Genomic DNA, 54,786 nt, shown 5'->3' with positions numbered 1-54,786 from the left:
GGACTGGCCGAGCGGATCCGCGCGGTGGACGGCGTGTTCCTGGTGGAGAGCCCGGACGGCGGACCGACCACGGTGACCGTCGAGCTTCCCTGGCGGACCCGCACCGTCCGCCGCTGACCGGAGCGGTCACCCTCGGCCCGGACGGCGGACGGCCGCGCGGAACCCTTGCGCGGTCGTGCGGGCCGCCGCCGTCCGGGGGCTGTGGGGAACCCCTGCCACCCGCCCTACGGCGTCGGCAGGGTGCCGAGGGTGACCTCGGCGGTCTTGCTCTGGCCGTCCCGGGTGAAGGTGACGGTCACCTTGGTGTCCGGCGCCAGCGAGGCCAGTGCGGTGGTGAGCGAGTTGAGCGAGTCCACCGCGGTGTCGCCGATCCTGGTGATCACGTCGCCGACCTGGAGGCCCGCCGAGTCGGCCGGACCGTTCGGCGCGACGGCGACCACCACGGCGCCGGCCGGGCGGAAGTTCTGGTCGAAGAAGGTCCGCGCGGTGATGCCGAGGGCGGCCCGCCCGGAGTTGGTGACCTTGCCCTCCTTGATCAGCTGGTCGGCGATGCTGGTCACGGTGGACGCCGGGATGGCGAAGCCGATGCCCGGGGCGGCGGCCCCGTTGGACTCCGGCTCGGTGGCGGCGAGCGTGTTGATGCCGATCACCTGGCTGTCCAGGTTGACCAGCGCGCCGCCGCTGTTGCCGGGGTTGATCGCGGCCGAGGTCTGCACCATGTTGCCGATGACGGCGCCCGGCGAGCCCGCGCCGGACGGTTCGGAGACGGTCCGGCCGGTGGCCGAGACGATGCCCTGGGTGACGCTGCTGGAGAGTCCGAGCGGGCTGCCCATGGCGAGGGTGATCTGGCCCAGCTCGACCTTGGTGGAGTCCCCGAAGGAAGCCGGCTTGAGGCCGCCCGGCGGGCTGCTCAGCTTGATCACCGCGAGGTCGGAGTCCGGGTAGCTGGCGACCAGGGTGGCGTCCAGCGGCTTGGTGCTGCCGGCCAGGGTGACGGCGAAGGTGGTGGCGGTGCCGACCACGTGGGCGTTGGTGACGATGTCGCCCTTGTCGTCGTAGACGATCCCGGAGCCGAGGCCGCTTCCGGTGGTGATCTGCACCACCGAGGGCAGGACGTCCTTGATCACCCGCTGGTAGTCGGACTGGAGCTGGTTGGCGCCGCCCGGCTGGGCGCTGCCGGTGGCCCCGGCGGTGACGCTCGGGGAGCCGCTCTCCGGCGGGGAGGACGCGTCCGAGGACGTACCGCTGCTGCACCCCGCCAGCGCGAGCGCGGTCAGCGCCGCGACGGCTCCCGGCCCGAGCAGCCGTCCGGCGAGGGCCCCGGGCCCGGTCGGGCGGGGTCCGGCCGGAATCGGACGGGTGGGCTCCTTCTTGCGGTTCACCGTGACGGCCTCCGGATTCCTCGGCGCGGCCACGACGGGCCGCTCGGACGCAACGCAGAGATCTTTGTCAGCATTTCAGCGAAATGTCCGAATCCTCGGCTCCGACGCGCCCACAGCACCGTCGCGAAATCCTCACGCCCTAGGATTCGGCCATGACTTGGTTGATCACCGGCGGCGCCGGATACATCGGCGGGCACGTCGTGCAGCAGCTCCTGGACGCGGGCGAGCGCGTGGCCGTCCTGGACGACCTCAGCACCGGCGACCGGACCCGGCTGCCCGAGGGGGTCGCCCTGGTCGAGGGGTCGACCCTGGACCGGAGCGCCCTGGACGCGGCCATCCGCGAGCACCAGGTGGAGGGCGTACTCCACTTCGCCGCCAAGAAGCAGGTCGGCGAGTCGGTCGAGCAGCCCTTCCTGTACTACCGCGAGAACATGATCGGCCTGCAGACCGTCCTGGAGGCCGCGGCCGAGGGCGGCGTCAAGCGCTTCCTGTTCTCCTCCTCCGCCGCCGTCTACGGCATGCCGGACGTCGACCTGGTGACCGAGTCGACCCCGTGCGCGCCGATGAGCCCGTACGGCGAGACCAAGCTGGCCGGCGAGTGGCTGGTGGCCGCGGCCGGCAAGGCGTACGGGATGTCCACCGTCGCGCTGCGCTACTTCAACGTGGCCGGCGCCGCCTCGCCGGAGCTCTCCGACGCCGGTGTGTTCAACCTGATCCCGATGGTCTTCGAGCGCCTCACCGCCGGTCAGGCCCCCCGGGTCTTCGGCGCCGACTACCCCACCCCGGACGGCACCTGCGTCCGTGACTTCATCCACGTCTCCGACATCGCCTCGGCCCACGTGGCGGCGGCGAAGCGGCTGGCGGCCGACCCGGCCGGGGAGACCGCGCTGGTCCTCAACATCGGACGCGGCGAGGGCGTCAGCGTCCGCGAGATGCTGGACGTGATCGGCAAGGTCACCGGGTACGACACCACCCCCGAGATCACCCCGCGCCGCGCCGGCGACCCGGCCCGGGTGGTCGCCTCGGCCGAGCTGATCCGGCGCGAGCTGGGCTGGACCGCCGAGCACGGGGTCGAGTCCATGGTCGCCTCGGCCTGGGAAGGCTGGTGCGGCCGCCACCCGGAGGCCCGGAAGTAGCGCGCCCACGGCGGGGGCCCCGAGGGCTCCCGCCGTCCCGCGCCCGGGGACCGGGCGCCCCCGGTCAGTGCGAGGGCACCGCCGTGCCGTAGAAGGCGTCCAGCGCGTAGACGCAGCGGTCCTTGCTGCCGACGAAGACCCTGCCCCCGATCGCCACCGGCGAGCCGGTCAGCTCCCCCTTGGTGCCCAGCTCCCAGCGCAGCTGGCCGCTGGCCAGGTCCACGGTGTGCAGCGAGTGGTCCCGGCTGCCGAGGTGGACCAGCCCGTCCGCGACCGCCGGCGAGCCGACGATCTCGCCGCGCGCGGTGTACCGCCAGCGCTCCCGGCCGCTGCCCGCCTCGAAGGCGTAGAGCACCTCGCCGCTGCCGACCAGCACCATGCCCTCCCCGACCACCACCGGCTCGGCGCCCTGCCGGGTGCCGGTGACCGCGCGCCAGCGGTCCCGGCCGGTGGCCGCGTCCAGCGCGTACACGGTGCCCAGGTAGTCGGCGACGTAGACCGCGTCGGCATCCAGCGCCGGCGGGGTGAACAGCACCACCGGGGCCTCGAACCGCCAGCGCTCGGCGCCGCTCGCCGCGTCCAGCGCGTACACCCGGGTGCCGGCCGTCACGTACAGCACGCCGGAGCGCTCGACCGGGCGGGAGGGCACGTCCTCGCCGACCGGGACCGACCAGCGCAGGCCCGAACCGCGCGGATCCACGCAGCGCAGCCGTCCGCCCCCGTAGTAGTACGCCGAGCCGCCCACCAGGGCCGGGCCGGACTGCGGGTTCTCGAAGTCCTGCTGGGCGTCGTCGGCGCGCCACAGCTCGGCGCCGGTGGCCGCCGAGCGCAGCTGGACGCCGCCGCCCCGTACGCCGCAGCAGAGCACGCCCTCGGCCGCGTCCAGCGAGTACACCCAGCCGTCCAGCGAGTGCCGCCAGCGCTCGGTGCCGTCCGCGACGTCGACCGTGTACAGGTGCGGGCCGTCGGCCGCGTGCACCCGCCCGGCGTCCACGGCGAGCGCCCAGGCGACGTCCCGGGTCTTGTAGCGGCGCTGGCCCGACGCGATGTCCAGGGCGTGCACCTCGAAGCTGGAGACGAACAGGGTGCCGTCGGCGACCACGGGGGTGCCCCAGACCTCGTTGGACATCCGGAACCGCCAGGGGCGCCAGCGGGCGGCGCGGGCCGGGGGCGGGGTGATCCGGCGGACCCAGTCGGTCTCGGCGGGCGGCGCGCCGGGGCCGGCCTGCTCGGCGCGCGGCCCCGGCCCTATCCGGACCGAGGCGCCGGGCAGCCGCACCTCGTCGCCCGGTGCGGCGGCCGGCCGGCGGTGCCGGCTGGGGGCGGCCAGCTTCTCGGTGGCGGCCTCGGTGTCCGGCCCGGGCGGCCCCGCGTGCGGCCCGGCGTGCGGCCCGGCGTGCCCGGCGACCGCCCGGGTGCGGGGGTCCTCCTGGCCTGGGTGCGACGCCGGGGGCTGCGCCGGCAGCGACGGCGGGGCGGCCGGGTGCGGCGGGTGGTGCGGGGCCGGCTGCGGCGGGACGGCCGGCGGCGGCGTGCGGCGGCCCCGCTTGTTCTCGATCAGGGCGAGCGCGTCGGGCGGCAGCCAGTCCCCGGCCTCGCCGGAGGCGTCGTCCCGGGAGAACAGGTGCGGGGCCAGCTCGGCCTGGATCTGCTCCGGGGTCGGCCGGTGCTCGGGGGCCGGGCGCATGCAGGCGCGCACCAGGTCCACCAGCTCCACCGGCAGACCGGAGAGGTCGGGCTGGTCGCGCAGCAGCTGGAAGACCGTCTCCACCGGGTTGGCGCCCCGGTACGGCGGGTGGCCGGTGGCACAGAAGACCAGCAGCGAGCCGAGCGAGAAGACATCGCTGGCGCCGGTGACGCCCCGGCTGTCCCGGGCCTGCTCCGGCGACATGTACGCCGGCGTGCCGACCGCGACGTTGGTCATGGTGAGCCGGGTGCTGGAGACCCCGGCGGCGATGCCGAAGTCGATCACCCGGGGACCGTCCTCGACGACCAGCACGTTGGACGGCTTGAGGTCGCGGTGGACCAGCCCGGCGGCGTGGATGGACTGCAGGGCCTCGGCGATGCCGGCCACCAGCCAGCGCACCGCCCCGACCGGCAGCGGCCCGCAGTCGGTGACCAGGTCCTCCAGGGACGGCGCCGGGACGTACGCGGTGGCCAGCCAGGGCACCCGGGCGTCCGCGTCGGCGTCGACCACGGCCGCCGTGTAGAAGCCGCCGACCGTCTTGGCGGCCGCGATCTCCCGGGCGAAGCGGACCCGGAACAGCTCGTCCTCGGCCAGCTCCCCCCGGACGGTCTTGATCGCCACCCGCCGGCCGGACGCGGACCGCGCCAGGTAGACCAGGCCCATGCCGCCCGCCCCGAGCCGCCCCAGCACCTCGAAGGGCCCGATCCGCCTCGGATCGTGCGCCGTCAGCTGGTCCACCCGCTGCCACCTCCCCGTGTTGTAGCACCGCCCGCGTGGTGCCGAGCACCCGCCGCGTGGTGCCGGACCCGATTCTCCAATGCCGCCCGGCCCATCTCCAACCTCCCCCGCCCAGATCGCTGTCCGGCCACCGGGAGGCCCCACTGCCCGGTCAGCGGCTTCGGAACGGCCGGATTCTGACGTCCGCTCCGGCATCGGCTTGCACCCGACACGCCCGGGAGTGTCGCGAGGGGCAGGTCACATCGCCGATTCGATCGTCACGCTGCGTTACTCGATAACCCCTCAGCGAAGGGTTCGTCACCCTGTGGCGTCGCCGGTGCACGGGGGGGCGTCAAGGAGGGCCACGGAGGGCGATGAATATCCGTCCGAAGGGCTCCGAGCGGCTATACCAACCCCCGTGCGGAGTAATTGTCACATCACCGAATCGCGCCAAGATCGGGCCACGGTAAGCTGACGGCATGACAGGACAAGTTCGCACCGTCGACGGTCGCGTCGCCGGGCGACGCGGACAGGAGACGCGGCAGAAGCTGCTCGACTGCCTCCGCGAGATGCTCAGCACGTCGCCCTATCGGGACGTCAAGGTCATCGACGTCGCCCGTATGGCGGGTACCTCCCCCGCGACCTTCTACCAGTACTTCCCGGATGTCGAGGGCGCCGTCCTCGAAATCGCCGAGGAAATGGCCAAGGACGCCGACACGCTCAAAGAGCTGGTGGCCGGAAAGTCCTGGGCAGGGAAGTCCGGCACGGCCACTTCGGAAGAACTGGTCGACGGATTCCTCGCCTTCTGGCGCAAGAACGACGCCATTCTCCGAGTGGTCACGCTCGGTGCCGCCGAAGGGGACAAGCGGTTCTTCAAGATCCGCATGACCGTCCTCAACGCGGTCGCCAAGCCGCTCACGGAGGCCGTCAAGGAACTCCAGGCGAAGGGGCAGTCCGACAAGTCGTTGGACCCGGCCGCCGTCGCCGGATCGCTGGTCTCGCTGCTCGCCTCGGCGGCCGAGCACCAGAAGGCCTTCACCTCGTGGGGCGTCAAGGTCAAGGACCTCAAGCCCAACCTCGCTCCCCTGGTGTACCTGGGCGTCACCGGCAAGAAGGCGCCCAAGTAGACCGATCCGTCTCGACCCCACCTTCCGCTTCGCGCGCGCCCCGGCCTCCTGTCCGGGGTACGACGGACGGCGGCCGTGTCCTCGGGGGAGGTCCGCCGGCGGTCCGCAGCGCGCCACGACACGCCTGTGGGCGGTCACCCTCGACGGGTGACCGCCCACAGGCGTGTCAGCGGCTGCCGGAGCGGCCTCAGGGGCAGCGGACGACCTGTCCCGCGTAGGCGAGGCCGCCGCCGAAGCCGAACAGCAGCACCGGGTCGCCGGGCGACAGCTCGCCGCGCTCGACCAGCTTGGAGAAGGCCAGCGGGACGGAGGCCGCCGAGGTGTTGCCGGATTCCACCACGTCCCGGGCCACCACGGCGTCGGTGACCCCGAGCCGGTTGGCGATGGCGTCGATGATCCGCAGGTTGGCCTGGTGCGGTACGAAGCCCTTCAGCTCGGACGGGTCGATCCCGGCCCGCTCGCAGGCCTGCCGGGCCAGCGGGGCGATCTGGGTGGTCGCCCAGCGGAACACCGACTGGCCCTGCTGGCTGATCACCGGGTCCCAGCCGGTGATCACCACGGCGTCGCCCCTCTCCGGCTCCGAGCCCCAGACCACCGGGCCGATCCCCGGCTCGGCTCCCTCCTCCTGGGCCTCGACCAGCGCCGCGCCGGCGCCGTCGCCGAAGATCACGCAGGTGGAGCGGTCGGTCCAGTCGAGGGTGTCCGACATCCGCTCCGCGCCGATCACCAGGGCCGTCCGGGCCGCACCGGCGCGGATCGCGTGGTCGGCGGTGGCCAGCGCGTAGGAGAAGCCCGAGCAGACGGTGTTGATGTCGTAGGCGGCCGGCGCGCGCACCCCCAGCCGGGCGGCGACGGCGGCGGCCGTGTTGGGGCTGCGCTCCACCGCGGTGCAGGTGGCGACCACGACCAGGTCGACCTCGGACGCCGACCGGCCGCTGTTGGCCAGCGCCTTCTGCGCCGCCTCGGTGGCGAGGTCGACGACGGTCTCGCCCTCCGCGATGTGCCGCGTCCGGATGCCCACCCGGCTGCGGATCCACTCGTCGTCGGTGTCGACCAGCTTCGCCAGGTCGTCGTTGGTGAGGACCTTCGGGGGCTGGTAGTGGCCGAGTGCCACGATGCGCGAACCGCTCATACTGCCCACTCAACCCGGTTACCCACTGGTCAGCGGGGCGCGACCGGCTACAGGATCCGCGCCGGGAAAGTGTAGGAGGCCGACAAGGACCGTTGCGGCAGACGGGCGGCGGGGCCCTGCGCACGCGCGGCGAAGGGTGGCGGATTCGGCCGGGAACCGCCGGGAACGGCCGGAAACCGCCGCTCAGACCGCCAGCGAGGCGGCGTCGCCCATCACGATCACCGGCCGGGCGGCCGGGTCGAGGGTGCGGATCAGCTGCGTCATCTTCTCCTCCGGTATGGAGACGCAGCCGTGCGTCGGACCGCCGTGGTCGACGTGGATCCAGATCCCGCCGCCCTTGGTCGAGCCGCTCGGGCGGCGCGGGTCGAGCGGGGAGTTGCCGGGCACCCGGTTGTAGTCGATCGCGACGACGTAGTCGAAGGAGCCGGCCAGCTGCTCGCCGGCGAAGCCCGTGCCGGAGACCACGAAGTTCGGGTCCTTGTCGTAGGGCAGCCTGCTGCCCGGGTCCGCCTTGCGGCCGCCGGCATCGGTGAGCGAGAAGACGCCGATCGGGCTGCGCAGGTCGCCCTCGTTGTGGTCGGTGGTCCAGCCCTTGAAGGCGTTGTGGCCCTGCCAGTTCTCGCCGCCCGTCCAGCGGCCCTCGGCGGTGCGGCTCCACAGCGTCACGGAGGTCCGGTTGGTGTCCACGCCCTCGCCGGTGGCCACCACCACCTGGTTGGTCTCGGCGGGTATCCGGGCGACGAAGGAGGCGCCGAGGCCGGGGATCACCGCGACCGAGCCGTCGCTGCGGGCCTCGCTGCGGCCCGCGGCGGGCGCCTCGGCCTGCCGGGCGTCGGCGGCCGCGGCGGCCGGGGCGGCCGGCGAGGCCTGGTCGGCGGCCGGCTGTCCGGCGGCGGGGCGGTCCGGGGTGCCGACGCCCTCGGGGCCGGAGCCGTCGGCGGCGGCGACACCGGGCCGGTCGGTGTCCTGGCCGACGGTGTACCAGCCGGCGGCGGCCGCCAGCAGCAGGGCGGTGCCGGCGACGGCGGCACGGCCGGTGCGCTTCTTCCTGGCCTTGCGCCGGTGGTTGCGGGCGGCCGCGCGGCCACCGGCCGGAGCGGCGGCGGCCCGCTGCCGCGGCGGGGCCGGCGGCGCCGGTGGCGGCTCGGCGGGCTGGGCCTGGAACGGCCGGTCGTACACGTCGTGCTCGGCCAGGCTCCGGTAGCCGTCCCCGGCCTCCGCGTCCTCGTACAGCGGGCCGTCGTACTCCTGCGGGCCGCCGTACGGCTGCTGCGGGGCCCCGTAGGACTGCGGCGGTACCCCGTACGGCTGCTGCGGCGCCTCGTACACCGGCTCGTACGACGGGTACGGAGAGGCGCGATGGGAACCGGACATGTGGCCGATCCTGCCAAACGGAGGCCGGGTTGCGAAAGCCGGGGGCCCGTGCGGGCCGCGTGAAGAAGCCGCCGCCCGGGCTGCGGGGGCCCGGGCGACGGCCCGTCATCGGCGGCCGCGCGTCGGCCGCCGCAGGTCAGAGGCGCATCGCCTGCGGGGTCTCGCGGCGCGTCAGGTCGGGGCCGTCGTACTCGCGGATGATCTCGTAGCGGGTGTTGCGCTCCACCGGGCGGAAGCCGGCGTCCCGGATCAGACCGAGCAGGTCCTCGCGGTTCAGCTTGTTCGGGGTGCCGAAGTTGTCCGCGTCATGGGTGATCTTGTACTCGACCACCGAGCCGTCCATGTCGTCCGCGCCGTGGCTGAGCGCCAGCTGGGCGGTGGTGACGCCGTGCATCACCCAGAAGACCTTGACGTGCGGCACGTTGTCGAACAGCAGCCGGGAGACCGCGAAGGTCTTCAGCGCCTCGGCGCCGGTGGCCATCTCGGTGCGCGCCATCAGCTTGTTGCGCACCACGCCGTCCTTGGAGTCGTGGAAGTCGTGCTGGTAGCGCAGCGGGATGAAGACCTGGAAGCCGCCGGTCTCGTCCTGCAGCTCACGCAACCGCAGCACGTGGTCCACCCGGTGGCGGGGCTCCTCGATGTGGCCGTACAGCATGGTGGCCGGCGTCTTGAGGCCCTTGCTGTGGGCGAGCCGGTGGATCCGCGACCAGTCCTCCCAGTGGGTGTCGTGGTCGACGATGTGCTGGCGGACCTCCCAGTCGAAGATCTCCGCGCCGCCGCCGGTCAGCGACTCCAGGCCGGCGTCGATCAGCTCGTCGAGGATCTCGTCGGCGGGCAGGCCGCTGATCCGCTCGAACCAGTGGATCTCGGTGGCGGTGAAGGCCTTGAGCGAGACGGTCGGCAGCGCGGCCTTCAGCTCCCGCAGCGAGCGCGGGTAGTAGCGCCACGGCAGGGTGGGGTGCAGACCGTTGACGATGTGCAGCTCGGTGAGGGAGTCGACCTCCATCGCCTTGGCGAGGCGCACGGCCTCCTCGATGCGCATCGTGTAGGCGTCCTTCTCGCCCGGCTTGCGCTGGAACGAGCAGTACGCGCAGGACGCGTTGCACACGTTGGTCATGTTGAGGTGGCGGTTGACGTTGAAGTGGACGACGTCGCCGTTCTTCCGCGTCCGCACGTGGTGGGCGAGACCACCCAGCCAGGCCAGGTCGTCGCTCTCGTAGAGCGCGATCCCGTCCTCCCGGGTCAGCCGCTCACCCGCGTAGACCTTCGCCTCCAGCTCGCGCTTGAGCCCTGCGTCCATGCGGTGCCCCGCCTCCTCCGACTTCGAATCGTTGCCGGAACGAGCGTACGCCCCCACTCGGTGCGGTTCGAGGGCAGCCGCCCCGCACGGGTCAGCCGGCCAGCAGCTCCGCCAGCAGCGACGGCTCGATGTTGCCCCCGCTCACCACCGCCGCCACCGCCCGCCCGCCGAGCTCGGCGGCCCGGTGGAAGTAGGCCGCCGGGGCCACCGCGCCGGACGGCTCGGCGACGATCCGCCCGCGCCGGGCCAGCAGGGCCACCGTGGCGCGGATCTCGTCCTCGGTGACGGTGACGACGTCGTCCACGTAGGCGGTGAGGTGCTCGAACGGCAGCACGCCCACCGAGGGGGTGCGCAGACCGTCGGCGATCGTCCGGTAGGTGTCGGCGACCGGCCAGGTGATCCGCTCGCCCGCCCGCAGGCTCGCCTGCGCGTCGGCGGCCAGCTCGGGCTCGACGCCGACCACCCGGACGTCCGGACGGGTCAGCTTGAGCGCGGCCGCCGTACCGCCGATCAGCCCGCCGCCGCTGACCGGGACGAGCACGGTGTCCAGCTCCGCCGGGGCGTCCTCGGAGATCTCCAGGCCCACCGTGCCCTGACCCGCGATGATGAACGGGTCGTCGTACGGCGGCACCCAGACGTAGCCGTGCCGCTCGGCCAGCTCGCCGGGCACGGTGTCCCGCTCCTGCGGCGGGACCAGCAGCACCTCGGCGCCGAACGACCGGGTGGCCTCGACCTTGACCGCCGGTGAGGTGTCCGGCATCACGATCACGGCCTTGATGCCGAGCAGCGACGCGGCGTACGCCACCGCCTGCGCGTGGTTGCCGCTGGACTGGGCGACCACGCCGCGGGCGCGCTCCTCGCCGCTCAGCGCGGCGAGCCGGTTGTACGCCCCGCGGGTCTTGAAGGCGCCGGTCGGCTGGAGGTTCTCCGGCTTGAGCCAGAGCCGGCGCCCGCCGTCCGCCGCCCAGGGGGCGGGGACCAGCGGGGTGCGCACCGCGACGCCCGCGATCCGTTCCCGGGCCGCGCGCAGTTCCTCCAGACCGACCAGTGCCATGACCGTCACTCCCCCGCGTGCTACTCGGCCTCGGGGAGCGGCAGCTCGCTGACCCGGTTCTCCCACTTGGTGGAGAGTACGACGGTGGTCCGGGTGCGGGCCACGCCCTTGGTGCCCGAGATCCGCTTCACCACCGACTCCAGGCCCTCGACGTCCGGCACCCGGACCTTGAGCATGTAGGAGTCGTCACCGGCGATGAACCAGCAGTCCTCGACCTCGCCGAGGTCCTTCAGCCGGAACGCGACGTCCTCGTGGTCCGCCGCGTCGGTCAGCTGGAGACCGATCAGGGCCGTGACCCCGAAACCGAGCGAGGCCGGGTTGACCGTCGCGCGGTAGCCGGTGATGACGCCGGCCTGCTCCAGGCGGTTGATGCGGTCCGTGACGCTCGGGCCGGAGAGGCCGACCAGTCGGCCCAACTCGGCGTAGGAGGCGCGGCCGTTCTCCCGGAGCGCCTGGATGAGCTGTCTGTCCACCGTGTCCATATACCGTCCGCGTCCTTCCGAACCTCGCCAGACCCACAGATCATTATCCGGATTCAAAGGCGCCGTGCGCGGACCAACCCGGATATCGCAGAGAACATACTCTCCCGTCCTGCGGTACCTCACTCCCCCTCAGGCCGACCGACCGGTTGCGCGGGCCGCCGCGCCCAACTCTCCCTCCCAGCGTCGGTACAGCGTGTGCGGTACGCCGACGGCGTCCAGCACCCGTCCGGCGACAAAACCGACCAGCTCGCCGACGGTGGAGCCGCCGGCGTAGAACCCGGGCGAGGCGGGGAGCACGACCGCGCCCTGCGCGTCCAGTTCCACCAAGTGCTTCAACGTCACCCCGTTGAGTGGTGTCTCGCGCACGCAGACGACCAGCGGACGCCGCTCCTTGAGGGTGACGCTGGCCGTCCGCTGGAGCAGGTCCTTGCTGAGGCCGAGCGCGATCCCGGCCACCGCGCCGGTGGTCGCGGGCACCACCAGCATCCCCTTCGCGGGGTACGAGCCGCTGGACGGGCCCGCCGCGAAGTCCCCCGCCGGCCAGTACCGGACGTCCTCCAGACCGTCCGCGGACGCGTCCGGTCCAATCCCCAGCCAGGCGGCCAGGTCGGTGCGCCAGTGCGCGTCCCGGAACGCGATGCCGGTCTCGTCGAGGATCGTCAGCCGGGCCGCGCGGCTGACCACCAGGTCGACCGACTCCCCCGCGTCGAGGAGGGCACGGATCACCGCGGCGGCGTACGGGGTGCCGGACGCGCCGGAGACCCCCACGACCCAGGGACGGCGGACTGGCTGCTCAGGCTTTTCCATAGTGCCTACTTTCTATACTCCACCCGGCCCCTCACCGAGCCCCGGCCCGCCCTGGGAGGATGGGCGCCATGGCCACGACCCTCGTCGACCTCACCCACCAGGTGACCACCGCGATGCCGGTCTACCCCGGCGATCCGGCCGTCCTCCTGGAGCCCGCCCTCACCACCGCCACGGCCGGGGTGAACGTGCTCTCCCTGCACCTCGGCTCGCAGTCCGGCACCCACGTGGACGCGCCGTACCACGTCGACGTCACCTGGCCGACGCTGGACGGCCTGCCGCTGGAGCGGTTCACCGGGCCGGCCGTCGTCGCCGACCTGCGCGGCCTGGAGCCGCGCGCCGCGATCACCGCCGAGCTGCTCGCGCCGGCGCTGGAGCGGGCCGGCGAGGGCACCGTCCTGCTGCTCGCCACCGGCTGGACGCGGCACTGGGGCACCGACGCCTACCTCGCCCACCCGAGCCTGACCGCCCGGGCCGCGGAGGCGATCGTCGCCGCCGGGGTGCGCACGGTCGGGGTGGACGCGCTCAGCGTCGACCCGACACCCGACCCGGGCCCGGGCGACCCGGCGGTCGCCGCGCTGCTCGCCGACCTCACCGACGAGCACGACCAGCCCGCCGCCGAGCAGCCGACGCTGGCGGCGCACCGGATCCTGCTCGGCGCGCCGGGCGGCGGGGTGATCGCGGAGAACCTGACCGATCTGCGGCCGCTGCTGGCGGCGCAGGAGGCGGGGCGGCCGGTCGAGGTGTCGCTCTTCCCGCTGCGGCTGGTGGCGGCGGACGGCGCCCCGGTCCGGGCGGTGGCCCGGCTGGGCTGAGCGGCCGGATCCGGGCCCGGTGCGAACGCCGCGCCGGGTCCTGGCACTTGGTCTAGACCATCATCGGCGGGCGGCGGTACGCTGTCCGGCCATGGCAGAGATCATCGGAGTCATCGAGCAGCTCTGGCGCTACCCCGTGAAGTCCACCGGCGGCGAGCGGCTCGACTCCGTCGAGGTGGACGACCGCGGGCTCGCGGGCGATCGCCTCTACGCCGTGCGCGACGGCAGCGGCAAGCTCGGCTCCGGCAAGAACACCCGCCGGTTCCGGCGGATGGACGGCCTGCTCCGCCTCTCCGCCCGGCTCGGCCACCTGCTCGACGGACCCGAGCTGTTCGACCCGCTCGGCCGGCCGGTCCTCGACCCGACCGCCTTCCTCCGCGCCTACCTGCAGCGCGACGACGTCGAGCTCGCCCGCGAGGACTCCGTCTCGCACTTCGACCAGCTGCCGGTCAGCGTGCTCACCACCGCCACCCTGGACTGGGTCGCCGAGGCCGCGCCGTCCGCCGTGGTCGACGTCCGCCGGTTCCGCCCGAACATCCTGCTGCGCACCCCGCCGGGCACCCCGCCGTTCAGCGAGGACGCCTGGTTCGGCCGCGAGGCGCACGGCTCCGCGCGCCTCGGCGCCCGGCTCGCCTTCGTCCGCTCCAGCGAGCGCTGCGCGATGACCACCGCCGCCCAGCCCGGACTGCCGCACGCCCCGGAGATCCTCAAGGCCATCGCGCAGTTCCACGACTCGCAGCTGGACGCCCTCGCCGAGGTCGCCGCCCCCGGCCGGCTCGCCGTCGGGGACACCCTGACGCTGGCCTGACCAGCCGTTTCCCACCACCCGTCAATTCCTTCTTCCGCACCATCACTTGACTGACTCACGACTATCCTGTCTTACTGTCGTAGGACAGGAGAACAACTGGTGATCGAGTTCGTGCTCGACGGCCGCTCACGGGTGGCCACGTACATGCAGCTGGTGCTGCAGGTGAAGCAGTCGCTGCGGGTCGGACTCGCGCAACCGGGGGACCAGCTGCCCAAGGTGCGCGACGTGGCCCAGGCCCTGGCGATCAACCCCAACACCGTGCTCAAGGCCTACCGGGAGCTGGAGTTGGAGGGGCTCGCCGAGGGGCGGCCCGGGGTCGGGACCTTCCTGGTCCGCACCCTGGCCGGGCCCTCGCTGGCCCACCAGGCCGAACTGCGCCAGGAGTTGGTCGCCTGGCTGGCCAAGGCGCAGGCCGCCGGACTCGCCCGCGAGGACATCGCCGCGCTCGTCGACACCACCCTGCGGGCCACGCCCGACCGGCCGCCCTCCGAAGGGACCGGACCGGTCTGACAGTCATCTTGGGGGAACACACATGACGGAAGTCGCTCTGCACGCCGAGGGGCTGGGAAAGCGCTACGGGCGCTCCTGGGCCCTCCAGGACTGCTCGCTGGCCCTCCCCGCCGGGCGGATCGCCGCCCTGGTCGGGCCCAACGGCGCCGGCAAGTCCACCCTGCTCCACCTGGCCGTCGGGCTGCTGCAGCCCGACGCCGGACGGGTCCGCGTCTTCGGACGGGACCCTCGCCACGACCGCGACGCCCTGGCCGACCTCGGCTTCGTCGCCCAGGACACCCCGCTCTACCCCGACTTCACCGCTGCCGAGCTGATCACCATGGGCGGACGGCTCAACCGCCGCGGCGTCTGGGACGACGCGATCGCCCGGGACCGGCTCACCCGGCTCGGCATCCCGTCCGACAAGCCGGTCGGCAAGCTCTCCGGCGGCCAACGCGCCCAGGTCGCGCTGGCACTGGCGCTCGCCAAGCGGCCCCGGCTGCTGCTGCTCGACGAGCCGGTCGCGGCCCTGGACCCGCTCGCCCGGCACGAGTTCATGCAGGCCCTGATGGGCGCCGTGGGCGAGTACGGGACCACCGTCCTGCTCTCCTCCCACCTGCTCGCCGACCTCGAACGGGTCTGCGACCACCTGGTGCTGCTGCACACCTCGCACGTCCAGCTCACCGGACCGGTCGAGGAGCTGCTCGCCGGGCACCGCCGGCTGATCGGCCCCCGGATCGCCGACGGCGCCGCCGTGCCCGGGGTGGCCTCGGTGATCCGGGCCAGCCACACCGAACGGCAGTCCACCCTGCTCGTGCGCACCGAGGGGCCGGTGGACCAGGACCACTGGGCCGTGCACGAGGTGACCCTGGAGGACCTCGTCCTCGCCCACCTCGGCGCCCCCGGCGCCGCCGACCGCCCGGAGGTGGCCGCGTGATCTGGCTGACCTGGCGCCAGCACCGCAAGCAGGCCCTGTGGACGGCCGTGGCACTGGCCGTGCTCGCCGCCGTGCTCGTCCCCACCGGCCTGTCCATGCGCTCGTCCTTCGAGGACTCCGGCCTCGGCGCCTGCCTGCGCGCCCTGGGCCACTCCCGGTTCGTCGGCGGCGAGGGCTGCGAGGCGCTCAGCCAGCGCTTCGGCAACCAGTACGACTCGACCGCCTTCCTGGCCATCCTCTTCGTCCTGCTGCCGATCGTCCTCGGCCTCTTCCTCGGCGCCCCGCTGGTCGCCAAGGAGGTCGAGAACGGCACCCACCGGCTGGTCTGGACCCAGGGCATCAGCCGCCGGCGCTGGATCCTCACCAAGTTCGGCCTGGTCGGCGCCGTGGCCCTGGTGCTGTCCGTCGGCTACGCGCTCGGCGCCGCCTGGTGGCTCCGCCCGCTCGACGCCAACGGCCTCGGCCGCTTCCGCTACCTGATCTTCGACGTCCAGGGCGTCGCGCCGATCGGCTACACGCTGTTCGCGGTCGCGCTCGGCATCCTCGCCGGCACGCTGACCCGCCGGGTGCTGCCCGCGATGGGCCTGTCGCTCATCGCGTTCATCGCCGTCCGCGCCCTCGTCGAACTCCTCGCCCGCCCGTCCTTCCTGGCGCCCGAGACGCTCAGCTACCGGATCGACGGCCAGGGCATGGCCAACCGCTTCACCGGCGACTGGGTCTACCAGGAGGGCGTCCGCAACGGCGCCGGCACCCTCGTCCTCCCCGACGCCCGCGTCGGCTGCGGCGGCGACACCGGCGCCGAGACCGCCCGCTGCGTGGAGCGCTTCGTCCAGGACGGCTTCGGCCCGGCCCCCTTCAGCAACTGGCAGGAGTACCAGCCGGCCGACCGCTTCTGGACCTTCCAGGCCATCGAGAGCGGCATCTTCCTCGCCCTGACCGCCCTCCTCCTCGCCCTCGCCATCCGCCGCGTCCGCCGCATCTCCTGAGGCGGGCGGCCCGCGCCGGCCGGACCGGTCAGCGGCGGGCCGGGACCAGGCAGACGGGGTGGCCGGCCGGGTGGACGGGGTGGCCGGCCGGGTCGGCGCGGACGCGCCGGCGGGTGGGATCCTGTCGGCGCGCCGGGTTCGGTGATCATCACCACCGGGCAGGAAGCCCTTCATGACGATCCCTCACCGCCTGGTCGGCACCGGCGGGCACAAGGTCCTGGTGCTGCACGACTGGTTCGGCACCAGCGCCGGCTGGGGCCCGTTCCCGGACTACCTGGACGGCTCCGCCTTCTCCTACGCGTTCCTCGACTACCGGGGCTACGGCGAGCGCATGGACGTGTCCGGCGAGTACACCCTGGCCGAGATCGCGGACGACGCGCTCGCGCTGGCCGACCAGCTCGGCTGGCGGGACTTCTCGCTGGTCGGGCACTCGATGGGCGGCAAGGCCGTCCAGCAGGTGCTCGCCCGGGCGCCGCACCGGGTGCGGAAGCTGGCCGGTCTCGCGCCCGTGCCGGCCGGTCCGTACCCGATGGACGCGGCCGGCGAGGAGCTGTTCTACGGCGCGGCCGAGGACCGGGCGAAGCGGTACGAGATCCTGGACCGGGTGACCGGGCGGCGGGCCGGCCGGGTCTGGCTCGACCGGATGGTGGACCGCTCGCTGGAGCTGTCCACCCGCGAGGCCTTCGGCGGCTACGTGCGGGACTGGGCCACCGCCGACCTGGTCGACCGGATCGCCGGCAACCCGGTGCCGGTCCGGGTGTTCGTGGGCGAGCACGACCTGCTGCTGACCGCGGAGGCGATGCGCGGCACCTTCCTCGTCCACTACCCCAACGCCGACGTCGAGCAGCTGCCCGCCAGCGGGCACTACCCGATGCACGAGACACCGGTCGCCCTGGCCGCCGCCCTGGAGTCCTTCCTGCACGACTGAGCACGGCCGAGGGCGCCTGGCAGCTGACCGCACGCCCCGGGAGCTACCCGAGCTGCCTGATCCGCTCCCGCACGGCCGGCGAGGCCTTCGCCCACGATCCGCTGTCGAACGGCGGCCGCGGATCGTACTCGGCGTGCAGCTGGATCGCCCGGGCGGTGGTCTCGTCGGTGAGCAGGGCCGCCAGCAGGAGCGCCATGTCGATGCCGGCCGAGACCCCGGCCGCGGTGACGATCCGGCCGCGGCGCACCACCCGCTCGGGGGTGTACTCGGCGCCGTGCGCGGCCAGTTCACCGGCGGCCGCCCAGTGCGTGGTGGCGGCGAGGCCGTCGAGCAGTCCGGCGGCACCGAGCAGCAGCGCGCCGGTGCAGACGGAGGTGGTGAACCGGGTGGTCGCGTGCGTCCGGCGCAGCCAGTCGAGGAACGCCTCGTCGTGCATCAGCGGCCGGGTGCCGTGCCCGCCCGGGACGAGCAGCAGGTCGCACGCCCCGACGTCCGAGTAGCGGGTGGGCACGTCCAGCCGCAGCGCCCCGATGCCGTCGGCCACCGGCCCCCGCTCCCCCGCCGCCACGAACCGTACGGTGGCCCCGGGCAGATGGCCGAGCACCTGGTACGGGCCGATCGCGTCGAGCGGCTCGAAGGCGTCGAAGAGCACGATGACGATGTCCATGTCCCGCAGCGTAGGCGCGAGTTGGCCACCCGTCCCGGCCCCGGTCAGCGGATTCACGAGAACGAGTGGTCTGCACCACCGCCCTTTACCGCAGCGCATCCAGCTCCGCGCCGACGGCGGCCCGGATCGGGTCGTGGGCGGGGGTGAGGGCGTGGGCCGGTTCGGTCCAGTGGGTGCGGGGGTAGAGCCAGACGGGGAGGCGGACGAGATCGGCGGGCTCCCAGTCGTAGCGGGGCCAGACGTGGGCGTGCAGCATCGGGTCGGTGTTGCCGAGGATCTCCAGGTTGACCCGGCGGAAGGCCGGATCGGCCGCCCGGCAGGCCCGTTCGACGGCCTCGCCGAGGCGGTCGAGGTCCTCCAGGTAGGCGAGCCGGCGGGGGCGGGGCAGGTCGGAGAGCCGCTGCACCCCCGGCCGGTCGGTGAGCAGGATCGCGTACCCGGGCAGGAACTGCACGTCCCCGGCCACCGCGAACCCGGCGTCCAGGCGCCGGATGACGGTGGGGTTCTCGCCGCGCAGGGCGCTGCCGATGCGGTCGGACTTCCAGTCGCTGGTATCGGTCATGCAGCGATGTTAGGGATGAACGATCACCGGATGGTCGGATCCGACCAGTTCGGCCGCCCGCACCGGGTCGCCGCCCGCCCGGGTCAGCAGCCCCGCGACGTCGTAGCACGGCTCGTCGGGGCCGCCGATGCCGAGGGTCAGCCCGGGCTCTCAGCGGGTGGACCACACCGAGGCCGCCAGGTCCGGCCGCAGCCGTTCCAGCGCCCGCACCAGCGCCCAGCCCCCTTCCTCCAGCCGGACCCGCCGAGCAGTTCCGTGCCGTGGGCGAGTGCCGCCGGTGTGTTCGTCGCCATCGGGCCAGTCTCGCGCAGAGTCCCCGGCCCGCACAGCGGTTCGCGCACCGCCGCCCGCCCATGCGGAGCGCCCGGCCGGAAGGGTCCGGCCGGGCGCGTGGATCCGCCGCGGGGTCAGAACTGGGTGGTGACCGTGACGCCGCTGAAGTCGGTGGCGGCGTACAGGCTCAGGTAGCGGTAGCCCGCCGTGGGGTTGGTGACGGTGATGGACTGGGTGGTGCCGTCGGCCGCCGAGGCGGCGGTGTAGGCCTTCGGCGAGGCCCAGGTGTCGGCGTTGTAGTACAGGTACGCGGTACCGGTGCCGCCGAGGGTGCTGACCTTCAGCGTGGTGGTCCCGGCCGGCAGGTAGACGTACAGGTAGTCGGTGTTACCCGCGGTCGCGGCGCGGCCGGGCCGGGCGCAGTCGCGGGCCATCGCGTCGGTGCGCTGCTCGGTGCAGGTCGGCAGGCTGAGGGCGGTCGTGGTGACCGCGGTCGAGGCGGTGCCGGTCCGGCCGGTGTCGTCGGTGGTGGTCAGGGCGACGGTGTACAGGCCGGGCACGCCGTAGGTGTGGCTCGGGCTGCGCTCGTCCGAGAAGGTGCCGTCGCCGAAGTTCCAGTGCCATCCGGTGATCCGGCCCGAGCCGGTCTGCACGGAGCGCTCGTTCACGCTGACGGTCGCACCGTTCACCGTGGTGTCGAACAGCGAGGTCGGACCGGTCGCGTAGCAGCCGCCGGCGACGCAGGCGTCGAGCCAGGCGTCGAAGTCGGCGTCGTAGGAGGTGCCGAGGTTGTTGTAGACCGCGTAGCCGCCGGGGTAGTCACCGGCGCGGAAGCGCTCCAGCATGGCCTGGACGTCGGCCGGGTGCTTCTCCAGCATGTACCGGACGGACAGGTAGCCCCACGGGTAGGTGCGGGTCGAGTCCGAGTTGGCGTAGGTGTTCTGGAAGAGCGTGCTGAGCTTGTAGGTGTGCTTGGCCGCCTGGGCCATCGCGTCCGTGTCGGTCGCGCCGCGGTGGGTGTACGAGACGTACTCGGCGAGGCCCTCGACCCACCACTTGTTCGGGACGGACGACTGGGTGGTGTAGTTCCCCTTCAGGTTGTAGACGCTGTCGAGGTAGTGGGTGTACTCGTGGTTGAGGTTCCACACCCGGGCGGGGTCGTTGACGTTCCACGCCTTCTGGTACATCACGGTCACGGCCCGCACGTTCGGGTCGGTCGCGTCCATGACGGTCTGGCCGCCGTTGTCGGTGTCGTTGCCGAAGATCGCCCACGAGTAGGTGGTGTAGTCGGCCTTGTTGGCGAAGATCCCGAAGGTGACGGTCTTGGCGTACTGGTTCGGGATCGGGCCGTTGTCCTTGGCCACGCGGTGGAAGAGCGCGTCCTCGCTGCGCAGGCTCTCGCAGACGGTGGCCAGTTCGGCGGCCGACAGGGACTGGGCCTGCAGGATGCGGTTGTCGCAGACCAGCTGGTTCGGCAGGATCACCGAGGTGAGCTTGGTGCGCAGGTCGCAGATGCCGTAGTACGAGCACTGGTTGTTGTTCCAGTACTCGGCCTGGCGGGCCGTGTACAGGTACAGCGTCCCGAAGGGCGAGAGCAGCGGCGCGGAGTCCAGCACCTTCTTGACCAGCGGCTTGGTCACGGCCTCGGCGGCGGGGCTGGTGCCGGCGAGCCGGGCCAGGTCGTTGCCCGCGTTGGTGTCGAGGACGGCGTGGGGCCCGCTGAGCAGGTCCCGGTGCTTGATCGCGAAGTCGGCGAGCGAGTTGACGAGGCCCGTGTCGGCCGCGAGCGCCTTGACGAAGTCCGTGTTCCGGTAGCCGAACCAGAGCGGGTAGTACAGCACCGAGTTGACCGCGTTGATCATCTGCGGGAACTGGTTGTAGGTGTTGTCGTACTCGTCCAGGATCCGCTTGTAGGCGCCGATGTAGCGGGCCTGGAGGTTGGCGCTGTCGGTGAGCCACACCACCTCCTTGAGGATGCGGCCGTTGTCCTCGGTGACGTCGCGCCAGCGGGCGCCCGCGAAGAGCGTGTCCAGGGCGGAGGTGACGGCGGTGGCGAGCTCGTCGGTGTACGCGCCGGCCTGGGTGGGGTAGTTGAACTGGATGTAGTAGCCCGCCTGCAGGTACTTCACCAGCTGCGCGATGCCGGTCGTGTTGTCGCCGGAGTAGTTCGCCGCCAGGTCCTTGAAGGCGGCCGCGACGGACAGCATCCGGGCCTGGTTGAAGATGCTCGGGTCGGCGACGGCACTCTGGTACAGCGACTTGATGCAGTCCGGGGTCGAGCTCCGGATGAACGCGACCAGGTCGGCCCCGGTGCGGGACGCGAAGTCGGCCGGGGTGCAGCTCTGTACGGCGAGGGACTTGAACTGGGCGGGAGCGCCCGCCCCGGCCGCGTCGGCCGGCTCCTCCAGCAGGCGCGTCGCGCCGATCAGCGCCGGGGAGCGCGGGGCGGCGGGCTCGGCGGGCTCCTCGGAGCCCGTCGGGGTCGGGGTCGGGGCGGTGAGGCCGACCGGGCCGGCCGCGCTCGCGGTCGGAGTCGGAGGCGGAGTCGGGGCGGTGATGGCGGCAGGGGGTGCCGCGAAGGCCTGGGCCGGGAGCACGGCGGTGGCCGTGGCGCAACAGGCGACGACGCCGGCTGCGAGCATGGAGAGTCTGGTGCGCAGGAGCACGCCGAATCCTTCGTCGAGTGGGGGCAGTCCGGCGTGGGGCCGGACTGAAAAGAAGGAGATGTGGCGTGGATCCTGTCACCGACCGATGGTCAGAACAATGTCACAGTTCATATGGCATGAGATTTTCAGCCACCACGGCGCACCCTCCGCCACGCCCCACCGGCCCCTGCCGTGACTGCCCGGAACCCGTCGGCGTGACCCGGCTCACACCCGTCGGCCGATGAGTTTCCGGGCCCCCGCCGGTCCTATGGACACCGAACGAAGGAGAGCCGCACCATGACCGCCACCCCCGCCGCCAAGGGCCCTGCCAGCTATTTCCCGTCCATCGAGCAGAAGTACGGGCAGCCGATCGCGCACTGGAAGGAACTGATCCGCTCCTCGCCGCTGACCAAGCACGCGGAGCTGGTCGCCTGGCTGAAGGCGGACCACGGGATCGGGCACGGACACGCGAACGCCCTCGTCAAGCACACGCTCGACGAGGGCGGGAAGTAGGCCCCGGAGGGCGCGGCCTCAGACCCCGAGGCCGCGCACCACCAGGTCCACCAGCGCGAAGAGGAACAGCGAGATCCCGACGAAGCCGTTCGTCTGGAAGAACGCCCGGTTCAGCCGGGACAGGTCGTTCGGCTTGACGATGGTGTGCTCGTAGACGAAGGCGCCGGCCACCACCAGCAGGCCGATCCAGAACGCCACGCCCGCGTCGGTGAGCACCGCGTACCAGCCGAGCAGCAGCGTGGTGATCACGTGGCAGGCCCGAGCGCCGCGGACCGCGGCCGGGACGCCGAACCGCGCCGGCACCGAACGCACACCGTCCGCCCGGTCGGACGCGACGTCCTGGCAGGCGTAGATCAGGTCGAAGCCGCCGATCCAGACGCCGACGGCCGCGCCGAGCACGACCGCGTCCCAGGACCAGGTGCCGGTGACGGCCAGCCAGGCGCCCACCGGGCCCATCGCCTGGGCCAGGCCCAGGATCGCCTGCGGGAAGTCGGTGAACCGCTTGCCGTACGGGTAGACCACCATCGGCACCACGGCCACCGGCGCGAGCGCCAGGCAGAGCGGGTTGAGCAGCGCCGCGGCGCCGAGGAAGACCACCAGGGCGACCGCCGAGCCGGCGTACGCCGTCCTCAGCGAGACGGCGCCGGTGACCAGCTCGCGCCCGGCCGTGCGCGGGTTGCGGGCGTCGATCTCGCGGTCGATGATCCGGTTGGCGGCCATGGCGAAGGTCCGCAGCCCGACCATGCACACCGTGACGATGAACAGCTCGCCCCAGTGCACCCGTCCGTCGACCAGGAACATCGCCGTCAGCGCCGCGATGTAGGCGAACGGCAGGGCGAAGACCGAGTGCTCGATCATCACCAGCCGCAGGAAGGATCTGACCTTGCCGGGCGGGACCTCGGGGAGCGCGGCGGCGGTGCTCACAGCCCGTACTCCTTCCAGCGCCGGTCCACCAGGGCGGCGGTCGCCGGGTCGGAGGTGACCATCTCGGGCCAGCCGCCGTCGCGGGTGTAGCCCTCCTCGGGCAGCTTGCGGGTCGCGTCGATGCCCGCCTTGCCGCCCCAGAACTGCTGGTAGGAGGCGTGGTCGAGGTGGTCGACCGGGCCCTCCACCACGGTGAGGTCACGGCTGTAGTCGACGTTGCCGAAGGCCCGCCAGGCGACCTCCTGGTAGTCGTGGACGTCGCAGTCGGCGTCCACCACGATGATCAGCTTGGTCAGCGACATCATGTGCGCGCCCCAGATGGCGTGCATGGTCTTCTGCGCGTGCTTCGGGTACTTCTTGTCGATCGAGACGATCACGCAGTTGTGGAAGCCGCCGGCCTCGGGCAGGTCGTAGTCGACGATGTCCGGGATGATGATCTTCAGCAGCGGCAGGAAGAAGCGCTCGGTGAACTTGCCCAGCGGGCCGTCCTCCGTCGGCGGGCGGCCGACCACGATGGACTGCAGGATCGGCCGGCGGCGCATCGTCACGCAGTCGATCCTCAGCGCCGGGAACGGCTCCTGCGGCGTGTAGAAGCCGGTGTGGTCGCCGAACGGCCCCTCGGGCAGCATGTCGCCCGGCTCCAGCCAGCCCTCCAGGACCACCTCGGCGTCGGCCGGGACCTGCAGCGGGACCGTCTTGCAGTCCACCATCCGCACCCGCTCGCCCGCGACGAAGCCGGCGAACAGGTACTCGTCGATGTCGCCCGGCAGCGGCGCGGTGGCCGCGTAGGTGACGGCCGGCGGGCAGCCGAAGGCGATCGCGACGGGAAGCTTCTCGCCGCGCCGGGCGGCCACCGCCGCGTGGTTGCGGCTGTCCTTGTGGATCTGCCAGTGCATGCCGATGGTGCGGCGGTCGTGCCGCTGCAGCCGGTACAGGCCGAGGTTGCGGATGCCGCTGTCCGGGTCCTTGGTGTGGGTGAGGCCCAGGTTGAAGAAGGAGCCGCCGTCCTGCGGCCAGGTGAACAGCGCGGGCAGGTCGTCCAGGTCGACGTCCTCGCCGGTGAGCACCACCTCCTGCACGGGCGCGTCGCCGGCCTTGACGTGCTTCGGCGGCACGTGGGCCATCGAGGCGAGCTTGCCGAAGGCGTCCCGGAAGCCGGTGAAGCCCTGCGGCAGCTCCGGCTTCAGCAGGCCGGAGATCTTGTCGCCGATCTCCTCCGGGCCCTTGAGGCCGAGCGCCTTGGCCAGCCGGCGCTCGGTGCCGAAGACGTTCATCGCCAGCGGCATCGTCGAGCCCTTGACGTTCTCGAACAGCAGGGCCGGGCCCTTGGCCTTCTGCACCCGGTCGACGATCTCGCCGATCTCCAGATGGGGGTCCACCTCCGCCTTGATGCGCTGGAGGTCGCCTTCGCGGTCGAGGGCCCGCAGGAACGAGCGGAGATCGTCGTATGCCATGCCTGTCAGTATCCGCCACCCGATAGCCTGACCTGTGTCAAGGGCCCCCTTGGCACGGCGGACCGCCCGGCGGCCGCCGTACCGGGGGCCCGACCGCCAGCCACCGACGCCGCCCGGGGGAGAACGCCGCCGTGCTGAGGATCCTGACCTTCGTGCTCCCGCTCGCCCTGTGGGTGTGGGCCTTCATCGACTGCCTGACCACCCCCGAGGAGGAGGTGAAGCACCTTCCCAAGGTGGTCTGGGTGATCATCGTGCTGCTCTTCCCGCTCGTCGGCTCGATCGCGTGGCTGGTGGCCGGCAAGCAGCGCGGGGTACGCACCGCCCCGGCCGGCGGCTTCGGCGCGGCCGGCCAGGGCTACGACCGCCGGCGCGACGGCCGCCCGCTCGCCCCGGACGACGACCCCGAGTTCCTCGCCTCATTGAAGAAGCACAACAACGAGCACGAGGACATGCTCAAGCAGTGGGAGGCGGATTTGCGCCGCCGCGAGAACGAGCTGCGCGGCAAGGACGACCCGGACGAGGGCCGGCGGGGCTGACCCCCTCATCGCCCGGACAGCCCACCCGGCATCCACCGGGTGGGCTGCGGTGTTTTTGGCGCATCCCTACGACAGGCCGGCCGGCGCCACGCCGCCGGCCCGGTCTTCACCGCCGCACCAAGCGTCTCTTGAGCAGCCCTTGAGCGGCGTCGGGCAGTATCGAATACGACAGCTCTGACCTGCACGTTCCCTCATGTTCAGCTCACCCGGAGGCCATCCTGGCGACAGCTGCGGGTAATCGAACAGCTACCGTTCGCACGGGCCGAAACGCTTCGGTTTCTGTACAGCCCTGACATCTAAACGGACGCGACCTTGTACGGAATCGACGCCGAAACCAGCGTGCGGCCCCTCGTACAGTCATAAGTGAAGAAGTGATTCGCAGCCGGGGGCATCGCAGACGTTGGCTGTCGGACAGTTCCCTCACCTTTGGAGTGGTTCGAGATGACGGTTGTGCACCAGGCGCCGGTCGACGACGACGCCCCCGAAGCCCCCGCCGACGTACGGGGCAGGGTCGCGGAGCTGCACGAGCTGCGCGAGCAGGTCCGGCGCGGCCCGAGCGAGAAGGCCACCGAGGCCCAGCACGCCAAGGGCAAGCTGACCGCGCGCGAGCGCATCGACCTGCTGCTCGACGAGGGCTCGTTCCACGAGGTCGAGCCGCTGCGCCGGCACCGGGCCTCCGGCTTCGGCCTGGAGGCGAAGAAGCCCCACACCGACGGCGTGGTCGTCGGCTGGGGCACCGTGCACGGCCGGACGGTCTTCACCTACGCCCACGACTTCCGGATCTTCGGCGGCGCGCTCGGCGAGGCCCACGCCCAGAAGATCCACAAGATCATGGACATGGCCATCGCGGCCGGTGCCCCGCTGGTCTCGCTCAACGACGGCGCCGGCGCCCGCATCCAGGAGGGCGTCACCGCGCTGGCCGGTTACGGCGGCATCTTCCAGCGCAACACCAAGGCCTCCGGCGTCATCCCGCAGATCTCCGTGATGCTCGGCCCGTGCGCCGGCGGCGCGGCCTACTCGCCGGCCCTGACCGACTTCGTCTTCATGGTCCGCGAGACCTCGCAGATGTTCATCACCGGCCCGGACGTCGTCCAGGCCGTCACCGGCGAGAAGATCAGCCAGAACGGGCTCGGCGGCGCCGATGTGCACGCCGGGGTCTCCGGCGTCTCGCACTTCGTCTACGACGACGAGCAGTCCTGCATCGAGGAGGTCCGTTTCCTCCTCTCGCTGCTGCCGCAGAACAACCGCGAGATGCCGCCGGCCGCCGTCAACGACGACCCGGTGGACCGCCGCAACGAGTCGCTGCTCGACCTGGTGCCTGCCGACGGCAACCGGCCGTACGACATGCGCAAGGTGATCGAGGAGATCGTCGACCACGGCGAGTTCCTGGAGGTCCACGAGCGCTGGGCCACCAACGTGCTCTGCGTGCTCGCCCGGATCGACGGCCACGTCACCGGCATCATCGCCAACCAGCCGCAGTCGCTGGCCGGCGTCCTGGACATCAACGCCAGCGAGAAGGCCGCGCGCTTCGTCCAGATGTGCGACGCCTTCAACATCCCCCTGGTCACCATGCTCGACGTCCCCGGCTTCCTGCCCGGCGTCGACCAGGAGCACGACGGCATCATCCGGCACGGCGCGAAGCTCCTCTACGCCTACTGCAACGCGACCGTGCCGCGGATCCAGCTCATCCTGCGCAAGGCCTACGGCGGTGCCTACATCGTCATGGACTCGCGCTCGATCGGCGCCGACCTCTCCTTCGCCTGGCCGACCAACGAGATCGCCGTCATGGGCGCCGAGGGCGCCGCCAACGTCATCTTCCGCCGGGACATCAACGCCGCCGACGACCCGGACGCGATGCGCAACCAGAAGATCAAGGAATACAAGAGCGAACTGATGCACCCGTACTACGCGGCCGAGCGCGGCCTCGTGGACGACGTCATCGACCCCGCCGAGACCCGCCAGGTCCTGGCGTCCTCGCTGGCCATGCTGCGCACCAAGCACGCGGACCTGCCGAGCCGCAAGCACGGCAACCCGCCGATGTAGCAGCGCCGCCCGGCCGGGCACCGCACCGCCGGGCCCGCCGACGCCGACCGACGACCACCTCACACCATCCGCCGGGAGAAACCGGACCATGACCGCCTCCGCCGAACCACTCGTCCGCATCGTCCGCGGTTCGCTCTCCGACGAGGAGCTCGCCGCCCTGACCGCCGTGCTGATGGCCCGCGCCGCGGCCGCCCAGCAGGCGGCCGCCGCCTCGCCGGTCGAGCCGATCGCCAACTGGCAGCGCCTGGAGCGCCGCCCGGCGTACTACTCGCCGGTCAGCTGGCAGTGGGCCGCCTGACGGCTCGACCGAGGACCCGGACGGCAACCGTCCGACCGCCGGCCGGCACCCGCGCACCGCGGGTGGCCGGCCGGCGGCGTTCCGGCCCGCGGGAGCCCGCGCGACCGGCGCGCGCCGGCCCCCGGAACGGCTCGAAAGGATCGCTACCGCGCGGTACGGGGGCCACCGCCCGGCCCGCCGCCGTAGGATCCAGCAGCTGCCGACGACAGAGATCAGGGAGGCTGCGATGCCCAGGCAGGCCCGGGCGCTGGCGACCCGCCAGACGGTGCTGCGTGCCGCGGCCGAGGTGTTCGACGAACGCGGCTACGCCGGCGCCACCATGGCCGAGATCCTGGAACGGGCCGGTGTCACCAAGGGCGCGCTCTACTTCCACTTCCCCTCCAAGGAGGAGCTGGCGCTCGCCGTGATCGAGGGCCAGGAGGCCTGGCTGGCCACCTGGCGGTCGGCCTCCGACAGCCCGACACAGACCGTCATCGATCTCGGCTACGCGTTCGCGCACTCACTGCTGGACGATCCGCTGCTGCGCGGCGCGATCCGGCTGACCATCGAGCACGGCAGCTTCACCCAGCCGCAGGTCGGCACGTACCAGAGCTGGACGGACGCGGCGCGCGAACTGCTGGAGCGCGCGCTGGAGGTCGGCGAGCTCCGTCCCGGGGTACGGCCCGCGTCCGCCGCCGGGGTGATCATCGGCGCGGTGACCGGCATCCAGCTCAGCTCGCAGGTGCTGATGGACCGCAAGGACCTGCTGCAGCGGATGGCCGACCTCTGGGCGCTGCTGCTGCCCGGCCTGGTCGAACCCGGCACCCTGACCCGCCTGGACACCGTCGACCACGGGGGAACCGGGACCCGCCCGCCCGGCCGGACCCCGCCCGGCTAAATCGCCTTCGGGGCGGAGTGGATCCGGTAGTCCGCCAGGCGGTCGGCCGGGACGAGGGCCGGCAGGGCGGTCGACCAGAGGCCGCCGACCGCCGCGGGGGCCAGCCGGCCGGTGGACTCGGCGGAGAACAGCACCAGGCCCGCCGCCAGGGTGGTGAGCAGTGCGGCCGACTGCTCCCGGTCGAGCCCGGGGCGCAGTTCACCGGCCGCCGAGGCCCGGTCCAGCAGGGCGCGGAAGACCGCGGTCAGGCGGCGCCAGACGTCCGCCGACGGCTCCGGCGGCGAGCCGGCCGGCGCCACCACCGCGCCGGCGGCGCAGCCCGCGGGCCGGCCGCCCAGGCCGAGCAGCACCCCGGCCCGGACCACCACGTCCTCGCGCAGCAGCCGGGCCAGTTCATGGGTGAGGTCGACGAGCCGCTGCACGGCCGGGCCGCCGCCGCGCAGCGCGTGCAGCACGGCCAGCCCGATGGTGTCGGCGGCCTCGCCGCGGACCCCGTCGGCCAGCGCCTGCTTGGAGACGAAGTGGAAGTAGAGCGCGCCCTTGCTGACGCCCGCCCGGCGGCTGATGTCGACCAGGCTGGCCGACTCGAAACCCGCGTCGGCGAAGGTGTCCGCCGCGGCGAGCAGCACGGCCTGCCTGGTTCGCCCCGCCCGTTCCTGCTTAGCCACTCGGCCCCTCCGGCCCCGGCCGCGGCGAGCTCCGGCTCGCCCGGTTGCTGTCACGGCGCCGCCGTCGGTGGTGGGGCGCCCGGTCTGCGGACCGTCGGCGGCGCGCCGCGCCCGCCCGAAACCGCATGGTTGGTATCTAATCTAGCCCCTGTCCGGCCCCCGCCGTCCAGGGGGGATCGGCCCCCGCGCGGGGGCCGGAGCGGGCCGGCCGGACGTTGCCGCAGGCCGGCGCCCGGGTACGGTGAGCGCGGCGGTAACGCGCCAGCGGCGACCCCGCGAGGGGAGCAGAAACCGGGTGGCCTGTATGTTTTGCGAGGGCCGCCCGCACGGCCGGCCGACCGACACCCGGGAGTGGGGCCCGTCATGCCAGTGTTCACCTCGATGGACGGCGACGCCCCGTATCCCCACCCCCCGCATCCCCACTCCCACTCCGGCCACCCCGGCCCGGGCCGCTACGGCTTCCACGAGCGGACCGTCTCGCGTCAACTGGTGCGCCGCTCCTCGGTCGCCGAGGTGCTGATCACCGGCTGGCAGGCCACCGGCCCGTACGACTTCCTGCTCGGCGCCCAGTGGCCGCGGCTGCACGGCTTCTACCGGCTGCCCGGCGACCGGCACCACGACCCGGTGCTGATGGCCGAAACGGTCCGGCAGGCCGCCCTGCTGGTGGGCCACGCCGGTTTCGGGGTGCCGCACGACCACCACGCGGTGCTCGACGAACTCGGCTACACCCTCGGCCCGGCCGGCCTGGACGGCCTCGCGGTCACCGCCGCCCCCACCGAGCTGATGCTCCGGATCACCTGCCACGACGTCCGGATGCGGCACGGTCGGCTGGACGCGCTGCGGGTGCAGGCCGAGGTCGAGCGCGACGGCCACCCGGTCGCCCGCGGCTTCGGCGGGCTGCGGATCCTCTCCCCCGCCGCGTACGACCGGTTGCGCGGTCCCGGCCCGGCCGCCGCCCCGCTCCGGCTCCCGGACCAGGGCACCGCCCCGGAGCTGGTCGGCCGTCAGCAGGCCGCCGACGTGGTGCTCGGCCCCGCGCTGCTGCCCGGCAGCTGGCTGCTGCGCGCGGACGCCGGCCACCCGGTGCTGTTCGACCCGATGGACCCGGCGCCCGGCCACCTGCCCGGGATGCTCGTCCTGGAGGCCGCCCGGCAGGCCGCCCAGCGGCTGCACCACCCGGACCGGGTGGTGCCGTTGGAGCTGGTCACGTCCTTCCACGACCCGATCGCGCCGGACCGCCCCTGTGTGGTGCGGGCCGTCCGGGAGGCCGGTCAGGAGACCGGTGGCGGCGGCGGACGGCGGGCGCCGCTGCGGGTCCTGCTGGTCCAGGAGGGCCGCACGGTGGCCGAGGCCCGGCTGCTCACCGGACCGGCCGACGGCGGCCCGGCCGCGACCGCGCCGGCCCCGGCCCGGCGCGGTCTGCCGCTCGCCAGCTGAGCCCCGGCGCCCCGGCCGGATCGGGCCGGGGCGCCGAGGCCGGCCCCGGGTCGGGCGCCGGGTCAGGCGGCCACCAACGCGGACGGCCGCCCGGCGTGCATCACCGAGAGGTTCTCCGCCAGCCGCCCCGGGTCCTGGGCCAGCCAGAGCCGCAGCGCGGCGCCCAGCATCGCGCTGGCCGAGCCGATCCGCACCTGGGTCACCTGGGCGATCCGGGCCGCACCCGGCACCAGCAGGTCGGCCAGCGGCGCCGGCAGCCAGACGGTCAGCGCGCACGGCGCGGGGGCCGCGAGCGCGCCCAGCAGCCGGTAGGCGTCGGCCGGCGAGCTGACCGTGGGGATGATGTCCAGCAGCCCGTCGGCCACCACCTCGGACACGTCGCTGCGGTGCCCCTGGGCGAGCCAGCGGAGCAGCAGGTGCTCGGCGGCGGTGATTCGGACGGTCAGCATGACCTCGTCGCACTCCATTGCGCGATTTCCTCCTCAGTTCCTCCCCGTGCCGGACCGGGCGGCCGGCACGAACTACCCCAATCGCACCTCGGCCCGGCTTCCTCGTCTGGAGTGCCGGGCCGGTGGGTGGGTTCCGGTACCGGTCAGAGCCCCGCGTAGGAGTGCTTGCCGGTGACGAAGATGTTGACCCCGTAGTAGTTGAACAGCCAGCAGGCGAAGGCGGCGAGCGCCAGGTACGCGGCCTTGCGCCCCTTCCAGCCGGCGGTGGCACGGGCGTGCAGGTAGCACGCGTAGGCGACCCAGGTGATGAACGACCAGGTCTCCTTCGGGTCCCACTCCCAGTACTTGCCCCAGGCGGCCTCGGCCCAGATCGCCCCCGCGATGATGGTGAACGTCCACAGCGGGAAGACCAGGGCGTTGATCCGGTAGGACAGCTTGTCCAGGGTCGCGGCGGCGGGCAGCCGGCGCCAGATGGACGGCGAGGTGCCGAGCGGGCCCTTGGCCAGGCCGGCCGCCATCCGCTTGTCGAAGGAGTCCTTGCCCAGGTACAGCAGCGTCGTGACGAACGCCGCGTAGAAGGCGCCGCCGCAGACGATCGCGGTGGAGACGTGGATCGCCAGCCAGTACGAGTGCAGCGCCGGGACGAGCTGCTCGGACTCGGTGTACAGCACCTCGGTGGCGATGCCGAGGGTGAGCACGACGGCCAGGGTGACCGGCAGGCCGAGCCAGCGGACCGGCTTCTTCGCCACCAGCAGGCCGACGAAGGCCGCCGTCATGGCGAGCGCGAAGGCGCAGGAGAACTCGTACATGTTGCCCCACGGCCAGCGGGAGACCGAGAGGCCGCGGGTGAGGACGCCGCCCGTGTGCAGCAGGAGGCCGAGGACGGTGAGCGAGACCGCGATCCGGCCGGCCAGGTCGGCCCGATCGCTGGTGCCGGCCGCACCCGGGCCGTCGACCTCGTCGTCGCCGCGCCCGCTGGTCACCACCGTCGCGCCCTCGCCGGCCAGTGCGGTGCGGGTGAGCGTGGTGGTGCCGCCGCCCGCCGAGGCGACGGTGACGGTCACCTTCCTGGCGCCCTTGGCCTTGGCCTCGGCGTCCGCGACGGTCGCGGCGAGGCCGGCCTGCTCGATGGAGCGGACGGCGACAGCGCCCTTCGAGCCGAAGGTCCACTCGAACATGTAGGCGAACATGGCGATCAGATAGACCGCCATCGCCGAATAGATCAGCTTGTTGGACAGGTCGGCCAGCTGCGGGTCGACCTCCGAGGCGAGGTGCACCGTCTACTCCTTGGAGTTCGGGTCGGCGGGAACTGCGGATTCTTCGGGTGCCGCGGCCTCGTCGGGCTCGTCGGACTTCTCGGAGGCGTCGGACTTCTCCACCGCGTCGGACGCGTCGGACTCGTCGTCGAGCGCGGGGGCGTCGTCCTGGAGGTCCACCGCGAGCGCGGCCAGCTCCTCGGCGATCTTCGCCGACTCACTGCGGCCCAGCCCGGCCAGCTCGACCAGCGTGCCGCCGTCCGGCAGCGCCACCGCCCGCACCCAGATCCGGCGCCGCTGGACGAACAGCGAGCCGATCAGACCGGCGATCGCCGCCACCGCGCCGACCAGGGCGATGCCGTTGCCCGGGCGGTGCGAGATGTTGAAGCTCGCCCACTGCTTGTAACCCTCGAAGGTGACCGTGCCGTAGTCGTCCGGCAGCTCCCAGGCCTGGCCGGGCTTCAGCCGGGCCTTGGCCGGCTGGCCGTCCTGCTGGAGCTGGGTCAGCTTCCTGGTGTTGAGCTGGTAGATGTTCTGCGGCAGACCGGAGTCGGTGCCCAGGTCGCCCGCGTAGACGTTGAGCACCAGCGCCGGGTCCGCGTCACCGGGGAACAGCGAGCGCGGGCCGGTGTTGCGGTCGAAGGCCTCCGGGGCGGTCGGCAGGAAGAAGCCGGAGAAGCCCAGCTGGGTCCTCTGGCCGTCCTTCTCGCCGTAGTCGGAGACCTTGACGACACCGGTGGAGGTCAGGTTGCCGTCCTGCGGGAGGAACGGGGTGGCACCGGTGTAGACGATGTCGCCCGCCTTGTTGCGCACCGTGATCACCGGGGCGTAGCCGTGGCCGATCAGGTACACCTTGCTGCCCGCGATCTCCAGCGGGTGGTTGACCTCGATCGTGCCCGGCTTGAGCTTCGACGGGTCGCTGCCCTCGAAGTACTCGACGTGCGCGGTGAACTGCCGGGCGCTGCCGACCTGGTCGCCCCGGTCCTGGAACTTCGAGGTGAAGTTGTTCAGCTTCACGTAGAAGGGGTCAAGGTCGTCGCTGCCGTAGAAGCGGGTGCCGGTGAAGTCGTCCAGCTGCGTGATGGTGTTGCCGTAGCCGTCGCCCTCGACCAGCAGCTTGCCGCCGGTGCCGCTGGCCAGGCTCGCCCAGGCGAAGCCGCCGAGCAGCGCGAACAGCGACAGGTGGAAGACCAGGTTGCCGACCTCGCGCAGGTAGCCCTTCTCGGCCGCCACCGCGCCGCCGTCCAGGTGCGCCCGGAACCGCCGCCCGCGCAGCAGCCGGTGGGCGGCGGTGCTGACGGTCGCGGCGTCCGCGTCCGTCCGCCAGGCCGCGTACACCGGCATCCGGGTCAGGTTGCGCGGCGCCGCCGGCGGCCGGGAGCGCAGCACGCCGACGAACTGCCAGGTGCGCGGGACGATGCAGCCGGCCAGCGAGACGAACAGCAGGATGTAGATCGCCGAGAACCACACCGAGCTGTAGACGTCGAACAGCTGGAGCTTCTCGTAGATCGGCGCGACCGTGGTGTGCTGCGCCTTCCAGGCCTGGACCTTGAACTGGTTCTGGCCGTTCTGCGGGATCAGCGAGCCGGGGATGGCCGCCAGCGACAGCAGGAACAGCAGGATCAGCGCGACCCGCATCGAGGTCAGCTGGCGCCACATCCAGCGCAGCCAGCCGAGCGCGCCGATGCCGGTGGGGCCGTCGGTGTCGGCCGGGGCGGTGGTCAGCCGCTCGGCCGCGTCCTCGGCCGCGCCCTGCGCCGCGTCCCCGCGCTGCTCGCGGTCGGTCGTGGTCTTGGTCACGGGTCAGATTCCGATCGAGAAGTCGCCGGTGCGGACTCGCAGCTCGTTCACCAGTGAGTCCCAGGCCCCAGTGACGAGCAGCAGACCGACCACGACGAGCATGCCGCCGCCGATCCGCATGACGAGCGGGTAGTGCCGCTTGACCCAGCCGAAGGCACCGAGCGCCCGGCGGAAGGCCAGCGCGGCCACGACGAACGGTACGCCCAGGCCCAGGCAGTAGGCGGTCATCAGCAGGGCGGCGCGACCGGCGTCGGCCTCGTTGAAGGCCAGCGTCTGGATCGCCGACATGGTCGGGCCGAGGCAGGGCGTCCAGCCGACGCCGAACACCACGCCCAGCATCGGCGCGCCGAGCAGGCCGACGGCCGGGCGGCGGTGCGAGCGCAGCTCGCGCATGCTCAGTCCGGGCACCAGGCCCATGAAGGCCAGGCCCATCAGGACCGTCACCGAGCCGAGCACGATCGAGATGATCCGCTTGTGCTCCTGGAGCGTGTCGCCGAAGAAGCCGAACAGCGCGCCACCGGAGACGAACACGGCGGTGAAGCCCAGGATGAACAGCAGCGCGCCAGCCAGCATCCGGCCGCGCCGGGCCCCGCGCGCGTCGGCGAGGTCCGCGGCCGAGAAGCCGGTGACGTAGGAGAGGTAGCCGGGGACGAGCGGCAGCACGCACGGCGAGAAGAACGACACCAGGCCGGCCGCCACCGCGATCGGCGCGGCCACCAGCAGCGCCCCGCTCTGGATGGTCCCGACGTTGTCGGCGAGTTGGACCGCCGCACTCACTGCTGCTGCTCCGCCACGATCGGCTGGAGCATCGACTCCAGGTTGTCGTCGGTCTGGCCGCCGAGGGCGCGGGCGGCCAGCTTGCCCTCCCGGTCGATCACCAGGGTGGTCGGGATGGTGTTCGAGTTGAGGCTGCCCTTGGGGAACTTGAGCAGCTCGGTGCCGGCCGGGTCGTAGATGCTGGGGAAGGTGACGCCCTTCTCCTGCTCGAAGCGGAGGGCGTTCTTGACCTCGGGGTCCCTGGTGTTGATCCCGAGGAACTGCACGCCCTGGTCCTTGTACTTCTCCCAGACCCGCTGGAGGTCGTCGGCCTCCGAGCGGCACGGTCCGCACCAGGAGCCCCAGACGTTCATCACGACGACCTTGCCCCGGTAGTCGGAGAGCTTGGTCGGGGTCCCCTCCAGGGTGGTTCCGCTGATGTCCGGCGCGTCCTGGCGGTGTCCCGCGGCGACCGTCGAGATGGTGCTGCCCTTGGCGGTGACGAAGCCGATCTGTCCGTCACCGCCGGCCGAGGAGCCGGACGAGCTGCAGCCGGTGAGGACCAGCGCGGCAGCGGCGGCGGTGACCGCGGCGGCTGCGACACGGGGACGGGGGCGCGTCATGCCAGACATGTGAAAAGTTTCGCATGGAGTCACGGGCGGGCCCCGGGGGGTCCGGCCTTGTCTGCCGGACCCCCTCTGACCTGCGATGGGACCATCGACCCTGGTGTCGCGGGGGTGTGACCCAGGTCTTACTCACACAGCTCTTACGCCGATTCGGGAACCATGGGCACCGTTCCGCACGTCCGGGTCTCTTCGGCGTACCCGGATTCCGGGTGCTCCCGGAGCCGGTGTCAAGCCCTTTCTCAGGCGCCGAAGCTCTTGCCCACCGGCTTGCTCTTGCCGCCCTTGCCGACCAGGTGGGCCGGCAGCAGGTCGCGGGCCGGCTCGCGGTAGCCGACCGAGACGATCCGGTCCCCCTCGTAGGTGAAGCTGGTCAGCGAGGCCAGCGAGCACTGCCGGTTGCGCGGGTCGTGCCAGAGCCGGCGGCGCTCCACGAAGGAACGGACGATCCAGATCGGCAGCTGGTGGCTGACGCAGACCGCCTCGTGCCCGCGCGCGGCGTCCCGGGCGGCGGCCAGCGCGCCCATCATCCGCACCGCCTGCTCCAGGTACGGCTCGCCCCAGGACGGCTTGAACGGGTTGGTCAGGTACTTCCAGTAGGACGGGTTGCGCAGCGAGCCGTCGCCCACTCCGAAGGTCTTGCCCTCGAAGATGTTCTCCGCCTCGATGAGCCGCCCGTCCACCGCGAGGTCCAGGCCGTGCGCCTTGGCGATCGGCGCGGCGGTCTCCTGGGCGCGCTCCAGCGGGGACGCCACCACGTGGGTGATGTCCCGCCCGGCGAGGTCCTCGGCGACCCGCTCGGCCATCTCGCGGCCCAGCTCGGACAGCCGGTAGCCCGGCAGGCGCCCGTACAGGACGCCCTCCGGGTTGTGCACCTCGCCGTGCCGCATCAGATGGACGACGGTGATGTCCTTGGCGCTCACTTCTCAGTACTCCTGGGGCTCGTAAGGACTAGGCCGTGGCTTCGGCGGCGGCCCGGGCGGCGGCGGGCAGCGCGGCGGCGATCCGCTCCAGCGCCCGCTCGTCGTGCGCGGCGGAGACGAACCAGGACTCGAAGGCGGACGGCGGCAGGTAGACGCCCTCGGCGAGCATCGCGTGGAAGAACGCGGTGAAGCGGAACGCCTCCTGGGTCTTCGCCTCGGCGTAGTTCGTCACGGTGTCCTCGGTGAAGAACACCGAGAACATGTTGCCGGCGGTCTGCAGCCGGTGCGCCACGCCCTCCTTGGTGAGCGCGGTGGAGACCAGCCCGGAGACCTCGGCGGCGACCCGGTCGACGGCCGTGTACACCTCGTCGGTGCAGCCCCGCAGCTGGGCCAGGCCGGCCGCGGTGGCGATCGGGTTCCCGGAGAGGGTGCCGGCCTGGTAGACCGGGCCGGCCGGGGCGAGGTGGGCCATCACGTCGGCACGACCGCCGAAGGCCGCGGCCGGGAAGCCGCCGCCCATGACCTTGCCGAAGGTCAGCAGGTCGGGCGCCCAGCCCTCGTTCGCCGCCTCCAGGCCGTACCAGCCGGCCTTGGAGACGCGGAAGCCGGTCATCACCTCGTCGGAGATGAACAGCGCGCCGTTCTCCCGGCAGAGCCGGGCCAGGCCGCCGTTGAAGCCGGGCAGCGGCGGGACGACGCCCATGTTGCCGGGCGAGGCCTCGGTGATCACGCAGGCGATCTCGCCGGGGTGGGCCCGGAAGGCCTCCTCGACGGCGGCGAGGTCGTTGTAGGGCAGCACGATGGTGTCGCCGGCCTGGGCGCCGGTGACGCCCGGGGTGTCCGGCAGGCCGAAGGTGGCGACGCCGGAACCGGCGGCGGCCAGCAGTGCGTCCACATGTCCGTGGTAGCAGCCGGCGAACTTCACGACCTTCGCGCGGCCGGTGAAGCCGCGGGCCAGCCGGATCGCCGACATGGTGGCCTCGGTGCCCGAGGAGACCAGGCGGACCTGCTCGACCGGGGCGACCCGGGCGACGATCTCCTCGGCCAGCTCGACCTCGCCCTCGCCGGGGGTGCCGAAGGAGGTGCCGCGGGTCACCGCCCGCTGCACGGCGTCCAGGACGGCGGGGTGCGCGTGGCCGAGGATCATCGGGCCCCACGAGCAGACCAGGTCGACGTACTCGCGGCCGTCGGCGTCGGTCAGACAGGGGCCGCTGCCGGACACCATGAAGCGCGGCGTACCGCCGACGGCGCGGAAGGCACGCACCGGGGAGTTGACGCCGCCGGGGGTCACGACCGACGCGCGGTCGAAGAGCGACTGGGACTTGGGTGCTTCGTAGGGGTAGCTCACGGGAGACATGGTCTCAAATCGTGTCCTTCACCTCTGCATGTCGGACCTCATCATCTGGAACGATGATCCGGGCGCCCGAGTCTGTACGGTTATCCGTACAACGGGGCCCCTGGCTGCGCCGGCTACCCGGACCAGTCAGACTATGTACCCAGAGTGTCTCCGAAGTTCCTCCGGCCGCGAGGACGGGCGGACGCTCCGGGTCGATGCAGGGGTGTGGAGAGGACTGCCACGTACCGCGACTGGGTACGGCGGCGCATGACGGGTAAGGAGCACGTCCGGTGGGACACCGGGCGTGCGGGGGTCTGTCGATTCCGGCGAATTCCGGTGAGGATGGTCCGAGTGTCCGAGGCGCAGGACGGCCACGACGAGGTCGCGGGTGGCCCCCGCCGGCCCGCCGAGACCGCACGCGGGGGTACGGGAGCGGGAACGGGGCGTAGCGGCCGAGGCCGTGAGAGGCGGGGTGAGGGACGCGTGGGGGTGACGTACAAGTACTTCGGCGCACCCGACCGGGCGACCGCGGCCCGGGTCCCGACCGCCCTCGGGCCGGGCGGTCTCGGGCTGGACGCGGGCGAGCTCGGCTCGCTCGGCCGGCTCGGCGACCTGATGGAGACCAGCGGCTCGCCCAACGGCCACCTCTCCACCAAGATCAAACCGGAGACCATGAGCGCCATGGTCCTCACCGGCATCCAGGGCGTGCCGCTGCACCAGGTGCCGCCGCTGGAACTGGTGGTGCTGCACCCGGACTACGCCGTCGTCCAGCTGCCGCACAACGTCGTCGAACCGCTGCGCAAGGCGGACGAGACCGAACTCGGCGCCGCCGCCTTCATCTGGTCCACCGTCCCCGACCGCCGGGGCCCGCGCGACGCCTTCGTGATCTACAGCATGCTGCACGAGTGGCAGGACTTCGCCAACCGCCTGCACGAGGCCGGCCACCAGCTGTACTGCCTGGTCTGGCCCTGACCGTTCCCCGACGGAAGCGGGGCCCCGGCCGAACGCCGGGGCCCCGCTCCGCGTTTCCCGCTCGCGAACTGCCGGGCGGTCAGCCGCCGGAGCCGTAGCTGGTGTTGGCGCAGATGTCGTCGTCCGCCGAGCGGGCGTCCTCGGTGACCGAGGGCGGCAGCGGGGCGGGCGCGGCCGGGGCCGCCGAGGCGCCCGGGGCGGTCGTGCCGTTGGCGTCGGCGTAGTCCTTGCCGAGGACGACGCTGATACCGGGCGCCGAGGTGGGGGCGAGGGTGGCCCCGGGGAACAGTTCGGCGACCTTCTCGGCGTTGGCCTTCTGCCCGGCGCCGTACTCGATGGTGGTGGTGAGCTTGTTGGTGGACTTCGCCTGGCCCACCGAGGCGACGGTGAACTGCGCCGCCTTCAGGGCCTCGCCCGCCTTGGCGCCCATCCCGTTGGCGGTCGTTCCGTTGAAGACCTTGATCGCGGGCACCGGGGCCGCGGCCGCGGTCTTCGTGGCGGCCGCGGTGGTGGTCGGCGGGGCCTCCGGGGTGGCCGGGGCCGCCGGGGTGGCGGGTGCGTCGGGCTGCTGGCCGGTGGCGTCCTTGCCGTCCAGGGTGCGGTCGGCCCGGATGGCCTCCCACAGCTTGTCCACGTCCGGCTTCACCAGGTCGAGGTTGGCCTCGTTGTAACGCCACGGCGGGGTCACGAACTTGAGGTCGTGCAGGTCGATGTTCTTCAGCGACAGCGCGAAGGACATCAGCTTGTCGACCGAGCCGAGCCCCTCGTCGACGCGCAGCGACTTGGTGGCGGCGTCGGCCAGCGGCAGCAGGGTGGTGGGCTCCAGGCCCTTCTTCTTCACCGTGCTGATCATCGAGCCCATGAAGGCCTGCTGACGCTTCATCCGGCCGATGTCGGAACCGTCGCCGATGCCGTGCCGCAGCCGGACGTAGTCGAGCGCCTGCTGGCCCTCCACCTTCTGCGGGCCCTTCTTCAGGACGAGGGCGCCCTTCGCGGGCAGCTTCTCGTTGAGGTCCTTCTCGTAGATGTCCTTGGGCAGGCAGACATCGACGCCGCCGACGGCCTTGGTCATCGCCGAGAAGCCCTGGAAGTCGACCACGATGGTGTGGTCGACGCGGATCCCGGTCAGCTTCTCCAGGGTGTTCTGGGTGCAGGCGGGGTTGCCGTCCGGCGAGCCGCCCACCGTGAACGCGGCGTTGAACAGGACGTCCTTGCCCTTTTGTTCCTTGGTCCACTTCCCGTTCGGGAGCTTGCACGGCGGGATGGTGACCAGGGTGTTGCGCGGGATCGAGACGCCGATGGCGTTCTTGTGGTCGGCGTAGACGTGCAGCAGGATCGTGGTGTCCGAGCGGGCACCCTCGGAGTCACCGCCGCCCAGGTCCGAGTTGTCGCCGCCGCGGCTGTCGGAGCCGATCAGCAGGATGTTCACCGGCTTGTTGCCGTTGGCGTCGGCCTCGGCCTCCGGCGGGCGGTCCTTGCTGAGCGCGTCCGAGTCGATGGTCTTGATGTTGCCGTTGAGCTTGTAGTAGATCGCGCCACCGGTGCCGGCTATCAGGACCAGTGCGCCGACGGCCGTCCAGCCGACGACCTTCTTGACGTTGCGTCGGGGCTTCTTGCCGCGCCCGCCGGAGCGGCGGTGGCCCTGGCCGTTCGACCCGCCGTCGCCGCCCTGTCCGCCCTGCCCGCCGCGGCCCTTGGACTGCGCCGCCCGGCGGGCCTCGGCCCGGCCGCCCGGCCTGGGCGCGGGGACGGAACCGCCGGCCGCACCGGTGCCCGCGCCGCCCGTCGAGCCGCTCCGGGCGCCGGTGGAACCCGCCGAGCCGGTCGAGCCCTCCGGACGCGGCCGGGCCACGCCGGACTGACTCCTGTCTCGGCGACCCGACATCCCCGCACCTCTTCACGGCTGTGCCATCGAACGATCAGCGGCCAGGACGTCCCCCCTGGCGCCAGGTGGAGCATACAAGCCGACCGGAAACCGACTACCGCCGCGCCCTGGGCTCGTCCCCCGGCCCCCGGCCGCGCGGGCGGCGGGCCCGGCGCACCGCATGCTCCGAGCCGACCGGATCGGCCAGTGCCCCGCCCCCGTCCACCAGGCGGGCCAGCGCCGCGACGAAGACCGTCCGCTCCTCCCGCGGCAGCGAGTCCAGCACCTCCCGGTGCACCCGGTCGGCGATCGCCGTGCCCCGCTCGACGGCCCGCTCGCCCGCCTCGGTGACCCGGACGATCCGGGCCCGGCGGTCGGCCGCGGCCGGCCGGCGCTCGGCCAGGCCGGCCCGCTCCAGCTGGTCGACGGTCACCACCATGGTGGTCTTGTCGAGGTCGGCCAGCTCGGCCAGCCGGCTCTGGGTGCGCTCGGCCGCCAGCGCGTGGAAGAGCACGCAGTAGGCGCGCGGGGTGACGCCGAGCTCGGTGAACGCCGCCGCCATCCGGGTCGCCAGGACGTGGCTCGCGTGGTCCAGCAGACCGGAGAGGTCGCGGATCTGGCGCACGGTCGGCGTGCCGCTGGTCGTCATGCCGTCGAGGTTACGCGGCCCTACGGAGGCCGGTTCTAGGGGATGCCGAGCTCGAACAGCGCGTACCCCGCGTACCATCCGGCCGCCACCGCCGGCATCGCGACCAGGCCGCCCAGGGTCGACGGCCGCAGCCGGCGCAGCGCCACCGCCAGGCCGATGAACAGCGGGAAGGCCGGCAGCAGGTAGCGCGAGATGTTGCCGTAGATCTGGTTGCTGCTGAGCGCCAGGACGATGGTCAGCACCGTGTAGAGCACCAGGACCAGCGGCGGCCGCAGGCGCAGCAGCAGTACCAGCAGCCCGGGCAGGGCGATCAGCAGGCCCACCGCGATGAGGTCCGGCGCCGGGTTGGACTGCCAGAACGTCCAGTGCCCGGTGACCGTGTCCAGGGTGCTGCGGGCGGTGGAGGCGCCCCAGTCGAAGTAGCGGTTCCAGGCACCGCGCTGGAGCTTGAAGTAGCCGGTCCAGTCGCCCATCCGGTAGCCGACCCAGGCGACGTACCCGAGCAGGCCCCACGGGGTGATCAGCATCGCGGTCAGCGGGCGGGCCACCCCGTCGGTGCGCCGCACCAGCGCCACCAGCGCCGAGATCGAGACGGCGGCGATCAGCGCGACCGCGGTCGGCCGGTTGAGGCCGGCCACCAGGGCGAGCACCCCGGCGGCGAGCCACTGGCGGGTCATCACGCAGTAGCAGGCCCAGGCCGAGAGGGCGACGAACAGCGAGTCCGAGTAGACCGCCCACTCCACGCCCGAGCCCGGGAACAGGCCCCAGATCACCGCCGCGATCACACCGGCCCGGAAGCCGCCGAGCCGCGCGGCGACCGCGAAGATCCCGGCCGCGGCGACGAAGGAGGCGATCACCGAGACGACGATGCCCGAGCCGTACGGGCCGAGCCCGGTCACCGCCCCCACCAGCCGCATCAGCCAGGGGTAGAGCGGGAAGAACGCGGCGGAGTTCTCGTAGTAGGTGGCCAGCGGGTAGCCGTGCAGCGGGATCAGCTGCGGGTCGTAGCCGTTCTCGGCGATCCGCTGGTACCAGATGCCGTCCCAGGTGCCGAGCACGTCCCAGGGCCGGGCGCCGCCGCCGCGCCCCGGGTCCTTCTTCAGGAAGTCCTCGGTGTGCGAGAGCAGCAGCAGGAAGACGGTCAGGCCGGTCGCCTTGACCACCGCGTACGCGCCGAGCGCGGGGGCGTAGCGGTCCACCAGGGCGCCGAACCAGCCCGGGGACCGCTCCGCCGCCGCGGGCTCCCCGGGAGCCCGCGGGTCCTGCCCGGTCTCCGGGTCCGCCGCGGTGGCGGACGACGGGGTGGCGGACGGCGGGGGCGCGCCCGCGCTCCCGTCCGACGACTCGGTGCTCGATGCCGCGCTCATCAGCTCTGGTACTCCCCGCCCCGCTCGTGACCGGTGCGCCGACCGACAGCGCGACGCCGGGCGAGCCTACGGCACCGCCGCCACCGGGCGGGCGGGGAGCCCGCCCGGTGGACGGCCGGTGGTTCGGGGACGGGCCAACCGTGCAGGTGGACGGTGCCGAGCTTGCCGAGCCGCCGCGGCCGGGCCGGGGCGCCGGTGTCGGCGACCGGCCCCGGGAACGCCGAGAGCCGCCGCCCCGCACCCCAGGAGGGAAGCGCAGGAGCGGCGGCTCGCACCGACCGGACCGGCGGCTGGTCAGCCGACGTTGGCGCAGTGGTTGCCGAAGGCCGGGTTCAGGATCCCGACGATGTCGATGGTGTTGCCGCACAGGTTGATCGGAACGTGCAGCGGCACCTGGATCTGGTTGCCGGAGATGACACCGGGGGAGTTGGCGGCAACGCCCTCCGCGCCGGAGCTGGCCACGGCGGAACCGGCACCGGCGGCGACGATGCCGACCACAGCGGCGCCGACGGCGGCCGTCTTCTTGATGCTCATGAGGAGCCTCCTGACTGTTCGACAGAGATGCACGGGGAGTGCGACATCTCCAACGAGACCCGCTCTGGCCGGTTGCGAGGGCTACCCCACTGTCACCCGTCCGGAGGAACGGAGCCCCCGCCCCGGGCAATCGGGTGACACCCGGATCCGGCCGTTTCCCCCCGCCCACTGCCTCGTTCTCCAGTCGGAACACGCTCCACCCGCCCCGCTACGACGAGGAGATCCGCCGCCGGTCCAAGCCCGTCCGGAATTCTCCCGGTCGCGCGTCGATTCGAATACTTCCCGGCCGTGCGGGAATTGTTCGCGGCGCACGGTGCCGCGGCGGCCGCTCATCGCCCGAGCCATGGGCGACACACACCATCTGGGCCGCCCGAGTGACCATCACGGCATTCCCAGAAGCCAACGGGCCAGGATTTCCCCTCGCCCGGCTCCCGACTATTTCCACAGACGGTCGGGCAGAATACGGAGGAAGAACACATGCGTAACGTCAAGAAGGCCGCCGCGCTGTCTCTCGCCACCGCCGGCCTGGTGGTCGGTGCGGCCGGCGGCGCGTTCGCCAGCTCCGGCGCCGAGGGCGTCGCCGCCAACTCCCCCGGTGTGCTCTCCGGCAACCAGCTCCAGATCCCGGTGCACATCCCGATCAACCTGTGCGGCAACACCATCGACATCATCGCCCTGCTGAACCCGGCGTTCGGCAACGCCTGCGTCAACGCCGGCTGAACCGGTGGCCGCCGAGCCGGCGGCCGCGGATTCCCCGCACTCGTGCCGCACCCCGCCACCGGGCGGGGTGCGGCCGCTCAACCCGTGTGTGATCGAGGAGATCAACCCCCATGCAGAACGTGAAGAAGGCCGCCGTCCTCTCCGCCGCCGCCGCAGGCCTGGTGCTGGGTGCGGCGGGCGGTGCCGCCGCCAGCGCCGGTGCGGAGGGCGTCGCCGCCGGCTCGCCCGGCGTCGTCTCCGGCAACCAGCTCCAGATCCCGGTGCACGTCCCGCTGAACGTGTGCGGCAACTCCATCAACCTGATCGGCCTGCTGAACCCGGCGTTCGGCAACGCCTGCGCCAACGTGGAGGCCCCGCCGCAGCACGAGCACGTCGAGGACGACTGCTGATCCCGATCGGCACGCGTTCCGCCCGCACTGCCCCCCGGCTCCCGGCCGGGGGGCGGTTCGGCGTACCCCGGGCGCGGTCCGGCTGCCCGGGGAACCCCTCTCCCCGAAGGTGAAGACGCATGGTTGTGAAGAAGAGCGGGGCCGGCCTCGTCGCCGCCCTGGGCGCCGCGATGCTGCTCGGCGGCGCGGGTGCGGGCACGGCGCACGCGGCCCCGGCCGGTGGCGAGGCCGCCCTGGCCAAGACCGACCTCGCCCAGGGGCTCGGCGGAGCCACCACGGGCCTCGGCTACGGCATCGCGCCGCTCAAGGACCTGCGGCTGGACCCGTGGGCCAACTCCTCGGCCGACGTGCTGAACAACGGTGCGACGGTCCAGCCGGACTCCGGCCTGGCGCCGATCGGCACCGGGACGCTGACCAGCCCGCTCAGCGCCGGCGGCGGTCCGCGCGACCTGCCGCTGGTCGGCGGACTGCTCGGGGTTCTGCCGGGCTGAGCCGCCGGCCGACCGCACGAGAGCCCGGCACCCCGTCGTGAAGGGGTGCCGGGCTCTCGTGCGTCCCGCAGGCCCTAGAGCTGGGCCAGGCCGGCCGCGCCGGTGCCCGAGACCACGCCGGTGGTGGTGACGGTGGTGGCGGTGGCCAGGCTCCCCAGCGTGTCGGTCACCGAGATCCGCTCGTCCTCGTTGCCCAGGCTGGCCTTGGCGCCGGGCACGGCCTGGACGGCGCCGGTCACCAGCCGCGGGTCGATCTCGTCCAGCTTGATCCGGCCGTCGGCGAGCTGGCCGGTGCCGTCCTGGACGAGCGAGAGCGGCTTGCCGAGGCCGACCGCCGGGGTGTCGGCGTGCAGCGGCGCGGCCGGGGCGTCCAGCAGCAGCTCGCCGAGGTCGGCGCCCCGGTCGAGCAGCGGCAGCGGCAGCTCGGCCTTGGCGGTCGGGCCGACCTTGCCGATGCCGAGCGCGGGCACGACGCGGTCGGGGATCAGCGCGTCCCCGGTGGTGTGGGCGGGGGCCGGCGGCATCAGCAGCGAGGTCGGGACGGCGCCCGAGATCCGGCTGTCCAGCGGTGCCAGCGGGATGTCCAGCGGCACCTGCTGGGTGGCCAGCTGGTCCTCCAGCGCCCCGACCTGCTCGGGGCCGAGCGGAGCGGCGGACGCCGCCCCCTGGGAGGCGAGCACGCCCGCACCGACCGCCAGCAGCATCGCGCCGGCCCGCTTGGAGAACCTCATGCTTTTCACCGTTCCGCCTGTCCGTACTGGAGATCCAATGGGGGGCGGCTGCGCGGGCGCAGCCGAAAGCAATGGGCTCAACGAGCCACCGGTGTCCCCGATTGCGGCGGTTAACCGGTTCGGGTTAATAATCCGACCGGAAACCGTTGACCGCCGCGCCTCCCGGACTCTTTTCCAGAATCCCCGTAACCTTCCGTGCCGTGATTCTTTGATCTGGACGTCAGTGACCGCGGACCGGGTCTGAGCGTTGAACGCGTTGTACGCACGGAAACCGCACGGAAACCGAGCTTTTCAGAGAGGGATCTCCTCATGATCCAGAAGTCCATCGCCGCCGCAGGCCTGGCCGCCGCCGCGCTGGCCGCCGCCGCGGCGCCGGCCTCGGCCATCGGCGACGCGGACGGCGCCGCCGGGTCGTTCCAGGGCAACGGCGGCTCCAACTTCACCGGCACCGTCGGCGACAACAGCCCGAACTTCCACTTCCTGGACAACGCGAACATCTGCCTGCCGGAGATCCACAACATCGCCGTCGGCGTGCTCGGTGTGGCCGTCCCGGTCGAGGTCCCGATCGCCAACAGCGGCGGCAAGCAGTACTGCACCCAGGGCCAGGGCACCCAGAGCCACGGCGACGCGGGCGTCTCCCACCTGATCGGCTGACCCGCCCGTCCCGGCGCGTCATCCCTCCGAACCGACCACCTTCGAATCGCTCCCCGATTCACCCCCTGAGAGGAACACCGAAATGATCAAGAAGTCCCTCGCCGCCGCGGGTCTGGCCGCGGCCGCCATCGCGATGTCCGCGGGCTCCGCGGGCGCCATCGCCGACTCGGACGGCGCCGCCGTCTCGGCCCAGGGCAACGGTGGCACCAACCACACCGGCACCTACGGCGACAACAGCCCGAACTCGCACGTGCTCGACAACCCGAACATCTGCCTGCCGGAGATCCACAACGTCGCCGTCGGCATCATCGGCATCGCCGTGCCGATCGAGGTTCCGGTCCTCAACAGCACCCCGAAGCAGATCTGCAACGTCGGTCAGAACACCCAGTCCTCGGGCGACGCGGGTGTCTCGCACCTGATCGGCTGATCCAGGCGCACGGCGCGACGGAGGGCCCGGGGACGTCTGCTCCCCGGGCCCTCCCGGCGTCCGGGCGCACCCCCACAGGCAGAGCGTCCGCCCCGGGCGCTCCGGAAGAAAGGGCAGATCCATGAAGAGCACGCTGGGCAAGATCACCCTGACCGCCATCGGCGCGCTGGCGCTGGCCGGGCTCGCCGTCCCGGCGGCGTCCGCGCACGTCGGTGTGGCTGGCGGCGGCGAGTTCGTCGCCTCCGCCGACCCGGTGTTCGCGGCCGGCGAGGGCTGGGGCATCGCCCACACCTCGCACATCGCGGCCGGCGAGCTGGGCTGGGGCGCCGCCACCTCCACCGACGGCGTCGGCGGCGGCGAGGGCTTCGCCCACATCGCCGACTGGTAGGACGCACGACGAAGGCCGGGTCCCTCCCGTCGGAGGGGCCCGGCCTTCGCGTGTGCGTGCGCGGGGCCTACGTCAGCATCCTGGCGGCCTCGACGGCCCAGTAGGTCAGGATCTGCTCGGCGCCGGCCCGGCGGATCGAGGTGAGGGTCTCCAGGATGGTGCGTTCCCGCTCGATCCAGCCGTTGGCGGCGGCGGCCTCGACCATCGCGTACTCGCCGGAGATCTGGTACGCGGACACCGGCACCGGGGAGGCGTCGGCGACCTGCCGCAGCACGTCCAGGTAGAGCATCGCGGGCTTGACCATCACCAGGTCGGCGCCCTCGGCGAGATCCAGCTCCAGCTCGCGCAGCGCCTCCCGGGCGTTCGCCGGGTCCTGCTGGTAGGTCTTGCGGTCGCCCTGCAGCGAGGAGTTGACGGCCTCGCGGAACGGCCCGTACAGGGCGGAGGCGTACTTGGCGGTGTAGGCGAGGACGGCCACGCCCTGGTGCCCCGCCTCGTCCAGCGCCCGGCGGATCACACCGATCTGGCCGTCCATCATGCCCGACGGGCCGACCACGTGGACGCCGGCCTCGGCCTGGACCACGGCCATCTCGGCGTAGCGCGCCAGGGTGGCGTCGTTGTCCACGCTGCCGTCCCCGGCCAGCACGCCGCAGTGCCCGTGGTCGGTGAACTCGTCCAGGCAGAGGTCCGACATGACCACGAGCCGGTCGCCGACCTCCGCGACCACGTCGCGGATCGCCTGCTGGAGGATGCCCTCCGGGTTGGTCCCCTCGGAACCGACGGCGTCCTTCACCTCGGGCAGGCCGAACAGCATGATGCCGCCCACGCCCGCCTCGGCGGCCTCCACCGCGGCCTTCCGCAGGGAGTCCCGGGTGTGCTGGAACACCCCGGGCATCGAGGAGATCGGCTTCGGCTCGGTGATGTCCTCGCGGACGAAGGCGGGAAGGATCAGCTCCGCGGGGTGCAGCCGGGTCTCGGCGACCAGGCGGCGCACCGCCGGGGTCGAGCGCAGACGGCGCGGGCGGACGTACGGGAATTCGGCGGACACGGCTTCTCTCTCCGAACGATGGTGCGGTGCCGGGGACGGCGGTCGGGCCGCCCCCGGCCTCTACGTCAGCGGGCGGCCTTGCGGCGCGAGCCCGGACGGCGCTCACTGGGCCGGTAGACCGGCTCGCCCGCGGCGGTCGCGGTGTCCCGCCGCTTGGCCCCGAAGTCTGCCAGCGCCTGGGCCAGCGAGGCCGCCGACGGCGCCGGGGCCATCACGTCGACCCGCAGGCCGTGCTCCTCGGCGGTCTTGGCGGTGGCCGGGCCGATGCAGGCGATGACCGTCACGTTGTGCGGCTTGCCCGCGATGCCGACCAGGTTCCGCACGGTCGAGGACGAGGTGAACAGCACCGCGTCGAAACCGCCGCCCTTGATCGCCTCCCGGGTCTCGGCCGGCGGCGGCGAGGCGCGCACCGTCCGGTACGCCGTCACGTCGTCGACCTCCCAGCCCAGCTCGACCAGGCCGGCCACCAGGGTCTCGGTGGCGATGTCGGCACGCGGCAGCAGCACCCGGTCGATCGGGTCGAACACCGGGTCGTACGGCGGCCAGTCCTCCAGCAGCCCGGCCGCGGACTGCTCGCCGGACGGCACCAGGTCGGGCTTCACGCCGAAGTCCACCAGCGCCTGCGCGGTGGTCTCGCCGACCGCCGCGACCTTGATGCCGGCGAACGCCCGGGCGTCCAGGCCGTACTCCTCGAACTTCTCGCGCACCGCGCGCACCGCGTTCACCGAGGTGAAGGCGATCCACTCGTAGCGGCCGGTGACCAGGCCCTTGATCGCCCGCTCCATCTGCTGCGGGGTGCGCGGCGGCTCGACCGCGATGGTCGGCACCTCCTGCGGCACCGCGCCGTACGAGCGCAGCTGCTCGGAGAGGCCGTGCGCCTGCTCCTTGGTGCGCGGCACCAGGACGTTCCAGCCGAACAGCGGCTTGGTCTCGAACCAGGAGTGCGAGGCACGGTGGGCGACCTGCTCACCGACCACGGCTATGACCGCGGTGGCCGGGTCCACCGGGGCGGAGACCGGGGAGGGCAGCACCCGGGCGGCCTTGAGGTCCGCCGCGATGGAGGCCAGGGTCGCGGTGAAGGTGCGCTGACGGGTGGTGGTGCCGGAGAGCGTGGCGCTCAGCGCGGAGTCCGGCTTGCGGCCGTTGGAGACCAGCGCGTTGGCGGTGGCCGGCAGCTGGCCCAGGGTGGTGCGCACCACCAGGGTGGTCTCCGGCGCGCCCAGGTCCACCGGGGAGCCGGCCAGCAGCGCCGCGGCCTCCACGAAGCGGACGTCGGTGCCGGCCGCGCCGCGCAGCGGCACGCCCGCGTAGGCCGGTACGCCGACCGACTGGGCGACGCCCGGGATCACCTCGAAGGCGATCCCGGCACCGGCGCAGCCGAGCATCTCCTCGGCCGCGCAGCCGTCCAGGCCCGGGTCGCCGTCGACGGTCCGCACCACGTGCTTGCCGGAGCGCACGGCCTCGGCGACCAGGTCGGCGAGGTCGAACTCCGGCCCCTCCGCGCCGGGGGTGTGCACCTGCACACCGTTCGGACAGTGGCTGCGCACGGCGGCGGCGGTCAGCGGGTCGGCGACCAGCACGTCGGCGGAGGAGAGCACCTCGACCGCGCGCAGGGTCAGCAGGCCCGGGTCACCGGGGCCCGCGCCCAGGAAGGTGCAGCGGCCGGCGGCGGGGACGGTGCCCCCGAACGGGCTGTCGGCCGGGAACGGGCTGTCGGTGGCGGCGGTGGGGCTCATCGGGCTCGCTCCCCCATCAGGGCGGCCGCGCCCGCGTCGAGCAGCCGGGCGGCCAGCGCGCGGCCGAGGGCCGCCGCCTGCTGCTCGGCGGTCTCGTCGAGGACGATCGGACCGTGGGCGGACATCTTCAGCAGGGTGGCGCCGTCGGCGGTGCCGACCACGCCCTCCAGCCGCAGTTCGGTCTGGTGCTCCCAGCCGGCCAGCGCGGCGACCGGCGCGGAGCAGCCGGCCTCCAGGGCGGCCAGCAGCGCGCGCTCGGCGGCCACCGCGACCCGGGTGGGGGCGTGGTCGAGGGCCGACAGCGCGGCGGTCAGTCCGCTGTTCGCCGTGGTGCACTCGACGGCGAGCGCGCCCTGGCCCGGGGCCGGGATCATCAGCTCGGGGTCGAGGTGCTCGCTGATCTCGGCGCTGCGGCCGAGCCGGTTCAGGCCGGCGGTGGCCAGCACCACCGCGTCCAGCTCGCCGGAGGTGACGAAGCCGATCCGGGTGTCCACGTTGCCGCGGATCGCGACGGTCTCCAGCTGGAAGCCGCGGGCCCGGGCCCAGGCGTTCAGCTGCGCCATCCGGCGCGGCGAACCGGTGCCGATCCGGGCCGGACGGCCGGCGCCGGCCAGCTTCTCGACCAGTTCGACCAGCGTCAGGCCCTCGCGCGCCACCAGGGCGTCGCGGGTGTCCTCGCGCTGCGGCACGGCCGCCAGCGCCAGGCCCTCGGGCTCGGCGGTCGGCAGGTCCTTGAGGGAGTGCACGGCGAAGTCGATCCGGCCTTCGAGCAGCGCGTCGCGCAGCGCGGAGACGAAGACACCGGTGCCGCCGATCTGGGCCAGCGCCTCGCGGGAGGTGTCGCCGTAGGTGGTGATCTCCACCAGCTCGACGGGGCGTCCGGTGAGGCGGGTCACCTCGCGGGCGACCATGCCCGACTGGGCCATGGCGAGCGCGCTGCGCCGGGTGCCGAGCCGCAGGGGGGCGGTGGTGGCGTCCGGTGCCTGACCGGTGAGCGGTTGACCATTCATGAGGTGATCGTCCCGGTGGTACTCGTGGGATGGCTGACGGTTCATGCGGCGCCCCCGCCCGCGGGCTGCTGGGCGCCGATCGGGGTACCCGAGACCGCGTGCACGGCGGCCGGGTCCAGGTCGAAGAGTTCACGCAGGGCCTCCGCGTAGGAGGCGCCGCCGGGCTCGGCGGCCAGCTGCTTCACCCGCACGGTGGGCGCGTGCAGCAGCTTGTCGACCACCCGGCGGACGGTCTGGCCGATCTCGGCGCGCGAGCGCTCGTCCAGTCCGGGCAGCCGGGAGTCCAGGCGGCCCAGCTCGGCGGCGACCACCTCGGAGGCCATCGCGCGCAGCGCCACCACGGTCGGGGCGATCCGCGCGGCGCGCTGGGCGGCGGCGAAGGCGGTGACCTCGTCGGAGACGATGCCGGTGACGGCGTCGACGTCGCCCGCGCCGGGGGTGGCGGCGTGGGCGTGCGAGAGGCTCTCCAGGTCGACCAGCAGGGCGCCGGGCAGCTCGTGCACGGCGTGGTCGACGTCACGCGGCATGGCGAGGTCGAGGAAGGCGAGCGGGGTGGCGCCGGCGCGCGCGGCGACCGCGGCGGCGACGTCGTCCGCCTTGATCACCACACCGGCCGCGCCGGTGCAGGAGATCACCAGGTCGACGTCGGCCAGCGCCTCGGGCACCTTGGCCAGCTCCAGGGTGCGGGCGACGTCCGTGCCGAGGATCTCGGCCAGCCGCTCGGCACGGGCCGGCGTCCGGTTGGCGATCAGCAGATCGGTCACGCCCGAGCGGACCAGGGTGGCGGCGGCCAGCGAGCTCATCGAGCCCGCGCCGACCACCAGCGCCCGCTTGCCGGCGATCTCGCCCGCGCCGGCCGCAACCTGCTCCAGGCCGAAGGTCACCAGGGACTGGCCGGCCTTGTCGATGCCGGTCTCGCTGTGCGCCCGCTTGCCGACCCGCAGCGCCTGCTGGAACAGCTCGTTCAGGCCGCGCCCGGCGGTGTGCTCCTCCTGGGCCTTGGCCAGGGCGTCGCGCAGCTGGCCGAGGATCTGGCCCTCGCCGACCACCATCGAGTCGAGGCCGCAGGCCACCGAGAAGAGGTGGTGGACGGCGCGGTCCTCGTAGTGGACGTAGAGGTGCGAGGTCAGCTCCTCCAGGTCCACCCCGCTGTGGTGGGCGAGCAGCAGCGACAGCTCGGCGACGCCGGCGTGGAACTTGTCCACGTCGGCGTACAGCTCGATCCGGTTGCAGGTGTTCAGCAGCGCGGCCTCGGCGACGGTCGCGGACGCGGCCGCGTCGTGCAGCAGCCGGGTCGGCACCGCACCGGTCAGCGCGGCGCGCTCCAGTACCCCGACCGGGGCCGTGCGATGGCTCAGCCCTACGACGAGAAGACTCACGCCCGCTCCCTGGTCCCACGAATCTCGGTGCTCATGCTGGCATCACCGCGGACAGCTCGCCCTCGCCGGTCTTGCCGGGCTTGCCCTTCGCCGCTGGGTCCGCGTCCTTGCTGGCCGGCTCGGCGGCCGGGCGCGTCTTGCCGCTGCCCCCGGCCGCCCGGCGCAGCTTGGCGGCGGCGGCGCGGACCGGGCCGGGGGCCCGGTCGAGCACGGACTCGGTGCGGTCCGGCTCGTCGCCGGCCTTGCGCTGCTCGTGGAAGGCGAGGATCTGCAGCTCGATGGAGAGGTCCACCTTGCGCACGTCCACGCCGTCCGGGACGGTCAGCACGGTCGGGGCGAAGTTCAGGATGCTGGTGACGCCGGCCTCGACCAGCCGGTCGCAGACCTGCTGGGCCGCGCCGGGCGGGGTGGTGATGACGCCGATCGAGACGTGCTGGCTCTCCACGATGGACTCCAGTTCGTCCATGTGGCGCACGGGCAGGCCGGCCGCGGTGCTGCCGACCACGGCCGGGTCGGCGTCGAGCAGGGCGGCGACCCGGAAGCCGCGGGAGGCGAAGCCGCCGTAGTTGGCGAGCGCGTGGCCGAGGTTGCCGATGCCGACGATGACGACCGGCCAGTCCTGGGTCAGGCCCAGCTCGCGGGAGATCTGGTAGACGAGGTACTCGACGTCGTAGCCGACACCGCGGGTGCCGTAGGAGCCCAGGTAGGAGAAGTCCTTGCGGAGCTTGGCGGAGTTCACTCCGGCCGCGGCGGCCAGCTCCTCGGAGGAGACCGTCGGCACCGAGCGCTCGGAGAGCGCGGTGAGCGCACGCAGATAGAGGGGCAGCCGGGCGACCGTCGCCTCCGGGATTCCCCGGGCACGCGAGGGTCGGCGCGCGGCGCCCGGGTCGGGCGTCTGCGAACTGCTCTGTGGTGATCGGCCGATTGCCACGCTGCTCCTGTGGGTGAAGCTGGGCTTTGGCAGCCAGGCTATGCGTTTGTGAACGTGTGCACAAAGATGGTGTCCGTTTTGTCCCCGCACAGTGATGCGCATCACGCCGTCGACCCCATAGCACCGGTCGATTTCCGGGCCGCCGCCGGGGGCGGTGCAGCGGGTGGCCTGGGACCGTACGGAAGACCGTCCGGCAGGTCACGCGGGGCGGGGACCGGGGCCGGGCGGGCGGGGTCGCGCAGGACCAGCGGAACCGGCTCGCCCGACGGGCGCGAGCGCGCCCGCCCCAGCCGCGGCCACGGCACCCGGGCCGCCCGCCGCAGCGGCTCCGTCCAGTCCCCCGGCGGGCAGGACGGCGCGTCCAGGCAGTGCCGCAGCAGGCCGGCGGTGGCCCGGGCGTCGCCCAGCGCGGTGTGCGCCGCGAAGGCGCCGAGGCCGGCCGCCTCCACGCAGGCCGCCAGGCCGAAACCGCGGGCCTGCGGCAGGTGGGCGCGGGCCAGCCGCATGGTGCACAGCAGCGGCACCGGCGGCAGCGGCACCCCGATCCGGGCGAACTCGCGGTCCAGGAAGGCGTGGTCGCAGGTGACGTGATGACCGACCAGTACTCGGCCGGCCAGCAGCTCCAGCAGCCTCGGCGCGATCTCGCGGAACCGCGGGGCGCCCTCGACGTCCTCCTGCGCGATCCGGTGCACATGGGTCGGGCCGACCGGGCCCAGCGGGTCCAGCAGGGTGCAGAACTCGCCCTCCGGGCGGAGCGACGCGTCCAGCAGCACCACGGCCACCTCGACCACCCGGTGCCGCCAGGGGCTGCGGCCGGTCGCCTCCACGTCCACCACGGCGAAGCCCCCGCGCGCGGCCGACGGGTCGGCGGGCGCTGCCGGTGGCGGGCCGGGAAGCATGGCGGCACTCCTCGCGTGCTCAGCCCCCCATGGGCGCAAACGAGTTCGATCGTAAGCCGGGCGACGGGGGGCGGCCCAAACCGCGCACCCGGAAAATCGGCAACGATTCGGCGAACCGCCCCCGCCGGACGGCGGGGGTCGGGACACCTCGGGCGAGGCCGGACGGCGCCGGCGTCAGGCGCCGAGGGCGGTGCGCAGCCGCTTCTCGTCCACGCGCCAGAAGTCGTGCTGGCGGCCGTCGATCAGGGTGACCGGGATCTGCTCCCAGTAGCGCCGGTAGAGCTCCTCGTCCTGGGTGATGTCCTTCTCCTCGAAGGAGGCGCCCAGCTCGGCCGTGACCCGGGCGATCACCTCCCGGGCGTCGTCGCACAGGTGGCAGCCGGGCTTGGCCACCAGGGTCACCGTCCGGTCGGCCGGCTTCGGCCCCGGGTTCTTGTCACGTCGCAGCAGTGGGCTCACCCCGCCATTGTGCGACGCCCCTACGGACGCGCCGGACACGGCTGGCCCTCCTCCCGTTCACCCCTCGGGCACGCCGCCGTCACGGCCGCCGCCCAGGTGGCTGGCTATGCTCGATGACATGGCCGTGCTCCGAAGGCTCACCCAGGCAAGGCGTTCCACCAGCTCGCGGACCGCCCTCGCGGGCGAGGCCGCGGCCGAGGCCGCGGAGGCCGCCCTGCGGGCCGTGCCGCAGCCTCCGGCCGGGGAGCCTCCGGCCGGGGAGCCCGTGGCGGAGCAGCCGGCGGGGGCACCGCCCGCGCAGGAGCAGCACGCCGAGGAGCAGCCCGCCGGGGAGCAGCACGCCGAGGAGCAGCACGCCGGGGAACAGCCGGCGGAGTCGCAGCCGGCCAGGCGCGGCAAGGCACCCAAGGCCCCGGTGGAGAACCACACGCCCGAGCCGGACGACCCGCGCGCCGCCGCGTTCTTCGACTGCGACAACACCATCCTGCGCGGCGCCGCGATCTTCTACCTCGGCGTCGGCCTCTACCGGCGCGGCTTCCTCAGCCGCCGGGACATCGCCCGGTTCGCCTGGCAGCAGGCCTGGTTCCGGCTGCACGGCGCCGAGGACCCGGAGCACATGGCGGACGCCAAGCACACCGCGCTCGGTGTGGTGGCGGGCAAGCGGACCGCCGATCTGGAGGCGCTCTGCGAGGAGGTCTTCGAGGACGTCATCGCCGACAAGGTGTGGCCGGGCACCCGTGCGCTGGTGCAGATGCACCTGGACGCGGGCCAGCGGGTCTGGCTGGTCACCGCCGCCCCGGTGGAGGTGGCCCGGATCATCGCGGCCCGGCTCGGCATGACCGGCGCGCTCGGCACCGTGGCCGAGGCGCGCGACGGCGCGTACACCGGCCGGCTGGTCGGCGAGCTGCTGCACGGGCCGGCCAAGGCGGCCGCGGTGCGC

At 73.1% G+C, this 54,786-nt stretch carries 56 protein-coding genes (2 of these 56 cut by a window edge); 23 read left to right on the top strand and 33 right to left on the bottom strand.

From position 1 onward, the window contains the following. Nucleotides 1-117, top strand: the final stretch of a protein-coding gene (locus ABZW10_RS01505; RefSeq protein WP_355358896.1) for a sensor domain-containing protein. 1,023 nt of this gene lie to the left of the window's left edge; the window shows 117 of its 1,140 coding nt (coding positions 1,024-1,140); its start codon lies beyond the left edge, outside the window; the stop codon is at nt 115-117. A 107-nt stretch (nt 118-224) separates the two neighbouring features. Here the strand turns inward: ABZW10_RS01505 and ABZW10_RS01500 are convergent, their stop codons facing one another. Then, entirely contained in the window at nt 225-1,382 is a 1,158-nt protein-coding gene (locus ABZW10_RS01500) for a trypsin-like peptidase domain-containing protein (RefSeq protein ID WP_355358114.1), read from the bottom strand. Nucleotides 1,383-1,534: 152 nt separating this feature from the next. On the opposite strand from ABZW10_RS01500, the gene galE reads away from it, so the two are divergent. Next, on the top strand, nt 1,535-2,518 hold the full coding sequence (gene galE, locus ABZW10_RS01495) for a UDP-glucose 4-epimerase GalE (protein ID WP_355358111.1): 984 nt from the start codon (nt 1,535-1,537) through the stop codon (nt 2,516-2,518). Nucleotides 2,519-2,582: 64 nt separating this feature from the next. Here the strand turns inward: galE and ABZW10_RS01490 are convergent, their stop codons facing one another. Continuing rightward, entirely contained in the window at nt 2,583-4,943 is a 2,361-nt protein-coding gene (locus ABZW10_RS01490; protein WP_355358108.1) for a PQQ-binding-like beta-propeller repeat protein, read from the bottom strand. A 458-nt stretch (nt 4,944-5,401) separates the two neighbouring features. Between ABZW10_RS01490 and ABZW10_RS01485 the strand changes: the two genes are divergently transcribed. Continuing rightward, nucleotides 5,402-6,049, top strand: a complete 648-nt coding sequence (locus ABZW10_RS01485; protein ID WP_355358105.1) for a TetR family transcriptional regulator — start codon at nt 5,402-5,404, stop codon at nt 6,047-6,049. A gap of 187 nt (nt 6,050-6,236) precedes the next feature. Here the strand turns inward: ABZW10_RS01485 and ABZW10_RS01480 are convergent, their stop codons facing one another. The 6 genes from ABZW10_RS01480 to ABZW10_RS01455 all read right to left on the bottom strand — a co-directional run bounded on the left by ABZW10_RS01480 (nt 6,237) and on the right by ABZW10_RS01455 (nt 12,198). Further along, the gene (locus ABZW10_RS01480; RefSeq protein WP_355358102.1) at nt 6,237-7,181 is read right to left on the bottom strand and encodes a beta-ketoacyl-ACP synthase III; all 945 of its coding nucleotides are present in this window, start codon (nt 7,179-7,181) and stop codon (nt 6,237-6,239) included. A gap of 183 nt (nt 7,182-7,364) precedes the next feature. After that, complete coding sequence (locus ABZW10_RS01475; protein WP_355358099.1) at nt 7,365-8,555, bottom strand: L,D-transpeptidase family protein; 1,191 nt, start codon at nt 8,553-8,555, stop codon at nt 7,365-7,367. Nucleotides 8,556-8,691: 136 nt separating this feature from the next. Then, nucleotides 8,692-9,855, bottom strand: a complete 1,164-nt coding sequence (mqnE, locus tag ABZW10_RS01470; protein WP_355358096.1) for an aminofutalosine synthase MqnE — start codon at nt 9,853-9,855, stop codon at nt 8,692-8,694. A 91-nt stretch (nt 9,856-9,946) separates the two neighbouring features. Next, entirely contained in the window at nt 9,947-10,909 is a 963-nt protein-coding gene (locus ABZW10_RS01465; protein ID WP_355358093.1) for a threonine/serine dehydratase, read from the bottom strand. 20 nt (nt 10,910-10,929) lie between these two features. Next, nucleotides 10,930-11,391 carry an Lrp/AsnC family transcriptional regulator gene (locus ABZW10_RS01460; RefSeq protein WP_355358090.1) on the bottom strand — a complete coding sequence of 154 codons (462 nt, stop codon included), beginning with the start codon at nt 11,389-11,391 and terminating at the stop codon, nt 10,930-10,932. A 129-nt stretch (nt 11,392-11,520) separates the two neighbouring features. Beyond that, nucleotides 11,521-12,198, bottom strand: coding sequence for a UbiX family flavin prenyltransferase (locus tag ABZW10_RS01455; protein ID WP_355358087.1), 678 nt, complete (start codon nt 12,196-12,198; stop codon nt 11,521-11,523). 68 nt (nt 12,199-12,266) lie between these two features. On the opposite strand from ABZW10_RS01455, the gene ABZW10_RS01450 reads away from it, so the two are divergent. From ABZW10_RS01450 to ABZW10_RS01425, 6 genes are all read left to right on the top strand, one after another. After that, complete coding sequence (locus tag ABZW10_RS01450) at nt 12,267-13,010, top strand: cyclase family protein (protein ID WP_355358084.1); 744 nt, start codon at nt 12,267-12,269, stop codon at nt 13,008-13,010. Between the two features lie 91 nt (nt 13,011-13,101). Further along, nucleotides 13,102-13,818: an MOSC N-terminal beta barrel domain-containing protein gene (locus ABZW10_RS01445; protein ID WP_355358081.1), complete on the top strand. Its 717-nt coding sequence runs from the start codon at nt 13,102-13,104 to the stop codon at nt 13,816-13,818. A gap of 99 nt (nt 13,819-13,917) precedes the next feature. Further along, nucleotides 13,918-14,328, top strand: a complete 411-nt coding sequence (locus tag ABZW10_RS01440; protein ID WP_355358078.1) for a GntR family transcriptional regulator — start codon at nt 13,918-13,920, stop codon at nt 14,326-14,328. Between the two features lie 22 nt (nt 14,329-14,350). Further along, complete coding sequence (locus ABZW10_RS01435; protein WP_355358075.1) at nt 14,351-15,244, top strand: ABC transporter ATP-binding protein; 894 nt, start codon at nt 14,351-14,353, stop codon at nt 15,242-15,244. Then, nucleotides 15,241-16,230: an ABC transporter permease gene (locus tag ABZW10_RS01430; protein WP_355358072.1), complete on the top strand. Its 990-nt coding sequence runs from the start codon at nt 15,241-15,243 to the stop codon at nt 16,228-16,230. The genes ABZW10_RS01435 and ABZW10_RS01430 overlap by 4 nt, the downstream gene beginning before the upstream one ends. Before the next feature lie 172 nt (nt 16,231-16,402). Further along, complete coding sequence (locus ABZW10_RS01425; RefSeq protein WP_355358069.1) at nt 16,403-17,158, top strand: alpha/beta hydrolase; 756 nt, start codon at nt 16,403-16,405, stop codon at nt 17,156-17,158. A gap of 43 nt (nt 17,159-17,201) precedes the next feature. On the opposite strand, the gene ABZW10_RS01420 is transcribed toward ABZW10_RS01425, so the two are convergent. From ABZW10_RS01420 to ABZW10_RS01410, 3 genes are all read right to left on the bottom strand, one after another. Next, the gene (locus ABZW10_RS01420) at nt 17,202-17,825 is read right to left on the bottom strand and encodes a DJ-1/PfpI family protein (RefSeq protein ID WP_355358066.1); all 624 of its coding nucleotides are present in this window, start codon (nt 17,823-17,825) and stop codon (nt 17,202-17,204) included. Nucleotides 17,826-17,910: 85 nt separating this feature from the next. After that, a complete protein-coding gene (locus ABZW10_RS01415) occupies nt 17,911-18,387 on the bottom strand; it encodes a diadenosine tetraphosphate hydrolase (RefSeq protein WP_355358063.1) in 477 nt (158 codons plus the stop codon). A 407-nt stretch (nt 18,388-18,794) separates the two neighbouring features. Further along, nucleotides 18,795-21,326, bottom strand: coding sequence for a collagenase (locus tag ABZW10_RS01410; protein WP_355358060.1), 2,532 nt, complete (start codon nt 21,324-21,326; stop codon nt 18,795-18,797). A gap of 276 nt (nt 21,327-21,602) precedes the next feature. Here ABZW10_RS01410 and ABZW10_RS01405 point away from each other — a divergent pair, with 276 nt between their 5' ends. After that, nucleotides 21,603-21,818 (top strand): DUF4287 domain-containing protein, encoded by a 216-nt coding sequence (locus ABZW10_RS01405; RefSeq protein WP_355358057.1) that lies wholly within the window; start codon nt 21,603-21,605, stop codon nt 21,816-21,818. Between the two features lie 18 nt (nt 21,819-21,836). On the opposite strand, the gene mqnP is transcribed toward ABZW10_RS01405, so the two are convergent. Further along, nucleotides 21,837-22,742: a menaquinone biosynthesis prenyltransferase MqnP gene (gene mqnP / locus ABZW10_RS01400; RefSeq protein WP_355358054.1), complete on the bottom strand. Its 906-nt coding sequence runs from the start codon at nt 22,740-22,742 to the stop codon at nt 21,837-21,839. Continuing rightward, complete coding sequence (locus ABZW10_RS01395; protein WP_355358051.1) at nt 22,739-24,196, bottom strand: menaquinone biosynthesis decarboxylase; 1,458 nt, start codon at nt 24,194-24,196, stop codon at nt 22,739-22,741. The genes mqnP and ABZW10_RS01395 overlap by 4 nt, the downstream gene beginning before the upstream one ends. A gap of 131 nt (nt 24,197-24,327) precedes the next feature. Here ABZW10_RS01395 and ABZW10_RS01390 point away from each other — a divergent pair, with 131 nt between their 5' ends. From ABZW10_RS01390 to ABZW10_RS01375, 4 genes are all read left to right on the top strand, one after another. Further along, nucleotides 24,328-24,732 (top strand): PLD nuclease N-terminal domain-containing protein, encoded by a 405-nt coding sequence (locus ABZW10_RS01390; protein ID WP_355358048.1) that lies wholly within the window; start codon nt 24,328-24,330, stop codon nt 24,730-24,732. 441 nt (nt 24,733-25,173) lie between these two features. Continuing rightward, the gene (locus ABZW10_RS01385; RefSeq protein ID WP_355358045.1) at nt 25,174-26,775 is read left to right on the top strand and encodes an acyl-CoA carboxylase subunit beta; all 1,602 of its coding nucleotides are present in this window, start codon (nt 25,174-25,176) and stop codon (nt 26,773-26,775) included. An 88-nt stretch (nt 26,776-26,863) separates the two neighbouring features. Then, nucleotides 26,864-27,073 (top strand): acyl-CoA carboxylase subunit epsilon, encoded by a 210-nt coding sequence (locus tag ABZW10_RS01380; RefSeq protein ID WP_355358042.1) that lies wholly within the window; start codon nt 26,864-26,866, stop codon nt 27,071-27,073. A 226-nt stretch (nt 27,074-27,299) separates the two neighbouring features. Next, nucleotides 27,300-27,950 (top strand): ScbR family autoregulator-binding transcription factor, encoded by a 651-nt coding sequence (locus tag ABZW10_RS01375; RefSeq protein WP_355358039.1) that lies wholly within the window; start codon nt 27,300-27,302, stop codon nt 27,948-27,950. Here the strand turns inward: ABZW10_RS01375 and ABZW10_RS01370 are convergent. After that, nucleotides 27,947-28,618: a ScbR family autoregulator-binding transcription factor gene (locus ABZW10_RS01370; protein ID WP_355358036.1), complete on the bottom strand. Its 672-nt coding sequence runs from the start codon at nt 28,616-28,618 to the stop codon at nt 27,947-27,949. The two genes, ABZW10_RS01375 and ABZW10_RS01370, sit on opposite strands and share 4 nt — an antisense overlap. 363 nt (nt 28,619-28,981) lie before the next feature. On the opposite strand from ABZW10_RS01370, the gene ABZW10_RS01365 reads away from it, so the two are divergent. Continuing rightward, nucleotides 28,982-30,055 (top strand): ScbA/BarX family gamma-butyrolactone biosynthesis protein, encoded by a 1,074-nt coding sequence (locus ABZW10_RS01365; RefSeq protein WP_355358033.1) that lies wholly within the window; start codon nt 28,982-28,984, stop codon nt 30,053-30,055. Between the two features lie 62 nt (nt 30,056-30,117). Here the strand turns inward: ABZW10_RS01365 and ABZW10_RS01360 are convergent, their stop codons facing one another. From ABZW10_RS01360 to hemL, 7 genes are all read right to left on the bottom strand, one after another. Further along, nucleotides 30,118-30,504 carry a hypothetical protein gene (locus ABZW10_RS01360; protein WP_355358030.1) on the bottom strand — a complete coding sequence of 129 codons (387 nt, stop codon included), beginning with the start codon at nt 30,502-30,504 and terminating at the stop codon, nt 30,118-30,120. A gap of 143 nt (nt 30,505-30,647) precedes the next feature. Beyond that, on the bottom strand, nt 30,648-31,781 hold the full coding sequence (gene ccsB, locus ABZW10_RS01355) for a c-type cytochrome biogenesis protein CcsB (RefSeq protein WP_355358027.1): 1,134 nt from the start codon (nt 31,779-31,781) through the stop codon (nt 30,648-30,650). A gap of 3 nt (nt 31,782-31,784) precedes the next feature. Further along, nucleotides 31,785-33,560: a cytochrome c biogenesis protein ResB gene (locus ABZW10_RS01350; RefSeq protein ID WP_355358024.1), complete on the bottom strand. Its 1,776-nt coding sequence runs from the start codon at nt 33,558-33,560 to the stop codon at nt 31,785-31,787. A gap of 3 nt (nt 33,561-33,563) precedes the next feature. Next, a complete protein-coding gene (locus ABZW10_RS01345) occupies nt 33,564-34,337 on the bottom strand; it encodes a cytochrome c biogenesis protein CcdA (protein WP_355358021.1) in 774 nt (257 codons plus the stop codon). After that, on the bottom strand, nt 34,334-34,939 hold the full coding sequence (locus tag ABZW10_RS01340) for a TlpA disulfide reductase family protein (protein ID WP_355358018.1): 606 nt from the start codon (nt 34,937-34,939) through the stop codon (nt 34,334-34,336). Before ABZW10_RS01340 ends, ABZW10_RS01345 begins: the two co-directional genes overlap by 4 nt. 242 nt (nt 34,940-35,181) lie before the next feature. Continuing rightward, complete coding sequence (locus ABZW10_RS01335) at nt 35,182-35,829, bottom strand: histidine phosphatase family protein (protein WP_355358893.1); 648 nt, start codon at nt 35,827-35,829, stop codon at nt 35,182-35,184. A 61-nt stretch (nt 35,830-35,890) separates the two neighbouring features. Further along, nucleotides 35,891-37,219, bottom strand: coding sequence for a glutamate-1-semialdehyde 2,1-aminomutase (gene hemL / locus ABZW10_RS01330; RefSeq protein WP_355358015.1), 1,329 nt, complete (start codon nt 37,217-37,219; stop codon nt 35,891-35,893). 468 nt (nt 37,220-37,687) lie between these two features. On the opposite strand from hemL, the gene ABZW10_RS01325 reads away from it, so the two are divergent. Next, nucleotides 37,688-38,170: a hypothetical protein gene (locus ABZW10_RS01325; protein WP_078881187.1), complete on the top strand. Its 483-nt coding sequence runs from the start codon at nt 37,688-37,690 to the stop codon at nt 38,168-38,170. Nucleotides 38,171-38,249: 79 nt separating this feature from the next. Here the strand turns inward: ABZW10_RS01325 and ABZW10_RS01320 are convergent, their stop codons facing one another. The 4 genes from ABZW10_RS01320 to ABZW10_RS01305 all read right to left on the bottom strand — a co-directional run bounded on the left by ABZW10_RS01320 (nt 38,250) and on the right by ABZW10_RS01305 (nt 42,584). Next, complete coding sequence (locus ABZW10_RS01320) at nt 38,250-40,022, bottom strand: LCP family protein (RefSeq protein WP_355358012.1); 1,773 nt, start codon at nt 40,020-40,022, stop codon at nt 38,250-38,252. A gap of 127 nt (nt 40,023-40,149) precedes the next feature. Then, nucleotides 40,150-40,683 carry a MarR family winged helix-turn-helix transcriptional regulator gene (locus ABZW10_RS01315; protein WP_355358009.1) on the bottom strand — a complete coding sequence of 178 codons (534 nt, stop codon included), beginning with the start codon at nt 40,681-40,683 and terminating at the stop codon, nt 40,150-40,152. A gap of 35 nt (nt 40,684-40,718) precedes the next feature. Beyond that, nucleotides 40,719-42,050, bottom strand: coding sequence for a glycosyltransferase family 39 protein (locus ABZW10_RS01310; protein WP_355358006.1), 1,332 nt, complete (start codon nt 42,048-42,050; stop codon nt 40,719-40,721). Between the two features lie 294 nt (nt 42,051-42,344). Next, a complete protein-coding gene (locus ABZW10_RS01305; protein ID WP_355358003.1) occupies nt 42,345-42,584 on the bottom strand; it encodes a chaplin in 240 nt (79 codons plus the stop codon). Between the two features lie 477 nt (nt 42,585-43,061). Between ABZW10_RS01305 and ABZW10_RS01300 the strand changes: the two genes are divergently transcribed. The 3 genes from ABZW10_RS01300 (at nt 43,062) to ABZW10_RS01290 (ending at nt 44,184) form a co-directional block, all read left to right on the top strand. Next, nucleotides 43,062-43,304 (top strand): chaplin, encoded by a 243-nt coding sequence (locus ABZW10_RS01300; protein WP_355358000.1) that lies wholly within the window; start codon nt 43,062-43,064, stop codon nt 43,302-43,304. 110 nt (nt 43,305-43,414) lie between these two features. Continuing rightward, entirely contained in the window at nt 43,415-43,693 is a 279-nt protein-coding gene (locus ABZW10_RS01295) for a chaplin (RefSeq protein WP_355357997.1), read from the top strand. 119 nt (nt 43,694-43,812) lie between these two features. Further along, nucleotides 43,813-44,184, top strand: coding sequence for a hypothetical protein (locus tag ABZW10_RS01290; RefSeq protein WP_355357994.1), 372 nt, complete (start codon nt 43,813-43,815; stop codon nt 44,182-44,184). Between the two features lie 74 nt (nt 44,185-44,258). Here the strand turns inward: ABZW10_RS01290 and ABZW10_RS01285 are convergent, their stop codons facing one another. Further along, nucleotides 44,259-44,915 (bottom strand): hypothetical protein, encoded by a 657-nt coding sequence (locus ABZW10_RS01285; protein ID WP_355357991.1) that lies wholly within the window; start codon nt 44,913-44,915, stop codon nt 44,259-44,261. Nucleotides 44,916-45,224: 309 nt separating this feature from the next. Here ABZW10_RS01285 and ABZW10_RS01280 point away from each other — a divergent pair, with 309 nt between their 5' ends. The 3 genes from ABZW10_RS01280 (at nt 45,225) to ABZW10_RS01270 (ending at nt 46,384) form a co-directional block, all read left to right on the top strand. Next, nucleotides 45,225-45,569: a rodlet layer protein gene (locus ABZW10_RS01280; protein ID WP_355357988.1), complete on the top strand. Its 345-nt coding sequence runs from the start codon at nt 45,225-45,227 to the stop codon at nt 45,567-45,569. Nucleotides 45,570-45,651: 82 nt separating this feature from the next. Continuing rightward, the gene (locus ABZW10_RS01275) at nt 45,652-45,996 is read left to right on the top strand and encodes a rodlet layer protein (RefSeq protein ID WP_355357985.1); all 345 of its coding nucleotides are present in this window, start codon (nt 45,652-45,654) and stop codon (nt 45,994-45,996) included. A 121-nt stretch (nt 45,997-46,117) separates the two neighbouring features. Continuing rightward, nucleotides 46,118-46,384, top strand: a complete 267-nt coding sequence (locus ABZW10_RS01270; RefSeq protein WP_355357982.1) for a hypothetical protein — start codon at nt 46,118-46,120, stop codon at nt 46,382-46,384. 67 nt (nt 46,385-46,451) lie between these two features. On the opposite strand, the gene hemB is transcribed toward ABZW10_RS01270, so the two are convergent. The 7 genes from hemB to ABZW10_RS01235 form a co-directional block, all read right to left on the bottom strand. Then, the gene (hemB, locus tag ABZW10_RS01265) at nt 46,452-47,432 is read right to left on the bottom strand and encodes a porphobilinogen synthase (protein WP_355357979.1); all 981 of its coding nucleotides are present in this window, start codon (nt 47,430-47,432) and stop codon (nt 46,452-46,454) included. Nucleotides 47,433-47,497: 65 nt separating this feature from the next. After that, on the bottom strand, nt 47,498-49,168 hold the full coding sequence (locus ABZW10_RS01260; protein ID WP_355357976.1) for a bifunctional uroporphyrinogen-III C-methyltransferase/uroporphyrinogen-III synthase: 1,671 nt from the start codon (nt 49,166-49,168) through the stop codon (nt 47,498-47,500). Beyond that, complete coding sequence (hemC, locus tag ABZW10_RS01255; RefSeq protein WP_355357973.1) at nt 49,165-50,178, bottom strand: hydroxymethylbilane synthase; 1,014 nt, start codon at nt 50,176-50,178, stop codon at nt 49,165-49,167. The genes ABZW10_RS01260 and hemC overlap by 4 nt, the downstream gene beginning before the upstream one ends. 41 nt (nt 50,179-50,219) lie before the next feature. Next, nucleotides 50,220-51,557, bottom strand: a complete 1,338-nt coding sequence (locus ABZW10_RS01250) for a glutamyl-tRNA reductase (protein WP_355357970.1) — start codon at nt 51,555-51,557, stop codon at nt 50,220-50,222. Between the two features lie 31 nt (nt 51,558-51,588). Next, on the bottom strand, nt 51,589-52,488 hold the full coding sequence (locus ABZW10_RS01245) for a redox-sensing transcriptional repressor Rex (RefSeq protein ID WP_355357967.1): 900 nt from the start codon (nt 52,486-52,488) through the stop codon (nt 51,589-51,591). A 101-nt stretch (nt 52,489-52,589) separates the two neighbouring features. Beyond that, nucleotides 52,590-53,387 (bottom strand): 3'-5' exonuclease, encoded by a 798-nt coding sequence (locus ABZW10_RS01240; protein WP_355357964.1) that lies wholly within the window; start codon nt 53,385-53,387, stop codon nt 52,590-52,592. Between the two features lie 174 nt (nt 53,388-53,561). After that, nucleotides 53,562-53,846: a glutaredoxin family protein gene (locus ABZW10_RS01235; protein ID WP_355357961.1), complete on the bottom strand. Its 285-nt coding sequence runs from the start codon at nt 53,844-53,846 to the stop codon at nt 53,562-53,564. 118 nt (nt 53,847-53,964) lie between these two features. Between ABZW10_RS01235 and ABZW10_RS01230 the strand changes: the two genes are divergently transcribed. Further along, a protein-coding gene (locus ABZW10_RS01230) for an HAD-IB family hydrolase (protein ID WP_355357958.1) crosses the window boundary here: on the top strand, nt 53,965-54,786 show its 5' portion. It continues 276 nt past the right edge of the window; only the first 822 of its 1,098 coding nucleotides appear in the window; the start codon lies at nt 53,965-53,967; the stop codon falls past the right edge of the window.

The sequence above is a fragment of the Kitasatospora sp. NPDC004723 genome, from assembly GCF_040609255.1.
Lineage (GTDB): Bacteria > Actinomycetota > Actinomycetes > Streptomycetales > Streptomycetaceae > Kitasatospora.
The sequence above is the reverse complement of the archived record's forward strand: the minus strand, read 5'-3'. Positions and strand labels throughout refer to the sequence as shown.

Bases quoted from the DNA above. Each gene is read 5' to 3' on its own strand.
- ABZW10_RS01445 (WP_355358081.1), top strand. From the start codon at position 13,102: ATGGCAGAGATCATCGGAGTCATCGAGCAGCTCTGGCGCTACCCCGTG.
- ABZW10_RS01385 (WP_355358045.1), top strand. From the start codon at position 25,174: ATGACGGTTGTGCACCAGGCGCCGGTCGACGACGACGCCCCCGAAGCC.
- ABZW10_RS01315 (WP_355358009.1), bottom strand. From the start codon at position 40,683: ATGACGACCAGCGGCACGCCGACCGTGCGCCAGATCCGCGACCTCTCC.
- ABZW10_RS01335 (WP_355358893.1), bottom strand. From the start codon at position 35,829: ATGCGGCACGGCGAGGTGCACAACCCGGAGGGCGTCCTGTACGGGCGC.
- ABZW10_RS01485 (WP_355358105.1), top strand. From the start codon at position 5,402: ATGACAGGACAAGTTCGCACCGTCGACGGTCGCGTCGCCGGGCGACGC.
- ABZW10_RS01305 (WP_355358003.1), bottom strand. From the start codon at position 42,584: ATGAGCATCAAGAAGACGGCCGCCGTCGGCGCCGCTGTGGTCGGCATC.
- ABZW10_RS01425 (WP_355358069.1), top strand. From the start codon at position 16,403: ATGACGATCCCTCACCGCCTGGTCGGCACCGGCGGGCACAAGGTCCTG.
- ABZW10_RS01260 (WP_355357976.1), bottom strand. From the start codon at position 49,168: ATGAGCCCCACCGCCGCCACCGACAGCCCGTTCCCGGCCGACAGCCCG.
- ABZW10_RS01275 (WP_355357985.1), top strand. From the start codon at position 45,652: ATGATCAAGAAGTCCCTCGCCGCCGCGGGTCTGGCCGCGGCCGCCATC.
- ABZW10_RS01360 (WP_355358030.1), bottom strand. From the start codon at position 30,504: ATGCTGACCGTCCGAATCACCGCCGCCGAGCACCTGCTGCTCCGCTGG.
- ABZW10_RS01270 (WP_355357982.1), top strand. From the start codon at position 46,118: ATGAAGAGCACGCTGGGCAAGATCACCCTGACCGCCATCGGCGCGCTG.
- ABZW10_RS01380 (WP_355358042.1), top strand. From the start codon at position 26,864: ATGACCGCCTCCGCCGAACCACTCGTCCGCATCGTCCGCGGTTCGCTC.
- ABZW10_RS01340 (WP_355358018.1), bottom strand. From the start codon at position 34,939: ATGACGCGCCCCCGTCCCCGTGTCGCAGCCGCCGCGGTCACCGCCGCC.
- ABZW10_RS01290 (WP_355357994.1), top strand. From the start codon at position 43,813: ATGGTTGTGAAGAAGAGCGGGGCCGGCCTCGTCGCCGCCCTGGGCGCC.
- ABZW10_RS01460 (WP_355358090.1), bottom strand. From the start codon at position 11,391: ATGGACACGGTGGACAGACAGCTCATCCAGGCGCTCCGGGAGAACGGC.
- ABZW10_RS01375 (WP_355358039.1), top strand. From the start codon at position 27,300: ATGCCCAGGCAGGCCCGGGCGCTGGCGACCCGCCAGACGGTGCTGCGT.
- ABZW10_RS01300 (WP_355358000.1), top strand. From the start codon at position 43,062: ATGCGTAACGTCAAGAAGGCCGCCGCGCTGTCTCTCGCCACCGCCGGC.
- ABZW10_RS01295 (WP_355357997.1), top strand. From the start codon at position 43,415: ATGCAGAACGTGAAGAAGGCCGCCGTCCTCTCCGCCGCCGCCGCAGGC.
- ABZW10_RS01455 (WP_355358087.1), bottom strand. From the start codon at position 12,198: ATGGAAAAGCCTGAGCAGCCAGTCCGCCGTCCCTGGGTCGTGGGGGTC.
- ABZW10_RS01405 (WP_355358057.1), top strand. From the start codon at position 21,603: ATGACCGCCACCCCCGCCGCCAAGGGCCCTGCCAGCTATTTCCCGTCC.
- ABZW10_RS01475 (WP_355358099.1), bottom strand. From the start codon at position 8,555: ATGTCCGGTTCCCATCGCGCCTCTCCGTACCCGTCGTACGAGCCGGTG.
- ABZW10_RS01420 (WP_355358066.1), bottom strand. From the start codon at position 17,825: ATGGACATCGTCATCGTGCTCTTCGACGCCTTCGAGCCGCTCGACGCG.
- ABZW10_RS01415 (WP_355358063.1), bottom strand. From the start codon at position 18,387: ATGACCGATACCAGCGACTGGAAGTCCGACCGCATCGGCAGCGCCCTG.
- ABZW10_RS01240 (WP_355357964.1), bottom strand. From the start codon at position 53,387: ATGCTTCCCGGCCCGCCACCGGCAGCGCCCGCCGACCCGTCGGCCGCG.
- galE (WP_355358111.1), top strand. From the start codon at position 1,535: ATGACTTGGTTGATCACCGGCGGCGCCGGATACATCGGCGGGCACGTC.
- ABZW10_RS01365 (WP_355358033.1), top strand. From the start codon at position 28,982: ATGCCAGTGTTCACCTCGATGGACGGCGACGCCCCGTATCCCCACCCC.
- ABZW10_RS01435 (WP_355358075.1), top strand. From the start codon at position 14,351: ATGACGGAAGTCGCTCTGCACGCCGAGGGGCTGGGAAAGCGCTACGGG.
- ABZW10_RS01395 (WP_355358051.1), bottom strand. From the start codon at position 24,196: ATGGCATACGACGATCTCCGCTCGTTCCTGCGGGCCCTCGACCGCGAA.
- ABZW10_RS01280 (WP_355357988.1), top strand. From the start codon at position 45,225: ATGATCCAGAAGTCCATCGCCGCCGCAGGCCTGGCCGCCGCCGCGCTG.
- hemL (WP_355358015.1), bottom strand. From the start codon at position 37,219: ATGTCTCCCGTGAGCTACCCCTACGAAGCACCCAAGTCCCAGTCGCTC.
- hemC (WP_355357973.1), bottom strand. From the start codon at position 50,178: ATGAATGGTCAACCGCTCACCGGTCAGGCACCGGACGCCACCACCGCC.
- ABZW10_RS01480 (WP_355358102.1), bottom strand. From the start codon at position 7,181: ATGAGCGGTTCGCGCATCGTGGCACTCGGCCACTACCAGCCCCCGAAG.
- ABZW10_RS01450 (WP_355358084.1), top strand. From the start codon at position 12,267: ATGGCCACGACCCTCGTCGACCTCACCCACCAGGTGACCACCGCGATG.
- mqnE (WP_355358096.1), bottom strand. From the start codon at position 9,855: ATGGACGCAGGGCTCAAGCGCGAGCTGGAGGCGAAGGTCTACGCGGGT.
- ABZW10_RS01285 (WP_355357991.1), bottom strand. From the start codon at position 44,915: ATGAGGTTCTCCAAGCGGGCCGGCGCGATGCTGCTGGCGGTCGGTGCG.
- ABZW10_RS01310 (WP_355358006.1), bottom strand. From the start codon at position 42,050: ATGAGCGCGGCATCGAGCACCGAGTCGTCGGACGGGAGCGCGGGCGCG.
- ABZW10_RS01465 (WP_355358093.1), bottom strand. From the start codon at position 10,909: ATGGCACTGGTCGGTCTGGAGGAACTGCGCGCGGCCCGGGAACGGATC.